The sequence below is a fragment of the Corynebacterium sp. BD556 genome (assembly GCF_038452275.1).
GTDB classification, from domain to species: Bacteria; Actinomycetota; Actinomycetes; order Mycobacteriales; family Mycobacteriaceae; genus Corynebacterium; species Corynebacterium mayonis.
Genome location: NZ_CP141643.1, coordinates 2,288,413 through 2,346,083, shown reverse-complemented (window position 1 = coordinate 2,346,083; position 57,671 = coordinate 2,288,413). Strand labels below are relative to the sequence as shown.

The window sequence follows — 57,671 nt, the reverse complement described above, 5'->3', positions numbered from 1 at the left end:
CATGAAGATAAATGACATGCTTGCTCCCCCGCCTGTTCACCTGCCGCAAGACCCGGCCCAGGGAGCGGATCTGCTTTCGGAGGACACCGCGCTGGCACACCCCGACTCCCCCGCCGTGTGGGCGGCCCGGGCCGAGCGCGAACTCGACGGCGGTGACACCATCGTCGCCTACGCCTACGCCCGCACCGGCTACCACCGCTCCCTCGATCGTCTGCGGGCCAACGGCTGGAAGGGCTGGGGGCCCGTGCCCGCCAGCCATGAACCGAACCAGCCTGTGCTCAAAGCCATCGCCATGCTGGCGTTGGCTTCCAAGAAAATTGGCGATACTGCCGAATACGACCGCTGCCGCCAAATGCTTTCCGACGCAGACCCGGAAAGCGTGGGAAGACTGCTCGATTAAGCAGCCGCTTTCTCGATGCGCTTGATGGCTTCTTCGGCCACAAGCTCCTGGATACCCATGTCGAGCTCGGAGGTAAAGCCCACGCAAGAGCAGTTGATCTCGCCGAGCACGTAGGTATCTTCGCCTGTCTCGTCGTCGTCGGCAAGCATGAAGTCCGCAGTCCAAATCAGCGGAATGTTATCGCCACCAAGGTTTTCGGCGATAACGGGGCGGGCGTCAGCGAACATATCGATGAGTTCCTGCCACTCCTCCGGCTTGTTGTAGGTGTACTTCGCGCCGGAAAACAGGGTGGCGGAAAAAGCGTCGCCGCCCTCAGCAGGCTTCTTGTGGACCACGAAAACCGGGTGTGGGCCGACGAGCAGGATACGGATCTCACCCTCGGTGATGCGGGGCATAAAGCGCATGTCCACGAGCATCCCGTTGTCGCCCACGATGTACTGGTCGCAGAAATCCATGAACTCACCGAGCTGGCGAGTCTCGGTGTGGTTGTCCACAGCCTCCGTGCAGCGCAACTTGGTATCCAGCGGCAGCGCGGTGCCCGGCACCACGTTGGCGGCATCCTCATCGTCGGCGAGGCGCACGCGCCAGATGCCGGAACCGGTGGAGCCACGGTTTTGCTTCAGCACGCGCTCACCGTAGGACAGGGAGGTCGGGAAAGTGTTGTGGAAGGTATCCACGTCGTAGTAGGCGGCGGTGTCGGAAGGCACAAGGTTGGTGTCTTTGAGTTTGACCAGGGCATCTTTGGCGCCGTAGGCCATCATCTCACCTGGGGTGGACATACCCACAAGCCCCGCGACGGACAGGCTGGTCAAAAGCTGGAAGTAGCCCTGCTCCCCACCTGGGATGTTGCCCGGGTTGACGCGGGAGATGTAGCCGTCGAAGTTTTCGGTGACGTATTTATAGATGTCTTCGCTCCACTCGGGACGGTAATAAACAACCTCCGAGTGCCAACCTTTGGCTTTGATCGCGTCGACGATCGGCATGGTGTCTTTGCGGTGGCCGTCGAAGTACTTATCGGAGCCGCCTTCGACTTCAAAGACAACAATTGCTTTTTTCATGTGGGCTTCCCTTTCAGCCGCTTTTAGCATTTCCACCTCCAGAATATGCCCGTCTGCCAGGTCCCGCTCAGCAAGTGTCCAAGTTCACAAGCAGGGGGTTTCGCTGGCAATGGGGCGTCGACAAGCGAGAGCGAAGGTAAGGTTGGGCGGGTAGAGAAAAAGCACCCGTAAGGACAGGTAGATCATGGGAATCGAGCACGATCCGCACCCGCTATTTCAGGAATTCGCGCACCCGGAGAAGTTTGTCTCCGCGGCGTGGCTGTCGGCCCGGCTCGGGGTGGATGGCCTGCGGGTGGTCGAAAGTGACGAGGACGCATTTCTCTACGACATCGGCCACATTCCCGGCGCCGTGCGTATCGACTGGTTGCGCGACCTCAACGACCCCGTGTGCCGCGACTTCATTGACGGGCAAGCCTTCGCCGAGCTGATGAGCTCCCGGGGCATCTCCCGCGACGATACCGTCGTGATCTACGGTGACCGCTCAAACTGGTGGGCCGCCTACACAGCTTGGGTCTTCGAGTTGTTCGGCCATCCAGATGTAAGGCTTCTCGACGGCGGCCGCGACGCCTGGATGGGCGAAGAACGCGATACCTCCTACGCGGTGCCGGACTACCCACGCACCAACTACCCTGTGGTCGATAGGCAAGACACACCGTTTCGTTGCTTCGCTACCGAACTCATCAATGAGCGCCCCGAGCAGCTTATCGACGCCCGCTCCGAAGACTCCTACGCCGGAGTGCCGCTACACACCGGCGCCGGCAAAGCCCCCGGATTCCTGCGCCACGGCCACATCCCGGGCGCGATAAACATTCCGTGGGGCAACGCGGTCCACCCCAACGCCCGATTCAAGACCCGCCCCGAAATCGAAGCCGTCTACGCCGACTTAGACCCTGCGCAACGCACCGTGACTTACTGCGAGCTGGGCGAAAGCTCAGCACATTCTTGGTACGTGCTCAAACACGTCCTCGGGTTCAAGGAGGTCGCGCTTTACGACGGCTCTTGGGCAGAGTGGGGAAATATGGTGCGCGTCCCCGTCGAAAAGTCCCACACCGAACCTACGCAATAGTAAGTTAGTGAGGCAAATGTCTTCCGCCGCATGCGTGGGGCGGTAACATTGACCCCTACATTTCAGATATTTTTAGCTGAACCTAACAAGTGTCGACCAGACGGGATTACTGCGTGTCTACTTTGACGAAGGTACTGATTGCCAACCGTGGCGAGATCGCGGTCCGCATTATCCGCGCCACCAAAGATGCCGGATTGGCGTCGGTGGCCGTGTACGCGGAGCCTGATTCTTCCTCGCCGTTTGTGGAGATGGCAGACGAAAGCTTCGCCCTCGGGGGCTCCACCGCCGCCGAGTCCTACCTTGACATCGACAAAATCCTCAAAGCTGCCGCCGACTCCGGCGCCGATGCCGTCCACCCGGGCTACGGATTCCTGGCGGAAAACGCCGAGTTTGCCCGCCGCGTCATCGCCGCCGGACTGACCTGGATCGGGCCGCCGCCGGAAGCCATCGAGGCCCTCGGCGATAAAGTCACCGCCCGCCACATCGCCGAAAAGGTCAAGGCCCCGATGGCTCCAGGCACGAAAGACCCTGTCGCTGATGCTGATGAAGTCCTCGCTTTCGCCGACGAACACGGACTGCCAGTGGCCATCAAAGCAGCCTTCGGCGGCGGTGGGCGCGGCATGAAAGTTGCCTACACCCGCGAGGAGATCCCGGAGCTTTTCGAATCCGCCACCCGCGAAGCCATCGCCGCTTTCGGTCGCGGCGAGTGCTTCGTCGAGCGCTACCTGGACAAGGCACGCCACGTCGAGGCCCAGGTACTTGCCGACCAGCACGGCAATGTCGTCGTCGCCGGAACCCGCGACTGCTCCTTGCAGCGCCGCTTCCAAAAACTCGTCGAGGAGGCCCCCGCCCCCTTCCTTACCGATGAGCAGCGCGAACGCATCCACTCCTCCGCCAAAGCGATCTGCAAAGAGGCCGGCTACTACGGCGCTGGCACCGTCGAGTATCTCGTCGCCTCTGACGGCCTGATCTCCTTTTTGGAGGTCAACACTCGCCTCCAGGTGGAGCACCCTGTCACCGAAGTCACCACTGGCATTGACTTGGTCCGCGAGCAGTTCCGCATCGCCCAGGGTGAGAAGCTGCGCTTTAGCGAGGATCCGGCACCACGAGGACATGCCTTCGAGTTTCGCATCAATGGCGAGGACGCGGGCTCAAACTTCATGCCTGCCCCCGGCACCATCACCGAGTACATCGAGCCCGCCGGCCCCGGCATCCGCATCGACTCCGGCGTGCGCGAAGGCTCCACCGTCGGCGGCCAATTTGACTCGATGCTTGCGAAGCTCATCGTGGTCGGTGAAAACCGCAACGAAGCCATTGAACGCTCCAAGCGCGCCCTTGCCGAGTACAAAGTCACAGGCCTGCCCACCGTCATCCCCTTCCACGAGGCCGTGCTTAACGACGCCGCCTTCACCGACTCCTTCGACGTCTACACCCGCTGGATCGAAGAAGCGTGGAACAACGAAATCCCCCCCTACACCGACGCTGCGGAAGTTGACGAGGAAAGCGAGACTCGCACCTTCGCTGTGGAAGTCAACGGCCGCCGCATTGAGGTAGCCCTGCCCTCCTCGCTGGTATTCGGCGGGCAAGGCCCACGCCGCAAGAAGAAGAAGCGCCGCTCCTCCGGCACCAAAGCCACCGCCTCCGGTGATGCCGTCGCAGCCCCCATGCAAGGCACGGTGATCAAGGTCAACGTCGCCGAGGGCGACGAAGTTGAAGAAGGCGACGTGCTGCTCGTCCTCGAGGCGATGAAAATGGAAAACCCCGTCAAAGCCCACAAGGCCGGTACCGTCACCGGACTCGCTGCCGAAGATGGCGGCCAAGTAAACAAGGGCGCTGTCCTCATGGAATTAAAGTAGCGTTAATCCGTCACCCGATCGGCTCTTGCCTACCCTTGGGTGCGGTAGGTGCGCAATCCGCACGGGGCCATAGTCCACCTGCGAACCGGCGACCCCGCAACGTGCACCACCAACATCTAGGCACTCGAAGAAGCACAACCTCACCTACGAATACACCCCCACCACAAAACTTCATCAAAGTGCAGATGCTTTTGAGACAACAACGGGTTGGGGCACTGAAATTGGCTAAGGCGATACCGACCCACATTCACATACGGGTCGGCATCGCCTTAGCAGTGGTGCGTGATTTGCCCTAACTAATCACAACCACCAAGTCACCGCCTTCAACCTTCGTGGCCTGAGTCAGTGCCACGCGCTCAATAGTGCCGGAGATCGGCGCCGAAATGGAGGCCTCCATCTTCATCGCCTCAATAATCGCGACTTGGTCACCTTCTTTCACCTCGTCGCCGGCCTTCACAGTGATGCTGACAACTCCGGCGAAAGGCGCAGCCACGTGGCCAGGGTTGGAAGTGTCAGCTTTTTCCACCTCAGCCACAGTCGACTCGGCGCTCTCATCGCGCACGAACAGCGGACGAACCTGACCGTTGACGGTCAGGATAACCTGTCGCATGCCCTTTTCGTCCGGATCGCCGATCGCCTCAAGGCGAACCACCAGCGGAGTCTTTTCCTCCTCGACCTCACCGTAGTAGATGAGTGTTTCCTCACCCTCAGACAGGCCGTAGAAGAAGGTCCGGTCCGAAAGCTGGTCGGTGATGCCGTAGGTGCGGCGGTGCTCCAAAAACTCCTCGTACTGCTTCGGAAAGAGCAGCCTGTCCAACGCGGCGCGCCGCGCCTTACTGTCGTCTCCTGTCAGATCACCCTCAAGCTCTGCAGGTACACCGACGGTGTGATCCACCGGGGCACGGTCCTGCAAAGCCTTCTCACGCAAGGCAGGCCAGCCACCAGGAGGCGTACCGAGCTCCCCTTGCAAAAACCCGATGACAGATTCAGGAATGTCATACTTACGCGGGTTTTCCGCAAACTCATGCGGATCCACACCAGCGCCCACCAGATGCAGCGCGAGATCGCCCACCACCTTCGACGAAGGCGTCACCTTCGTCGGTCGGCCCAAAATCTCGTTGACAGCCGCATAGTAGTCCTCGATGAGCTCGAAGCGGTTTCCTAAACCAAGAGCGTTAGCCTGGGTACGCAGGTTCGACAACTGACCACCCGGGATTTCGTGCTTATACACCCGACCAGTCGGGCCCGGAATACCGGACTCGAACGGGGCGTAAACCTGACGCACTGCCTCCCAGTAGGGCTCGAGGTCGGAGACGGCCCGCAGGGACAAACCGGTGTCGCGCTCGGTGTTGGCAAAAGCCGCAACAAGCGCCGACATGGAGGGTTGGGAAGTGGTGCCGGCCAGCGGCGCGGAGGCGACATCGACAACGTCGGCGCCCGCGTGAGCGGCAGCGAAATAGGTGGCCAGTTGGCCACCGGCAGTGTCGTGGGTGTGCACATGCACCGGCAGGTCGAAACGCTCGCGCAGCGCGCTCACCAGCTTCGCGGCTGCTGCTGGGCGCATAAGGCCCGCCATATCTTTAATGGCCAGCACATGAGCGCCAGTCTCAACGATCTCCTCGGCCAACTTCAAGTAGTAGTCCAGGGTGTAGATGTCCTCGGCCGGATCCAGCAGGTTGCCGGAATACGCCATGGCAACCTCGGCGACTGTGGTGTTGGTTTCCAAAACAGCATCGATGGCGGGACGCATCTGAGAGACGTCGTTAAGCGCATCGAAGATGCGGAAGATGTCGATGCCGGACTTTGCTGCTTCCCCGACGAAAGCGCGCGTGACAGAATCTGGATACGGCGTATAGCCGACGGTGTTGCGGCCACGCAGAAGCATCTGCAAATTGACGTTGGGCAACGCCTCGCGGATCTCGTCGAGGCGCATCCACGGTGACTCGTGAAGAAAGCGCATGCCCACGTCATACGTGGCACCTCCCCACGCCTCCACAGAGGTGAGCTGCGGGGTCAAATGACCCACATGCTTCGCCGCCGCCACCAGGGTATTAGTGCGGATTCGGGTGGCCAGCAACGACTGGTGCGCGTCGCGGAAAGTAGTGTCGGTAACACCCAACGCGGTCTGGTTGCGAAGCTTCTCCGCCCACTTCTTCGGGCCGAGCTCCAAAAGTTCATCGCGCGAGCCGCGCGGCAGCTCTCCGTACTCCTCCTTCGGCAGTTTCTTCGACGGGCGGATGCTCGTGGGCAGCTCACCATTCGGGCGGTTGACCGTAACCGATGCCAAGTAGTCCAGGATACGACCGGCCTCGTCGGCGGCGGTAGGAGCCTCCAACAGGTAGGGGTGCTCAGCAATGAAATTGGTATTGATGCGCTTGTGTCGGAAGTCAGGATCGGACAGCAAAGCGCGCAAGAATCCAATGTTGGTGGAGACACCATTGACGGCAAACTCGTTGAGGGCGCGCAGCGCACGATCCACCGCAACTTGGAAGTCCTTGCCGCGGCAGCTCATCTTCACCAGCAATGAATCGAAGTTCGGCGTGATCTCGGTACCCACGCCGACAGAACCGTCAAGTCGCACTCCCGCGCCGCCCGGCGACCTGTAGCCGGTGATCAGGCCGGAGTCCGGACGAAAACCGTTCGCCGGATCCTCGGTAGTGATGCGGCACTGCAGCGCAGCGCCCGTGGTGGAAATTTCCTCCTGGCGCAAACCAAGATCTTCCAGGGAGGCACCGGCGGCAATGAGAATCTGGGAACGAACGATGTCCACACCGGTGACTTCCTCGGTGATGGTGTGCTCCACCTGCACGCGCGGGTTCATCTCAATGAAAACGTGCTTGCCGTGTTCGTCGACAAGAAACTCGACAGTGCCGGCGCCTTCGTAGTTGATCTCACGGCAAAAACGCACCGCGTCCTCGCAGATACGCTGGCGCTGCTCCTCAGTGATGTGCTGCGCAGGGGCGATCTCCACGACCTTTTGGTGGCGGCGCTGCACTGAACAGTCACGCTCGTAGAGGTGGATCACGTTGCCTTTCGCATCAGCTAGGATCTGCACCTCAATGTGCTGCGGGTTGATCACCGCGCGCTCAATGTAGACCTGGGGATCGCCGAAAGCGGCTTCCGCTTCGCGGGAAGCTTCAGCAGCAAGCTTTTCGACGTCCTCCTGCCGCTCAATGAAACGCATCCCGCGGCCGCCACCACCCGCCACTGCCTTAACAAAGACGGGAAACTCAAACTCCTTGGCGTATTCCGCAAGAACCGCCGGGTCATCGGAAGGCTCAGAGTCTTTCAATACCGGCAGACCGGCCCGCTGCGCCGCGTGGACTGCCGCGGCCTTGTCGCCGGTCAAGTTTAAAGTCTCCGCAGTCGGACCGATAAACTTGATGCCCTTGTCCGTGGCCTTACGCGCCAGCTCCGCCTTTTCCGACAAGAATCCGTAGCCGGGGTAAATCGCGTCTGCACCGGCCTTAACGGCGGCGTTGATGATCTCATCGACGTCGAGGTAGGCGCGGACCGGCTGGCCCTCCTCCCCGATCTGGACCGCCTCGTCAGCGAACGGGCGGTGGAAGGAGTTGCGGTCCTCCCTCGGGTAGACAGCAACCGTCTTAGCGCCCGTCTCAAAAGCGGCACGGAATGCTCGCACCGCGATTTCGCCGCGGTTTGCTACAAGGATCTTGTTGAAGGAAGGCAGGTTGGTCACGGACAGGGTTCCTTTCAGGCAAACAGTTGCCTAGATTCTACTTCTTCTCCACGTGGCGCTCGTCCGGGCCGTTGTAGGCCGACAGCGGGCGGATGATAGTTGGGTTCTCGTACTGCTCGATGATATGAGCGGTCCAACCGGTCACACGCGCCATGACGAACAGCGGGGTGAAAAACTCCGTCTCGAAGCCGAGGATGTGGTACGCCGGACCGGAAGGGAAATCCAAGTTCGGCATGATCTTGATGGAGGTGTTCTCATACATGGTCTTCGCCATGATGTCGTACATCTCGACCCACTTCTCGGCACCTTTGTCGGCGTGATCTTTAGCCAACTGACGCAGGCAGGCTTCCATCGTCGGAACGCGAGAGTCGCCCTTCTTGTACACGCGGTGGCCGAACCCCATGACAAGTTCCTTGTTCTTGAGCTTGTTCAGGGTCCACTCCTCCACCTTCTCCGGCTCGCCAATCTCGGAGAGGTTGTGCATGACGAACTCGTTCGCGCCACCGTGCAGCGGGCCCTTCAAAGCGCCGATCGCGCCGGTGATGGCCGACCAAGCATCCGAATTAGTGGAGGTAATCACACGGGCAGTGAACGTAGAGGCGTTGAAGGAGTGCTCTGCGTAGAGGATCATCGACTTTTCAAAGGCGCGGATGTCCGACTCGATGGTGGCAGGGGAGCCCTCCGCGTCTCCGAACACCATCCACAGGAAGTTTTCAACGTAGCCTCGGTTCATGTCCGGCTCGATGTAGCCCTCGCCGCGGCGGCGGCGAATATCGAGGGCAACGATCGTCGGCAGCTTAGCCAAAAGCTGCATGCCTACCTCACGGATGTGGTCGGCGCTGGGGGTGAACTTCTCCTTGTCGCGCGCACCCAGGAAAGACACCGCGGTGCGCACAACGTCCATCGGATGGCAGTCGATGGGCATCGACTCGATGACCTTGATCAAATCAGCGTCGAGCGGACGGTGCTTGCGGGCCGCCTGTGAAAACTCGGCTTTCTCCTGTTCATTAGGCAGCTCACCATTCCACAGAAGCATCGTCACGTCCTCGAAGGGAACATGCTCCGCCAGTTCCTGCACCGGGTAGCCGCGGTACAGAAGGGAATTAGTTTCTGGGTTGACCTTGGAAACGGCGGTGTAGTCAGCGACAACGCCGTAGAGGCCCTTCCTTACTTCCTGCTCGGTCATTTTTCTCACTTCCTAAATTCCTGGGTGTAGGTGTCTACGGAGTAGGTAAACACCGATTGGTCGAATTGGTTGTACTCGTCGTAGCGAACGAGCTCGTAGAGGCGAGAACGGTGCTGCATCTTGTCCAGCCACGGCTCCTGAGTGCCGTTTTGCGCTAGGTCGCGCAGCATGTTCTCGGTCTGGCCCATCGCGGTACGGAAGGTGGTGACCGGCCAAATCACCGCGTTGTAGCCGAGTTCCTCCAGACGCGACGCCGACAACAAGTTGGTCTTGCCAAACTCCGTCATATTTGCCAGCAGCGGAATGTCCACTGCAGCGCGGAACTTCGCAAAATCTTCTTCGCTATAAAGCGCCTCGGTGAAGATGAGGTCAGCGCCTGCATCCGCGTAGGCTTTTGCCCGCTCGATCGCGTGGTCAATGCCTTCGATGCCGGCGGCGTCCGTGCGCGCGCAGATGACGAACTGCTCATCGGAGCGCTCGCGGACCGCGGCGGTAATGCGGCGCACCATCAAGTCGACCGGCACAACTTCCTTGCCGTCGAGGTGGCCGCAGCGCTTCGGGTTGACCTGATCCTCAAGGTGGAGTCCCGCGAGCCCGGCCGCTTCAAATTCGGAAACGGTGCGCGCTGCACTCATGGGTTCACCGAAGCCAGTGTCGGCGTCGACAAGCACAGGCAAATTAGTCACGCGCGCGATCTGGCGGGACCGATTGGCCACCTCAGTTAGCGTGGTCAGGCCGATGTCGGGAAGGCCAAGGTCGTTGGCGACAACCGCGCCGGAGACATAAACGCCCTCGAAGCCGCCGATGTCCTCGATCAACCTCGCCACGAGCGGGGAAAACGCCCCCGGCATCTTGGTAATGGTCGTCGAGTTGAGCGAATCGCGCAATGCTTTACGACGCTCAGTGACCGTCTTATCGGGTGTGAACATCTAGAAGATTCCCTCCGGGGTTGCAGGCGCCTTCGCAGCGGCCTCCTCAGTCACAACGATGTTCAGCTCGCGCAGATCCGTGAGGTTTTCGAGGTTCTCGGCGGCCGCCAGGAAGCGGTCTTGTTCCTCCGGGGCGACAATCCCTTCGGCGAGAGTGCGGAACTTGCGGATGTAGTCGGCGCGCTCGAAGGGGCGAGCGCCGAGCGGGTGGGCGTCAGCCACGGCCATCTCGTCTTCAATGACGGTGCCATCGGTGAAGGTGATAACGGCCTTGGCGCCGAAAGCCTTCTCCTTCGGATCCGTCGAGTGGTAACGGCGGGTCCACTCCGGGTCCTCCACCGTAGAAATCTTGTGCCACAGCTCCACAGTCTCCGGGCGGCCGGCGCGTTCCGGAGTGTAGGAATCCACGTGGTGCCAGGTGCCGTCCTCAAGCGCAACCGCGAACATATACATGATCGAGTGGTCCAAAGTCTCACGGGAGGCCTTCGGATCCATCTTCTGCGGGTCGTTCGCACCGGTGCCAATGACGTAGTGGGTGTGGTGCGAGGTGTGCAGCACAATAGACTCAATGTCCGTGGTGGACTTGCCGGCATCCGCGATGGTTTGCTTCATGCGGCGCGCCAGGTCGATCGGTGCCTGCGCCTGGTATTCCGCGGAGTGTTCCTTGGTGTACGTCTCCAGGATTGCGCGCTTTTCCTCACCCTCAGCCGGCAACGGCACGATGTAGGTGCGGTCCGGGGAGTGCAACATCCAGGCGATGACACCGTCTTCACCCTCCCAGATCGGGGCCGGAGCGCCCTCGCCACGCATAGCGCGGTCGACTGCCTCAATCGCCATCTTGCCGGCGAAAGCGGGCGCGGAGGCCTTCCACGAGGAAATCAAGCCCTTGCGGGACTGGCGGGTGGCGGTGGTGGTGTGCAGGGCCTGGCCGACAGCCTGGTAGATGGTCTCCACGTCCAGGTTCAACATGGTGCCGATACCCGCGGCCGCCGAGGGGCCAAGGTGGGCGACGTGGTCGATTTTGAACTCGTGCAAGCTGATGCCCTTGACCAGGTTCACCTGGATCTCATAGCCGGTGGCGATACCGCGGATCAAAGCCTTGCCATCGAGCCCCTTGTGCTGGGCTACGGCGAGGATTGGCGGAATGTTATCGCCTGGGTGCGAATACTCAGCGGCCAGGAAGGTGTCGTGGAAATCGAGCTCGCGGACGGCGGTGCCGTTGGCGAACGCGGCCCACTCGGCGGAGTAGTTGCCGTTGACGCCGAAGATCTGGGCACCTTTCTCACTGACCGGGTGGGCTTGGGCGATGACGCGAGCGGAGGTGACCGGCCCGCGGGCGTAGGAGGCGACAGCGACTGAGGCGTTGTCGATGATCCTGTTAATGATCATCTCCTTGGTATCTTCTGGAACCTCAACTGGGTCGGCGGCGACCTTCGCCACTTTGTAGGCGAGGTGTTCCTCGATGGGGAACTCCTCGGCTGAACGTCGGGTGCGTACTTCGTGGTTGATCATCAGACTCCTCACGTCGCGAAAGAAATGTTGCACCTCATATTAGGAAGCAACCTGTGCTCTGCGTCATGCACAACTCTTGTAAACTTTTGTGGAGTTAAATTACCTTTTATGCAAATCCTGCAAAATTGCAGTTCACCGGCAACGAAGGAGGAAACCGGAACGTGGCGAAGCATTACGCGGGGGGCAAAATGAGGGTGTTACGGGGGCAACACAACCTCACCCAGGTGCAAATGGCCAAGCGTCTGGGCATCTCCGCAAGCTACCTCAACCAACTCGAAAACGACCAACGCCCCCTGACAGTCTCTGTCCTCGTCGAGCTCTCCCGCAACTTCGGCATCGACCCAAGCTACTTCTCCGGCGACGATGAACGCCGCACCATCACCGAGTTGCGGGGCCTGCTCCCCCACGTCGGCGACGAAGTACTTACCGACGTAGCCACTCGCTACCCTTCTCTTGCAGAGGCAATCCTGGCCATCCCCTCCCCCCGCAACCCCTACGTTGAGGTGCGCTCCTTCTTCCAGGACAACCGCAACTACTTCCACGAACTCGACATCAACGCAGAGAAATTGGCGCAGCGCGCGCAGGCCAGGCAGCTCCGACTAACCAGCCTCGCCGCCACCTTCGACCAAGATCTCGGCTACTCGGTACGCTTCAACCAGTCCACAGACGGGCGCCGATCCGTAATCGTGCCCGCCGCGCGCGAGTTGCTACTAAGCTCCGGCATGACCGAGGCGCAGCAGTGCTTCGAGCTTGCCTACCACTACTGCTCCATGACGCAGGGCACGCTTCTCGACGCCCCCCTGCCTTCCGAACCCGCCCGCACACTCGCCCGCCACGGCCTATGCCAATACTTCGCCGCCGCGGTGACAATGCCCTACATGGAAATCCTCCAGGAAGCGGAACGCACCCGCTACGACATCGAAGTCATCTCCGCCCGCTTCGGCACCAGCTTCGAATCCACTTGTCAACGCCTGGGCACCCTGCAGCGACCTGGCGCCCAGGCAGTGCCTTTCTTCTTCATCAGGACCGACCGGGCAGGCAACATTTCAAAACGACAGTCCACCACCTCTTTCCCCTTCGCTGTGGCCGGCGGGACCTGCCCACTGTGGGTGGTGCACCGGGCCTTTGACACCCCGAACAGGGTCACGCGCCAGGTTTCGGTCATGCCAGACGCAAGCACCTACCTCTGGGTGGCACGCATGGTCCAAGGGCCAACCTCCGGATTTGGGGTACCCCGGCAAGAAAACGCCGTCGCGCTGGGGTGCGACTTAAGCCACGCCGGCCGACTTGTCTACGCCGACGGCCTAGACCTCTCCCCCGACTCAGCGACCCCCATCGGACCCGGCTGCGAAACCTGCCCCCGGAAAGAATGCCCGCAGCGCGCGTTCCCGGCGCTTTAGTCCAAGTCGGTCGTGGTCACCAGGCGGCGGGCCGCCTCGGTGATCGAGCCGGACAGCGACGGGTACACCGCCATCGACTCAGCCAACTGGTGGACGGTGAGATTGTTCGTCACGGCGATAACCAGCGACAAAATCAACTCGGAGGCAGTCGGGGCGACGATCACACCACCCAAAACCTGACCGGAACCCTTACGGGCGAAGATCTTGACAAAGCCGTGCCGAAGAGAGCGCATCTTCGCGCGCGGGTTCGTCGCCAAAGGCAGCTTGATGATGTCCGCATCAACCTCACCATTAATAATTTGATTCTCGGTCACGCCCACAGCCGCGATCTCCGGGCGGGTGAACACCGCGTTGCCGACAGTTTTCAAACGCATCGGCTCTACACCCTCTCCGAGAGCATGATGGATGGCGATGCGCCCCTGCATCGCCGCGACCGAAGCCAACGGCATCAAATCGGAACAGTCGCCCGCAGCGTAAATGCCCGGCACATTGGTGCGCGAGACGCGATCAACGTGGATGTGGCCAGAAGGAGTCGTCTCCACACCTGCACCCTCAAGGTTTAGGTCAGCGGTGTTCGGGATGGAACCGATAGACATCAGTGCGTGGCTGCCCTCGATCGTGCGGCCGTCTTTGGTAGTCACCACAACACCGTCACCGGTGTTGACCACGGACTCAGCGTAGGCGTTTTTGACCAAGGACACACCACGGTCAGCGAGCACGCTTTCAAGCACGTCGGCCGCGTCTGCGTCATCATGCGGCAGAATACGGCTACCGGAAGAAACCATCGTCACCTTCACACCCAACTCGGCGAAGGCAGAAACCATCTCCGCGCCCGTCACACCGGAACCAACCACAATGAGGTGCTCCGGCTGCTCAATCAAGTCATAGACCTGGCGCCAGTTCAAGATACGCTCTCCATCTGGCTCCGCCCCCTTGATCACGCGTGGGCTCGCACCAGTGCACACCAAAACCATATCCGCATCGAGGCGCTCAAAGCTGCCGTCCGGGAATGTCACCTTCACACTGTGGGTCGTGTGGCCGGTCTGCTGGGTTGAAAAGGCGGCCCGGCCCTTAATCTGCTTTACTCCGGTGCGATCAAGCTGCAGACGAATATCGCGGGATTGCTCGGAGGCGAGAGCCACGACACGGTTGTTGAGCGCTGAAAACAACAGACTTGCCTCACCGAGGCCATGGTTGAGGCCCATGTCGTCGGCTCGGCGCAGGTCAGTTTTGATGTTCGCACCAGAGATGAAACCCTTCGAGGGAACAACATCAAGGTTGATGCCGGAGCCGCCGATCGCCCGATCCTCCACCAACGTGATGTCTGCACCGAACTTGGAACCGATCAGGGCTGCCTCGTAACCGGCAGGTCCACCACCGATAATGATGATCTTCTTGGACACCTACGCTCGACTCCTTGGTAGAAAACGGGATTTAAGGAAATATCAAAAAACAGGTGCCAGTCTACAACTCGCCCCCATCCTCCGCGACAGCAGCGAAGTACTTGTCAATAGTCGTGGCGAACAACCGCACTCCCACCCCGATGGAACGCTCATCAACATTAAGGTCCCCCTGGTGCAGATCCTGTTTCGGCCCCTTGCCCGACCACGCGCCGAGACGCACCATCGAACCTGGCACATGCTCAAGATACCAGGAAAAATCCTCCCCTCCCGAGGATTGCTGCGCCGCAACCACAGCGTGCGGGTCAATGCTCCGGCCCGCGGCGACGATGAGCGAAGTCGCCACGTCGTCGTTAAGCACCGGTGGCACCCCACGCTGATAGTCAAGGGTGTAAGAACAACCCGTCGGCGCGATGATCTGGTCGATCATCTCCGTCAACTTAGTCTCCAGAGTGCGCCAGGTAGCGATGTCCGCGGTGCGCACCGTCCCCCGCAAAATGCCATGCTCGGGGATGGCATTGGCGGCAATGCCAGCTGCGACATTGCCAAAGACAACCAGCGTACCGGTGCGAGGGTCAACCCGGCGCGACATCAGCGCCGGCAATTGGGTGATCACAGCGCCCAGGGCGTAGACCACATCAGCAGTCATCTGTGGCCGCGAAGTGTGCCCGCCCGGCCCCTTGATTTCAAGGCTGATAATGTCGGCGGCCGAGGTGATCGCGCCTGCCCGCACACCGATCTGACCGACACGCAGGTGCGGCTCAACATGCAACGCATAGATCGCAGCAACATTATTTAACCCACCCCACTCGATGACGTCGACCGCGCCGGATCCCATCACTTCCTCGGCCGGCTGAAAAATCAGCCGAATACCGTGGTCAAGCTCATCTTGGATGCTGGCCAACGCGCAGGCAAGCGCCAACACGATCGTCGTGTGGATGTCGTGGCCGCAGGCATGAGACACCCCGGGCGTGTTGGACGCGTATTCGAGCCCGGTCAATTCGGGAACGCCCAAAGCGTCAATGTCCCCACGAAACGTAAGCCGCTCGCCCTCGCTGGGGCCAACATCAACGTAGAGGCCGGTGCCGGGAAAAGGCACGGGGGAAAGACCGTGGCCCTTGAGCACATCCGAAATGAACTTGGTTGTTTCCACCTCAAGGTTGGACAGTTCCGGGTGGGCGTGGAGGTGGCGGCGCCAGCCGATCACGATGTCGCGGTTTTCTTCAAGCCATGCGTTGACGGCTGCGGCTACACGCACGTTGGAACCTCCCAGGAACACGCCAATATCGGATTGTCTGTGGGAAAATACCTTAGCAACCAGCCTCGAAAGGGGGCGAAGTTTGCACCGGTCCCGACTGTAGGTAGGACTCGTGGAAGCGGGCCGTGTCGGCCTTTTCAACCGGCCACGGCACACCCAAAGATGGAAAGGCTTTCGGGTCGTCGCCGCAGTGTTTGGACACGTTGAGCCCACCAGAGGGCAAAAACACCGCCGGCGGGACGTGCAGGGCATGCGCAATCCGGTAAAGCGTAGACAGGGTCGGATCGGCGCTGCGGGCGCAGTTGTAGTGGTTGCGCTCAAGGTTGGAAATCAGGCTGCGTGAGATCCCGGAAAGCTCCGCGAGCCTGCGCTGGGAAACACCTCGCATTACACGGATTGTGCGCAGGCGCTGCGCGAGCACGTACCCGTAGCTCATCCAGAACGAATCCGGCAATGTGCCATTCATGAAAAATCTTCCCCCTTTTTTTCAGTTCCCCCCTTGTGCCCGCAGGCTACTACAAGTCGATATTGCGTGGGCCATAAAGACGGTCGCCTGCATCGCCAAGCCCCGGCACAATGTAGGCCTTGTCGTTGAGGGAGGGGTCGATAGTTGCAGTGACCAGTTTCATCGGTACGCCGAGAGAGCCAAGCTTGTCGACGCCCGGTTGAGCCGACACCATGCAAATGCAAGTGATCTGGTCGGCGCCGCGATCGCGCAGCAGCCTGATCGCGTGGACGAGAGAGCCGCCGGTGGCCAGCATCGGATCAACGAGAAACACCGGCCGGCCAGACAGGTCGTCAGGCAACGCTTCCAGGTAGGGCACCGGCTCGTGCGTCTGTTCGTCGCGAGCCAGGCCAATGAAACCCACCTGCGCATCCGGAATCATCGACAAAGCAGGGTCGATCATGCCAAGACCAGCGCGGATAACCGGCACGATGATAGGTGGCTGGGCAAGGCGGTAGCCACGGGCCGTACCGACGGGGGTGACGCAGTCGAAGGATTCCACCTCCAGCTCCCGAGACGCTTCGTAGATGAGCATGGCACCCAAATCCGCCAGGGCGGCACGGAAGGCGGCGTTGTTGCTGTGCACGTCGCGCATGATAGTCAAACGCGCCGCCGCCAGAGGGTGGTCAATGATGCGGATGTCCAAGGAGCCGTTGGTGAGGTTCGTGCTGTTCATGAGGTTCATGCTAATAATTTTCGGCGGTGGGGGAACCTTTGAGGGGCCGTAACAGTCCAATAGGTCCATGGAAACCTTCGCACTTGATCCAGGGGTCGTCGACAAGCTCACCGCGCAACTTCGCGACGACGCCTTTGCACTCTTGCCCGTTACCTGCCCACCCGTGCCCGCTGTTGGTCCCCTCGCCGCTTTCGCAGCCGCCTTCGGCGCCGCGGTCGCCGCGGTTAATGACCGAGCGGCGGCGCTGCAGCGAGAAGCGCAACGTTTGGCTGATGTCATGGACACCACCTCGACCGCCACGCAGCGCGTCGACACCGGCCTCAGCGGGGCCCTGGCGGTGCTGCGTCTATGATCTCTCCCGCCGCGGTCGCCTCAACGATCCTGTCGCACACTCCCCGCCCACTGCCCACACTGGAAGTTCCGCGCACCCCGATGCTTGGAGCCGCCGAGGAGCTCGCCCGGATCGTCGGCGCAGACCCCTCCTACATTCTCAACGCCACCGTCACCCTCGCCCAGGACAAAGACGCCCTTTCCGGTTCTTTCCACGCCGCCTCGGGCCTGGTCACCACAGCCGCAGCGGACCTTGCGCAGTTAACCACACATTTTCTTTCTCAGGCGAGCCTACTGACCCCGCTAACTTTCAACCCGCTGACCATGCCAGGGGCGCTGTCGCGACTGGGGGCGCTCGCCACAGAGACATTCTCTCGGGCCATGGCAGTATTGCGGCAGCTCGAAGCCGACCTCGCACCCCACGTTGAAAGGCTGCTCACGCTCGTAAACACACCGTGCGTCCAGCCCGGCACAACTTCGCAAGAACTGCACATGCTGGCCGCCGCGGAGACCAACACTTTCCAAGCAGAGCCGACAAATGACAATGACACCGAGGCAGGCTCAGCGGCGGGGCGCGCCGCTGTAGAAGCGGCGAAGTCACAGATCGGCACCCCCTACGTGTGGGGCGGCACCGGCCCCGGAGGTTTCGACTGCTCAGGATTAACGTCGTGGGCCTACCGGCAGGCCGGGGTGGAACTGCCGCGCATGGCACACCAACAGGCCACCGGTCGCCAGGTGTCCTTCGAAGAATTGCAGCCCGGCGACCTGGCTGTCTGGGAGGGCCACGTAGCTATGTACGCGGGCGACGGCATGTACATCGAAGCTGGCAACCCGGTCCAACTCAGCCCGGTTCGCACCGATAACATCGGCATGGCCTTCCACGGCTTCTGGCGTCCGACTGGCTAGCCGGAAGCGTTTAGTAAAATCACCTTTTATGAGCACCCGCGCAATTATTCCCGTCAAGATCGCCCTGAACCGCGGCGACTTTTACACCCTGTGGGCACCGGCCTGGAAGGAACACGGTACCGAATGGCAGGCGTTTTTGGGCGACGAAGAATCAATCCTCGTCTTTAAATCCCCCGAGCAGCTTCTGGCATATATTGAATCCACACCGCGCCACGATCTGACGGACCACCCCAAGTGGGATGCTTTCGAGCAGTCCGGCGCTGACCGCGTCGTGCCCGCTGACGAGCATTATTTCGACATCGTGGGGGCACCTGAGTTCCTGGCGGGCCGCGCCTCTTACGCCAACGTCTCCTCGTTGAGCAAGGTTTTCCACATCGCCCGATCCCTAAGCGCCGTCTCCTCTGCGGAGCAGGCGCAGATCTTCTTCGCTTCCCACTCCATCCTGAACAACGTCTCCCGCGGATCCGAACACTACGCGGGCGAAAACGGCTCCAGCGAGTGGTCCGGTGTGGGCCGCGTTGTCCTGGCCAACTGGGACGCTGTAGTCGAGTCCCTCGACCAATCCGTTCGCCTCGCTCCCGCCCAAGATGAGGCCGCGGTCAACGACGCCGCGGCCCGCATCGCCGCGGCCCGTGCGGAGCGCGAAAAGCAAACCAAGCTCGAAGCTGAAAAACGTGAGCAATCTACCGCAACCGCCGACCCTTACGACAATTCCGTGTGGGCCCGCGCCGGAATCGACCCGGTGCGCGTGACCCTCCAGGGCACAACCGTCTACACTCTGCGTACCTACCTGGGATCTTCCCCGGTTTTTCTCGGCAGGTATGGCGAGATCTACACCTTCCCTTCCTCAAAGCATCTGTCGCGGTGGATGGTGGAAAACGATGACCACGACCTCGCCTCGGTGTCCACCTGGCCGGATCTGGTCAACGCGGCCAACTCCGGCGATCTGAAAGTGGAAGTCCACGCGGACAACTCCTATTCTTTCAACGGCCTAGCCGAGGACATTGCGAAAGGCCCCGACGCCGTTGACACCGCCCAAATGTCGAAGGCCTACGAGCTGCTTGCCGACGCCGCCGACTGGGCCAACGACGATTCCCTGAACTCTTTCTTGTTGGCCAACCCCCGTATGCAGGATTACCTGGCCTACATGATGGGCTCCACCGAAGCCGCCGGCTACGTACCTTCTGCCCCCTTCGATGACAAGGCGCAGGCCTGGAGGGACATGGAAGACCAACTTGTCAAACGCTTCTCCAAGTTTTAGCCCTCCCCTTGTTTTACAAGGCGGTGGCACCGAAGATGTAGCCAATGCCATAGGTGGCGGCCAGACCGAGCGTCCCGCCGACAAGCAATCGAAACACCGCCCGGGCGATGTCCGCGCCGCCGATCTTGGCTGAGGCCGCGCCGGTGGCGGCAAGGGCCCCGAGGGTGACCACGAAGGTGACCGGCACTCGCGCGGGGTCGGGCGGGACAAGCACCGCCGCAAGGGGCAGCAACGCACCGATGAAAAAGGCGACGAAGGACGCGATGGCCGCGGTCCACGGATTGACAATGTCTTCCTCGTCAATGCCGTAATGCATGGCCAAGTGCGCTTTAAGAGGGTTAGTGGCCGTGTGTTCCTGTGCAACCCGCGTAGCGGTGTCCTCGCTGAGCCCCTGCAGCATGTAGCCGCGCACAAGGTGTTTGAATTCCTCGTCCGGGTCTTTCTGGTGCAGGGCTGTTTCCCTTTTCACGTAGGCACGCTCCGTGTCTCGCTGAGAGGACACGGAGACGTACTCACCTAATGCCATCGACACGGCACCGCCGATAACAGCCGCGATACCTGCGGTGGCAATCGCGCTCACGTCGGGAGTCGCGCCGGCCACACCGAGCACGACGGCGGCGGTAGAGACGATTCCATCGTTGGCACCAAGCACTCCGGCGCGCAGTTTGTTGAGGCGCTCGTTGAGGCCGACTGTGGTTATATCTTTTTCACTCATGGTTTTTGTTGTAGTGCACCACACACGTGACTGCAACGAAGGAAAGGCTAAGTTTGCGCTGGTCAACGCCTATGTAGCTAAGCCTACGCTGAAGCTTTTCAACGCCAAACAACGGCTTGCTGGACAAGACCACGACCGTAGGCAAAGGTGGTGCTCCCGCGGGAAGCTTTAAGTTTGCACAACACGCGCCTCGCCTGCACCTTGCGGCCGGACTTTATCCAATGCGAGGAATTCAAATGCAGCGCAACTGAGGGGACAAGGAACAGATGCTTGTTCGCGAGTCGTACCGAAGCGATCAGCTCCCCGACAGGCCAGGCCCTAACCCGTCACCGCTGCTTTCTCGCTGCCGTGGGCGAGGTTTAAATTTTTTTTATCACTCACGATCGGTCTTTTGCCAACAGCGAAATAATGCCAAGGCCGATAGCGCCCAGCACAGCGCCCAACCCGATCGTGCGCCCGGCACGCGAATCGCGGCGGGTCGCAGCACCTGCTCGGACATTGATCACGGCAGGTTCCGGAACCTCCACAGGCGCCGCGGCCATAGATTCAGGAGTGGTGGCGGTCCACGCGGAGACGTAGAGCACAACACGCCAGACCAAGTAGAACACAAGCATCAACGTGATGATCGGGCCGAAAATTGCGCCGGCTGGGTTGCTGGCCGCGCCGCTGACGATCAGCGTGGCGAACTGCTTGATCAGCTCGAACACGACCGCACCTAGCACCGCGCCTTTCATGCCGGACTTCCGGTCCACTTTGGTGCGCGGCATGAAAACAACCAGCCACACCATGACGAGGAAGTTAGCAAGCAACCCGGCGGCTAAGCCGACCAACCAGACAAAAAAGCGCGCCCCTGGGACGTTGCCGACACCGGCTTGTTCCATGAGACTGGTGGTTAGGCTAGAGGAGCCGACCGCAGTGACGGCGAAGGCCAGCAACAAAAGCACGATCAGGCCGAGGAGGCCCAGAAGGTCCATGACCTTCTTTTTTAGGAAGCTGCCGCCGGCATTTCCGTCAATCTTCCACATGGCGGAGATTCCCACACGCAGGTGGTTCATCCAATTCAGGCCGGACCACAAGGTGGTAAGCAACCCGATGCCTGCGACGGAGCCACGTTGCTCGATAGCTGTATCCACCACGCTGGACAACGCCTCTCCCGCGTCGCCGCTTACGGAGTTCGCAATTTGGTCGTGGACCTGCTGGAGCATGTCAGGCCGAGAGGCGAGGAAGAAACCGACACCGGCGAAGATCAACATTGTTAAGGGGAAAAGAGCAAGCACGGAGAAATACGTGATGCCTGCGGCAAGCTGGTTTCCTTCCTCGGAACCGTAACGCTCGTTCATGCGCATAAGGTGAGCCAAGGCGGGCGCGCGCTTTTCCGCCTTAGCAACGGCCCCCTTCTGCTGCTGCTGACGCGAACGTTCGATGCCGTGCTCGTCTGTGTACGCCTTGTGCGGTGACGTCGCGGTAGACATGGGTTCCTCCCAAATTTATAAAGGCCTGGCAGCATTTCATCGTAGAGGAATACGGGCAGTTAGCGGCGGCGGGCGGGCAGAAAACCGACGCGCTCGTAGACGTCGGCAAGCAGCGGCGCCGCAACTTCACGGGCGCGTTGCGCACCGGCGGCGAGGATGCTCTCAAGCTCACCGAGGTCGCTCATCAGCTCGTCGTAACGGGCACGCAGTGGCGTTGTGAAAGCCTCAAGGGCTTCGGCAGTGTCAGCTTTCAACGCGCCATAACCTTGCCCCTCGTAACCGGCGACAAGTGCCTCGACGGTTTTGCCGGTAAGCGCCGACTGAATAACCAAAAGGTTGGAAACACCCGGCTTATGTTCCTTATCAAAGGCGATCACGCCATCATTGTCGGTCACGGCAGATTTGATGCGCTTGGCGGAGGTCTTTGGGTCGTCGAGAAGGTTGATGATGCCCTTCGGATTCGCACCCGACTTGCTCATCTTCGCGGTCGGTTCCTGCAAGTCTTGGATCTTGGAGGACCCCTCCGGGATCATCCCCTCAGGGACGATAAAGGTATTTCCGTAGCGCGAGTTGAAACGCTCAGCCAAAGTGCGAGTCAGCTCGAGGTGCTGGCGCTGGTCCTCACCGACCGGAACGACGTGCGGGGAGTAAAGCAAGATGTCGGCGGCCATAAGCACCGGGTAAGTAAAGAGGCCGACAGAGGTGCGGTCTTGTCCGTGCTTGAGGGACTTGTCCTTGAACTGAGTCATGCGCGAGGCCTCTCCAAAGCCGGTGAGGCACTGCAGCACCCAGGTCAACTCGGCGTGCTCGGGGACGTGCGACTGGACAAACAGAGTGGATTTTGCAGGGTCGATGCCCAAGGCGATGAGCTGGGCGCAACCTTTCAGGGTACGTTCGCGTAACTCTTTCGGGTCTTGATCCACGGTGATCGCATGGAGATCTGGAATGAAGTAAAAAGCGTCGTAGCCGTCCTGCAGGTCGATCCACTGTTTGAGGGCGCCAAGGTAGTTGCCTAGGTGGTAGGAGTCCGCGGTGGGTTGGATGCCGGAGAGAACGCGCTGCTTGTCAGTCATGTTTCACCAATTTACACATTGTCCTTGCGCCGCCACGTTCACCGGATATATAGTTACCCACATGAGTGGTAAACCCATATACGAAAGGATCGCGGATGAGCTCCAAGACCTCATCGCCTCAGGCGAACTAGCCGCGGGCCAACGCGTCCCCTCAACCAACGAACTCTCCCACTTTCACTCCGTCAACCCAACCACCTCCGCCAAAGCCCTCACCACACTTCTGCAGGCAGGCCTAGTAGAAAAACGCCGCGGGCTAGGCATGTTCGTCCTCCCAGGCGCCCGCGAGCAAGTCCTCGCTCAACGCCGCGCAGCCTTCACCAGCAACTTCCTCTCACCCCTGCTACGCGAAGCAGAACAACTCGGCATAACCACCCAAGAACTCACCGACATGATCACGAAGGGAAACAAATAAATGCACACCCCCGGCTTCTACGCCCTAGTCGGCCCCAACGCGGCCGGCAAAACGCACTACCTCAAGACCCTCTTCGGCCCCGGCGCCGCCTTCGTCCCCGCCAGCGCCGACGCACAATTCCTCGGCTACACCGTACGCGATCACATCGCCTGGGCCGGAGAAGCAAAACCCCTCAACCAGATCGAACTAGACTTTCCCGACACCTCCCCAATCCACGAACTCTCCGTCGGCCAGCGCCGCAGCCTCACTATCGCAGTGGCACTCGCCGCCGACGAACCACTACTGCTTCTCGACGAACCCTTCGACGGCCTCGACATCAACACCCGCACCCGACTGCGCGACCTGCTCATCGACCACATTGCCGCCAACCCAAACCGCACCATCATCATGGCCTCACACCGCGCCGAAGACCTCGCAGGACTCGCCGAGTATGCAATCCGCGTCAACGAACACGAAGTGACAGAACCAATCAAGCTTGACGACGCCCGCTCCTCCTTCCCCATCATCAGCGGTGAACAAGGCGACGTCGACAAGCTCATCCGCGGCCGCGAAGTGATATCAACCTCAACCCTCGGCTCCCGTATGCGCGCCCACATGGCCGAACCCCTCGACACCCCCGACACCGTCACGGTGACCTACCCCGACGACACCCACCTAATCAACCTGATCGCATCCCGAAAGGTCTAAACACCATGAAACTATTCCTCAGCCCCAACAAATACATCCTCCCCGTCGCAGGTATCTTTGCCCTCGCAATCTGCATCGCCCTAGGCCGCTTCATCGCAGGCTCAGGAACCACCTGGACCCTCCTCGGCGCCATATTTTTGGGGAAGACCACCGCCACGCTCGCCTCCAACTGGACAGCACTGAACCAACTCGGGGCCAGCTTCCGAAAATTCCTCAGCAGCGGAGTCATATTCAGCGCACTATCCGCCCTCGCCCTAACCGCAGCGGCAGTGACCGCCGGCCAAATTAGTTGGTCGCGCAACCCCCATTACACCTTCTACGACGTCCTACTCATCACCACCGGGCCAACCCCATTTACCGACACAAACGGGGAACCTTACCTCGTTGAATACGCTGGACAAACTCCAGCCACAATCGCTGCCAGCATCGCGCTGACGCTACTGGTATTCACCACAGCAGGCATCACCGGGATCATGACAGGACTCTCCAGGAACAACGGCCAAAGCCTCACCATCTTCATCGGAATAAGCCTCATCATCCTCTTTCTCAGCGATACTGTGGCGACCACCACCGTACTGACAGTGGCAAGCGTGATCTTACTGGCAATCTCCAGCTGGATGATCTCCCGCACGCCCCGTTTCACCCCCTAGAAGTCGCGAGGTTGGCGGACATTGTCCCCGATGACCTCGGGAAGCAGCGCCGGCGCTTCCCCCAACAACGCCCGCAGGTTACCGTCGCGCTCTACCGCACTGGTCACAGCCTTAATCCGCTTCCGCGGATTATCCCGGCCACCACCGGCTGGCCCAACAGGAGCACCAACCGGATACCCACGCGAAGCGTGAGCGCCACTCGATACCCCCGGCGTAACAGATACACCAGGTGATACCAGCCCACCACGCGGCACCGCCGCGCCCGGTACCGCGCCCGGTGCCGCGCCATAGGCCAAACCACGTGAAACCCCAGCACCACCACGACCAGACCCAGCACCACCCACAGGCCCACCACCGATAACACCCCCGCCGAACGCCCCGGAAGCCCCCGCAAACACCGGAGACGACACACCTGCACCTAACCCACCCGAACCTGGCACACCCGCTGATATACCCGCACCTGGGTGCAACGAAGGCGGCATACTCGGCGCTGCCACCGCCGCTGCCTGCGTCGGCGAAGCACCAGCAGACAACGCCTCCAACACATCCGGGTTTACATCACCAAACTGCTCAATCACTTCCTCCGGAGTCTGCGCCTGCGCCACATCCCCAAACCCACGCTGATGAAACGCCTCTGCCACCACACGCGGCAACCTAGACTCACCAAACCCAGGAACTTTCGGCACCGAGACCGACTCGGGTACATAATCATCCCCCGGCATCTCCGACAACGGCTGCAACAACTGATCAAACATCGGGGTAACCGGCACCAACCGCGCTGTCAACATCGCAGGAAAATACGCCAAATACGCTTGCTCAAACGGCACCTTCTCCTCCGGAGACGGCAACGCCATCCATGTCCCATGCGCCACCGTAGTCTGAATCTGCATCTCCTTCGCCACAGCCGCCAACGTCGACGTATGACCCGACAACGCACCAGCCTTAGCCGCAAAATCCCCGCCAACCCACTGAATACGATTCACCCGAGCAATCGCCTCACTCACCCAACTCGTCTCAGCCGACGACGCCAACAACGCCTTAACACCATCTAAGGACGCAACAGCCCGAGCAATCGCTTCCGCATCACTCGCCCACTGTGCAGCAGCATCGACCGCTATTTCCGGAAAAGTCGCCATAATCTGCGAATGCAACCCCGGCAACGACGACTGCGGACCCGCCACCGCAGGCGTATTCGCAAACCGACCAATCGTCGGATTGATCAACACCGGCGCAGGAGAACCCTTCTCCACATCCTGCACCCGCTGCTTAAAAACATCATTGCTTCCCACACCGATATCCGACATCACCATTGAAAAATCGGCATCCGCCATCAACGTGTTATTCACATTCGATTCCAATAACGCCGCCGCGTTCTTCATGTAAATGACAAATGCTCTCGCCGCCGGAGGCTGATACTCACCAATGATTGTTTCGTGCGTGCGCCCCGCGTGATCGAGGCCCGACACAGGCGAAAAGTCCCTAAGAAGAGAAGAGTCAACATGAGAAGCTACCCGACCGAATGGACTGAACGCCTGTGACACGGATTGCAGTTTGTCGATCGCAGATTGAATCGACTCAACGTCAATGCTGATTTGTGACATGTTTTTACCCCCAAAGAAATCTGCTGCTTGATGCAAGAAAAACAATAAAGGCCGCAAGACCACTGTGCAGCAAAGTTTGTGTCACTTAAGTGACACCCAGCAACGAAACCTCACCGACCCAAGGAATACAAAAGCTCAAGGTTGTGCCGCGCAACTGCACACAACTCCTGATAGGAAAGTTGCGTGTCCCAAGCCTCCGCAAAAGCCATCAACGTTCCCCTCGTTGTTTCCACCCCAAAAAAACATATGAAATCCCCTTCTACAAATGGAATCTCATAGGAGTTAGGGATAATCGCAGACTCATCAACCAAGGGACGTGGAGTTCTTTCCTCAGCGCTCTTCGTTTTGACGGCGCTAGTTAAAAATCCCGTGTCCACGAGGTAGTCTTGCGGAACTATGTCGCAGCCAACAGATTGAGATTTAGGAAGCACAACCGGCTCTCCCACCACCAAACCCAGTGACGCGAACTCCTCCTTAGAGATCTCAGTGCATGGATTGAAAATATCGTCCCAAATCGTAGTCGGGTCATACTCCCCCAACACCAAATCACCACTATGAAAATGGAAAGCAGCCGGCGCCTCCTCCACCTGTGATTGCGCAACCGGAACCACAGAACTATCCACCGGCTGCTCCTGTCGAACCCCACCACACCCGGCAAGCCCGATCACAACCCCCAGCAACACAACGACAAAACCGCGCATTATCAACCCCCGGAAAACAAATAGCTGCTCTCCCCGATCATCCCTGTGGTGCGGCACTACCGCAACCTAGGGCTTCTATTTTCCCGGGCGGCGTTGTCTGCTGTCGCGCTTGGCGGGGCGGGCCTGGGTGATGCGGCGCAGGCCACGATAGGCCCGGCGCGCACCTGGTATCTTGCGCCCATTTGCGGAGAGGAACACGGTGAATTCCTCGCGCGGATTAATCGCTTTCACCGCTTCCTCATCGTACTCGTAGATCGGCAAACTCCAACCTCGCTTAAGGCTGATTAGACGCAGGCTCAACACGGTGGCCAGGGTGACAACGACGTTGATCCACTCGACCACCCCAAAGTTGTGCAGCAACCACCAAACGATCGTGCCGATTACTGCGGTGGAGGCGTACATCTCTTTACGGAACACCAGCGGCACTCGGTCGGAAAGCACGTCGCGCATCACACCGCCGGAGACACCAGTGGTCACCGCGGCGACGCACGCAATAATAAAGCCGTGGCCTTCGGACACAGCGACTTGGATGCCGAGAACCACGAATGCTGCCAGTCCGATGGCGTCTGCTACAAGAAAGAAGCGGCGAAGCTGGTACATCAACCAGCTAATGCGCACCGTGATCACCGAAGCGATAATCACCACCAGTAAAAACTTCGGTTCCTCCACCCAAGTCAGTGGGTAGGCGCCGAGCAAAATGTCGCGGACTGTTCCACCGCCTAGGCCGGTCAATGCGCCGAGTGTGATTACACCGAACAGGTCCATCTTCATTCTGCCGGCAGAGACCGCGGCGGTCATCGCCTCGGCGGTGATGCCGATAACAAACAGGACGGTGAGCAGCCCTGCGGTGTCAAAATCGGTCATCAGTTGTATTCCACCAGCAGCGGCGAGTGGTCGGACCAGCGTTCTTCCACAGTCGGGACTTTCTCGACCCAACTTCGTTTTGCCCGCTCAAGCATGGCGGCGGTCGCGGCTTGGTAGTCAATGCGCCACCCAGCGTCGTTGTTGAAGGCCTGTCCGCGGTACGTCCACCAAGTGTAGGGTGCGTGATCGGGCTGTAGGCGCCGCGCCACGTCGAACCATTGGGGATCGCGGTTTGCTTCACGACGCCCCTCAGACACGTAGCCCACAGCCCCCGACCACCCGTCGGCCTGCTTGTCCTTTAGGTCTTGTGCCTCCTCGTCTGGGAAAGTACCGAACACCGAATCCATAAAAGCGCGCTCGTGGGGGAGAAAGCCCGACTTCGTGCGGTTCGTCCGCCAATTCTTCAGGTCCTCACGGCGGTGGCAGATGTTCCAGTCGCCGCCAATGACCATGCGGGGATAAATACTCGGCCAGTTGTCGAGAAGCGGCTCAAAGCGATCAAGGAACTCGTATTTCTCATCTTGTTTTGCTGTTTCGGCGGCGCCAGAGGGAAGGTAGAGGGAAGCGACCCGGGTGCCGTCGACAAGCGTGCCCGCGATGAAGCGGCCGGAATCTTCGAAGCCTGGAATCCCGATCTCAACCTCAGCAAGTGGCTCCCGACTCAAAATGCCAACGCCCGCACGACCTTTTGCCCCTGGCGCCTCAGCGGGTGCGACCACCAAATGCCAGCCATTGTCCAAAGCCGGCTGCAGGGCCGTGACCGCCTGGTCGCCCGAGGCACGGACTTCCTGCATAACAACCACATCGGCGGCGGTGTGCCGAAGCCACTCGAGCATGCCATGGTTGATTTCGCTGCGCACTTTCGTGGCTGCGCGGATGCCGTTGACGTTGACAGACGCGATGGTGAGACTCATGCGCAACACCCTACAACGACCGCGGGTATCCTTGATACCTGAATTGAATCTATATAAGTAGAGGAGACTACTAGTGGCCAAAATTATCTGGACCCGCACCGACGAGGCACCGCTGCTCGCCACCTACTCGCTAAAGCCGATTGTCGAGGCATTCGCCTCCAACGCTGGCGTAGAAGTAGAAACCCGCGACATCTCCGTGGCTGGCCGCATCTTGTCCCTATTCCCAGAGCGTGTCAAGGATGAGGCATACACCCACGACGCACTTGCCGAGCTGGGCGCGTTGACGCTGAGCAAGGACGCCAACATCATCAAGCTTCCCAACATCTCCGCGTCGATCGTTCAGCTCAAAAAGGCCATTGCTGAACTGCAAGCAGCCGGTTTCGACATTCCGCACTACCCAGACAACCCGTCCACCGACGAAGACCGCAAAATCTTGGAGCTTTACAAAACCGTCACTGGCTCCGCAGTCAACCCAGTCCTGCGCCAGGGCAACTCAGACCGCCGCGCACCAGAAGCCGTAAAGAATTACACCCGCAACCACCCACACACCATGGGCGAATGGTCCAAGGACTCCAAAACCAACGTGGCCACCATGGACAAGGATGACTTCCGCAGCAACGAGAAGTCCGTCATCATGGAAAGCGATGACACCCTCACTATCAAACTGATCACTACCGACGGCAACGAGGAAGTGCTCAAGGACAACCTAAAGGTTATCGACGGCGAAGTTATCGACGGCACGTTTATGTCTGTCAAGGCCCTCGATGCCTTTATTCAAAGCGCCGTCAAGCGCGCTAAGGAAGAAAACGTCCTCTTTTCCATCCACCTGAAGGCCACCATGATGAAGGTGTCCGACCCAATCATGTTTGGCCACGTCGTACGCGCCTACTTTAAGGACGTCTACGACAAGTACGGCTCCGAGTTGCTAAATGCGGGCCTCAACGGTGAAAACGGCCTCGGCGCCATCCTTGACGGTCTGGATGCCCTGCCCAACGGCGAGGAGATCCGCGCCGCCTTCGACAAGGCGCTTGCCGACGGCCCCGACCTCGCCATGGTTAACTCCCACCGCGGTATCACCAACTTGCACGTACCTTCCGACGTAATCGTCGATGCCTCCATGCCCGCCATGATCCGCACCTCCGGCCACATGTGGAACGCCGACGACCAGGAGCAAGACACCCTGGCCGTGCTGCCAGACTCCTCCTACTCAGGCATCTACCAAGCCGTCATCGACGACTGCCGCGAAAACGGCGCCTACGACCCAACGACCATGGGCACCGTCCCAAACGTCGGCCTGATGGCCCAAAAAGCTGAGGAATACGGCTCCCACGACAAAACCTTTAGAATCCCCGCCGACGGCACCGTCCAAATAGTCAACTCCGCCGGCGAAGTCCTCATCTCACACGACGTAGAAGCAGGCGACATCTGGCGCGCCTGCCAGACCAAAGACGCCCCAATCCAGGACTGGGTGCGCCTCGCGGTCGACCGCGCCCGCAAGTCCGGCATGAAAACCATCTTCTGGCTGGACAAGGAACGCGCGCACGACCGCAACCTGATCAGCCTGGTGGAGAAGTACCTCAAGGACCACGACACCGAGGGCCTGGACATCACCATCGAGTCACCAACCGAGGCGACCCGCACCTCCATCGAACGTATCCGCCGCGGTGAGGACACCATTTCCGTGACCGGCAACGTCTTGCGTGACTACAACACGGACCTGTTCCCAATCCTTGAGCTCGGCACCTCCGCCAAAATGCTCTCCATCGTCCCGCTCATGGCCGGCGGCGGCCTATTTGAGACCGGAGCTGGTGGTTCTGCCCCGAAACACGTCCAGCAACTGCAGGAAGAAAACCACCTGCGCTGGGACTCCCTCGGCGAATTCCTCGCCCTGGCCGAGTCCTTCCGCCTGGAAGCCGACCACGGCAATACCACCGCCGGCATTCTCGCTGACGCGCTGGACAAAGCTACTGAGACCCTCCTCGAGGAGGGCAAGTCTCCGTCGCGCAAGGTCGGCGAGATCGACAACCGCGGCTCCCACTTCTACCTCGCTCTCTACTGGGCAGAGGAGTTGGCGAAGCAAACCGACGACGCGGAAATCGCCTCTACCTTTAGCCCCGTCGCCGAGGCGCTTCGCGCCAACGAGGAAACCATCGCCGCTGAACTTCTCAACGTCCAAGGCTCCCCCGCCGACCTCGGCGGCTACTACCTGCCCGACGACGAGATGACGTCCGCGGTAATGCGTCCGTCTCAGACCTTCAACAAGATCATCGACGAGCTGGCTGCGAAGTAACCCGTTTTCAAGCACACCCCCGGGCGTTATGGTCTGGGGGTTAGTTGTCGAAGGCCCGCCCGCCTGCCCGCGCCCGAAACCGCCCGCGAAACCGCAAATGTTTGTTAGTGGATGTTAGTCAGTCGAGTAAACCTCCTTCCAACGCACCCATCTACTCGACTGACTAACATCCACTAACAAACATTTAGCCAAACGGGCGCCCGCGGCCCAGCGCTGAGCGCACCTCACGAACAAAAGCTTCGGGGTCCGACAGAAGTTGTGCGGGGCTGTAGCGCAGGAACACGTAGCCTTGGTTGGCGATCTGCTTTTGTCGCTCGTATTCCTTCTGACGGACTTTTTCAGCGTCGGCGCTTCGGTACTTGATCCCTCCGTCGATCTCGACGACGAGCCAGTCGTCGATAAGTAGGTCGACGCGGTATCCTTCGATTTTCACCTGGGCTTTGATCCCTGCGATGCTGGCCTCGATTAGCAAGCCTCTCGCGTAGCTTTCATACGGGGACTCTGAGGTAGCGATGCTCATCTCGAAGCAGCGCCGGACCACCGCGATGCCTTTGAACCGCCCCATGGATTTGATCTCCCGGGCGATGCTTTCACGCTCGACGCCCTGGAAGCGCAGCCAGTCGATGGCTACCAGCCCTTCGACAAAGCCGTGGCAGCGGGCGATGTCTACGAAGGCGCGTATCGCGGAGGTGGCTCGGATTCCTGATATCTCTATGACCTGCCAGGTCGGCAGTGTGAAGTGCCGGAACACGAACTTGCCCGACTGGCGTCGGCTTGGGGATATTCCGCGGCTGGGCAGGGATAGTTCCACTTTGTTGTCGGGCGCGCCGATTAGCCACATTCCGTGTAGTCGTGCGGCGGAGCGGCCGACCAGCACGGCTCCTCGGCTGGATAAACCTGCGGCCACCACGCGCACGAGTTGTTGTTCGTGCCGCGCCAGCTCCTCCCACACGGAGCGCGGGAAGGCGAGGTGGTCGCCCATGGGCAGATGCTCTGGTGCGTGTGGTGAGCTGCGCATGTTGATTAGGTTCTGAAGGATTTTTTCGTGCAGGGCGTGCCGCTGCGCGGTGTCGTGCGGATGTTCTTTGTTGACCCCCATGTTCTATTAGACCTCTCGGTTCAGAATTTGGTTCCCTCGCCTATTTTTATTCACACATAACCGCAGCTCAGAACCATCAATAGACCGCTTGGTTCAAAACTTTTAGTCCGAGCTTTACAGTGATCACCATGGCAAAATACGACAACACACAAGCACACGAGTGGGCATTCGAGACCCGCTCTATCCACGCCGGCCAGACCGTTGACTCCGACGCGGGAGCACGCAACCAGCCGATCTTCATGACCACGTCCTACGTATTCAACGACGCCCAGCACGCGGCCGATCGATTCAGCCTCGCAGACATCGGGCCGATCTACACCCGCTTGACCAACCCGACGCAGCAAGCACTAGAGGACCGCATTGCCAGCCTCGAAGGTGGCGTGGCCGCACTGACGTTTGCGTCTGGCATGGCCGCAGAAACCGCGGCGATTACCAACCTCGCCTCCTCCGGCGATCACATCGTCACCTCGCCTCGCCTCTACGGCGGCACTGAGACCCTCTTTCAGGTCACCTTGAAGCGCTACGGAATCGACGTCAGTTTCGTCGACAACCCGGATGACCCGGAGTCATGGCAGGCAGCAGTCAAGCCGAACACGAAGGCTTTCTATGGCGAGACCTTCGGCAACCCGATCGCCGACGTGCTCGACATCCCGACCGTCGCTGAAGTCGCGCACCGCAACAGTGTGCCGCTGATCGTTGACAACACCATCGCCACCGCAGCACTGGTCAAGCCGCTTGAGCTGGGAGCTGACATCGTCGTCGCCTCTACCACCAAGTTCTACACCGGCAATGGTGCCGCCATCGGCGGCGTGCTTGTCGACGGCGGCAAGTTCGACTGGACCGTCGAGCGTGACGGAGAACCGGTCTTCCCCTATTTTGTCACCCCGGACCCTGCCTACCACGGCCTGAAGTACGCCGATTTGGGTGCCCCCGCCTTCGCCCTGAAGGCACGCGCTGGCATTTTGCGCGATACCGGCGCTGCGATTTCTCCCTTCAACGCCTGGGTGGCGCTGCAGGGCCTGGACACCCTCAGCCTGCGCGTTGAGCGTCATAACGAAAACGCCCTGAAGGTTGCCGAGTTCCTGTCCAAGCACGAGAAGGTTGCCAGTGTGAACTTCGCTGGCCTGCCGGACTCGCCGTACTACGCCACGAAGGAGAAGCTCGGACTGAAGTACACCGGTTCGGTGCTTTCCTTCGACATCGCCGGCGACGCCAACGACCGCGAAACTGCGTGGAAGTTCATCGACGCCCTCAAGCTGCACTCCAACCTGGCCAACATCGGAGACGTGCGTTCCTTGGTGGTCCACCCGGCCTCCACCACGCACTCCCAGTCCGACGAGAACGGCCTGAAGCGCGCTGGTATTACCCAGGCGACGGTTCGCCTTTCGGTAGGTATCGAAAACATCGACGACATCCTCGCCGACCTCGAGCGCGGTTTCGCCGCCATCTAGGTTGCCGTTTAGGAATCCGGAAAGGAAAACGCTTCGTGGTCACTGCTCTTCCCGTCGACGGCCAGCTCGAGCAGGTGAGGATTGGCCGCTTCGACACGGAGGCGGGGGCGCTGATAGAAGATGCCACTATCGCTTTGCAGCGGTGGGGTCAGTTTCGCGGCGACCCCCACGGAGATAACAACGTGCTTGTGGTCGAGCACGCCCTGACCGGCGATTCCAACGCTGCCCAGTGGTGGAGCGAGGCGATTGGGCCGGGGAAAGCTTTGGACACCGACCGCTGGTGCATCATCTGCACAAACGCCCTTGGCTCCTGCTATGGATCCACTGGCCCGGCCAGCCCGCACCCGGCCGGCGGGTTGTGGGGTTCGCGTTTTCCGGCCGTGTCCATCCGCGACATGGTGCGCGCCGAACGCGCGGCGCTAGAAAAGCTCGGCATCACGCACGTTCATGCCGTCCTCGGTGGCTCGATGGGGGGCGCGCGCAGTCTCGAGTGGACGCTGCTCTACCCCGACTCCGTCAACTTCGCTTGCGTGATCGCGGTTTCGGCGCGTGCCAGCGCCTGGCAAATCGGCATCCAGGAGGCGCAAATTTCCGCCATCACTCGCGATCCGAACTGGCAGGGCGGCGACTACCACGGTACTGGGCGCGCCCCCGATGAAGGGCTTAGTGCCGCCCGGCGCATCGCACACCTGACGTACCGCGGCGAGCTGGAAATCGATGAGCGTTTCGGCACCGACGCCCAACCGGGCGAAAACCCACTCGGGCCTTATCGCCGCGACGACCAGCGCTTCGCGGTGCAAAGCTACCTCGACCACCAGGGACACAAGCTTGCGAAGCGTTTCGATGCCGCCTGCTACGTCTCTTTGACCGAATCCCTTAACCGCCATGACGTTGGGCGCGGCCGTGGTGGGCTGAACAAAGCTCTAGCTTCCTCGCAGGTGCCAACCATGGTTGTCGGCATCGACACTGACATTCTCTACCCTTACCACCAGCAAGAACACATGTCGCGCAACTTGGGTAAGCTGCTGGGCATGTCGAAGCTGTCCAGCCCCACCGGCCATGATGCTTTCCTCGTCGATGTTCGCGGCATGGCTTTGATCCTGCGCCGCTTCATTGCACGTATCAGCGCGAGTTAACTGCCCAGCGAGTCCACCGAACCGGCGAGAAACATCATTGTGGCGCCTAGTGCGGTGCAAAACAGCGCGTCGAAGCGGCGGGAGCGCACAGCAACGAGGCCGATGACCCTGGAATCGCAGGTGTAGCGCATCAGCGCCAACCACACCATCACCGCCCCGAGGACGAAGGTGGCGCGGCGCCAGTGCTCAGTTGCTGCGAAGACGCCCGAGAGCACGAAACCCACGACGAACAGCCCGGCCATTGCCCTTTGTGCCCAGACGGGCAGGCGGGATTCCGGGTTGTTCAGGTCATGCGGGTTGTCCACCGACAACCCTGCGGCCGTATTAGACAAGTTGCTCGGCTCGCTCCACGATGTTGCGGACCAGGAAGGTCCGGGTCATCGGTCCGACGCCGCCCGGGTTGGGCGAGATCCACGCGGCTTTCTCCCACACGTCTGGGTGTACGTCGCCGGTGGTTTTTCCGTCGACGCGGGAGACGCCGACGTCGAGAATAGCGGCGCCTTCCTTCACCATGTCGGCGGTAAGCATGTGCGGTTTGCCGGCGGCGGCGATGATGACGTCGGCGCGGCGGGTCTCGGCGGCTAAGTCTTTCGTGCCGGTGTGGCACAGCACCGCTGTGGCGTTGATGTCGCGGGTGGTCAACATCAACGAGATGGGCCGGCCCACGGTCACGCCGCGGCCGATGACGCAGACGATGGCGCCGTCGAGTTCGACACCGAAACGCTCAAGCAGTTTCAGCGAACCGTTCGGGGTACACGGCAGCGGAGCCGGTTCACCTAGCACCAGCTTGCCCAAGTTCACGGGGTGTAAACCGTCGGCGTCCTTGTCTGGGTCGATCAGCCCAAGGATGCGGTTTTCGTCGAGGTGCTTCGGCAGCGGCAGCTGAACGATGTAGCCGGTGACGTCCGGGTCGTTGTTGAGCTCGTCGATAAGCTGCTCCAGGCGCTCCTGCGTAGTGTCGCCGGGCATTTCCTTCATGATGGAGGCGATGCCAAGCTCCTCGCAGTCCTTGTGCTTCATGCGCACGTAATTCTGGCTCGCCGGGTCGTCACCGACGAGCACCGTGGCCAGGCCCGGCGTGACTCCCTTGTCTTTGAGCGCGGCGACGCGCTTTTTAAGGTCCGCGAAAATCTCCTCGCGGTAGAGCTTGCCATCTAGTTTCTTCGCAGTCACGCACCCCATCCTAGACTTGGATGGCGTGTGCGCACTCCACGTCATCTTCGACAACCCCGTCATTCCGCCGAACACTGGCAACGCGATACGCATGTGTGCAGGCACCGGAGCCACCTTGCATCTGGTGGAGCCGCTCGGCTTCGATTTGAGCGAGAAGCATCTGCGCCGCGCGGGCCTGGATTACCACGACCTCGCGCACGTGAGCGTTCACCCTGACATCGATGCTTGCTTCGCGGCCTTGGCCAACTCGCGTATTTTCGCCTTTACTACTCAAGCCACCAGACATTTCCATACTGTGGAGTACCGCGACGGCGATGCTTTGCTCTTTGGCACCGAACCGACCGGTTTGCCGCGTGAGCACTCTCACCACCCGCGGGTAAAAGACCAGGTACGGATCCCCATGCTGCCGGGCAGGCGGTCGATGAACCTGTCGAATAGCGCCGCCGTGGCGTGCTATGAGGCGTGGCGCCAGCTTCAGTTCGTCGGCGGCATCTAAGCAAAGCGTTTGTCCCACCGCGCTTGATACAGCGTCGGCAAGATGTTGAGCTGCCAGAGGCGCCGGGCGATATCGGTATCGCCCATCACCGCGGCGAAGGCCTCCCCCATTGTCAGGCCGTGGTCTGGTTCGTTGAGCGCCACGATGTCGTCGCCGGGGCGGATCACGCCAGGTTTGACGACCCTCAGGTAACAGCCGCAGTCGCCGCTGGCTGTGAAACGCCTAATCCAGTTCGGCTCGCCCATCCAGCCCGCGAAGGTGGCGCATGGCGAGCGCGGCACGCTAACTTCCAACTGCGTTTCGCCGATGCGGAAACGTTGGTTGATGATCACGCGTGTCCAGTCGATGCCGGAGGTGGTGAGGTTGTCGCCGAACAGGCCGTTGTCCAGCGTGCGCGAGAGTTCTCGTTCCCACCAGTCGTAGCGTTCTCGGCTGAAGGCGTAGACGGCTTTGTGCTGGCCACCATGGTGCTCGGTGTCGCCGATGATGTCCCCTCGGACGCCGGAGCCGTCGCCGTAGTCGGGCCCGGGGATCTCCACGAGGATCTCAGGCGCTGGCTGTTTATCGATTCCGCTGACGCGGTTGCGTCCGCCTGGGTCATTGTGCGGGCGCGCGATATTTGTACTAATCACTGCTGCCATAGGCCAACTCTAGCTGGGGCAGATCTCGGGTACGCAGCTTTTCGACGAGCTGCCACGCCTGCCCCTCATCCAAATCTTTCGCCACCACGCGCACCGGCCCTGGCACTAAGTCGCAGCGCACATGGGCGAGGCCCAGGCGGCGCTGCAGCGTTCCCTGTTTGAAAGTTAGTTCTTGGATGTGCGGCACTTTGGCCATGCAGATTCGGCGTGAGGCGCGCCCCAGGGTGACCACGACCATGCCGCTGGTGATGGTGACCGACTGTTGCCGCCAGTCCAGCGGGGAGACGCAGCGTGCGCGCCGCGGCGAAGATATTTCGGGGCGAAAGCTTTTCATCTGCGCGGCGGAAAAGGGCGTCACGTTGGCCAGGATCTCGAGGGCTTGGTCGAAGGAGCCGACCGGCAGCAGCGCTGAGGTTCCGGTGCGGGTGTTGCGTTCGCTGCCGTAGCCTGCGACGGTGATTGATACTCGCCACCAGCCGAAGATGCGCCACAAAACCGGTTGTGTCATTTTCACGGCGTGGATGCGCTCGAGAAGAACGGTTTGGCGGCGCCGGTTGGCCAGGCCGTAGGTCAGGTTCAGCGACGAAGGTGTGGACGTGTCCAGGTTGGCGGTGAAACGCCAGGATTGGTCGATTGTTTTCCAGATATCCGGCACAAGGCCCACCAGCACCGGAATAACTGCTGCGGCGCCCAGCCCTGTCCACAGGGGGATGCACGCCCAGGCGAGCGCGAAAACAGTGGTCAGGCGCAATGCGGTGGCGGCAAGGGAGCGCATGGTTGGGATGGGGGCGACAAGATCTTTGTTGATCGTGTCATCACGGGTGCTCACACGCAGGATCTCGGCGCGCACCTGTTCGGCTTCGGCGCGGGGCAGGTAGGCGATCTCGATGGCGGAGTTTGCTGCGCCCGCAGCCTCTAGGCGCACGGCGGCCAGGCCGCATAGGCGCGGGACGAAAGGTTCGACAAGGTCGACGGCTTGGATCCGGTCGTAGCGTGCGCTGCGCACCTGGGTGGTGAAAAGGCCACGGTGTAGTTCGATCTGTTCCTCGTCGAGGCGAAAGCCTGTGCGCGCCCACCACAACTGCGAGACTGCGAAGATCACGATCACGCTCGCGGCTATTGCCCCCACGGCGATGAGGCCTGTGCGGGCGTCGACGTGGCCTTTCTCGGCGAGCTCGATAAGCGGTTTGGTGGAGTTGAACACCACAACTGCCGCGATGGCTAGCAGGGTGGTCCACACTCGCAGCAGGGGTGAGAGCCGGTGGACACGGCGTAGCTTCACGTCTATCTCTCCCTTATATCCCGCTCATCCGTTCGCGGGCTTTGGCAGCGAGGCGCTCGCGCAGTGCATCTGCTTCATCTGCTGGCACGCCTGGCAGCCGGGAGTTCGATGTGCTGGAGGCGGTGTTGATGATCAGGTTCTTCAGTCCCAGGGCGCGCCCGACCGGCCCGGAGGTCACATCGACGAACTGGATGCGCCCGTACGGGATGAGCGTGAGGGTGTGCCACATTTTTCCCCGGCTCAATACGATTTCGTTGTCGGTTTCAAGCCAGCCCAGGTTGCGCACCTGGAATGGGATCAAGATGAGTTGGAAGATGAGGAAGGTGCCGGCTAGCGCCAGTGCAATCCACCACCAGGCGCCCCACGTGGCGACTGCCCAGCCGGCCAACCCGAGCAGGATCGCCCCGATGATTAAGGTGCGCACCAGGTAGGGCACCATCAGCTTTGTCGACACGGGGGTCAATTCCATGGGCGCCATCTTATCTAGCGGAAGTCCCGCGACCCGCGTGAGAGCCACTCCCCCAGCGCTAGCGGCTCGAACTTGTCCGCCACAACGTTGACTGCACCGTTGGCGTTTTGCACCACCCCGCGCACGATGAGTGCTTTCGCGGTGCGTGCCAGCACATGGTGGCGCTTGAACAGCCCTGGGGAGACCACCACGTTGATCAACCCGGTTTCGTCCTCCATGCCGAAAAAGGTCACGCCGCTGGCGGTTTGCGGCCGTTGCCGGTGTGTGACTACCCCCGCCACCCGCACGCGCGAGCCGTCTTCGACGTGGGCTAGGTCGGTGGCGGTGAAAAGGCCGTCGGCAAGCAATGCCTGCCGCAGAAGCTCAAGCGGCTGTTTGTCGTGCGTCACGCCTGTCGACGCCACATCCGCCGCCATCAACTCGAAAGCGTTCATGCCTGGAAGTGGGGGCGCCTGGACCGCTGAGATGCCCGGCAGCATGCCGGCGCGCTCGGTCGCGGCGATGCCCGCCTGCCACTGCGCTTGGCGGCGATCCACTCCGAAACAGTCCAGCGCCCCCGCCTTGGCCAGCGCGGCAACTTGGTCGACGCTCACGTCTGCGCGGCGCGCCAGGTCCGGGATGCCGTCGAAAGGCTGCGCTCGCTCGATGCGCTCGGCCGCCTTGGTGCCGAGGCCTTTGACCAGGTTCAACCCGAGGCGGATCGTGGTGTTGTCGACGCACAGCGCCTCTCCCCCGGACGTGTTGACGTTGATGGGTTCGACGACCACCCCGTGGCGGCGTGCGTCCTGGATCAAAGACTGCGGGGAGTAAAACCCCATCGGTTGGGCACGCAGAAGTCCAACGCAGAACTGGGCTGGGTAGTAGCGCTTAAACCAGGCAGAGAAGTACACCAGGGAAGCGAAGGACTGTGAGTGCGATTCGGGGAAACCGTAGGCGGCAAACGCCACGATCTTGCTCCACAGCTTCTCCGCGGTGGCCTTATCGATCTGATTGTTTAGCCAACAGCCGGCAAAGAAGCGGGCTTTGAGCGCCGCCATCTTCTCCGGGGAGCGCTTCGCGCCCATCGCACGGCGCAGCGCGTCGGCTTCCCGGCCGGAAAAACCTGCCGCGTCGATGGCGATCTGCATCAATTGCTCCTGGAACAGGGGGATGCCAAGCGTTTTGCCTAGCGCTTTTTCCAACACCGGGTGGTCGTAGACCACGGCTTCCGTGCCGTCGCGGCGGCGCAGGTAGGGGTGGACGGAGCCGCCCTGGATGGGTCCGGGTCGGATCAGGGCTACCTCCACGACCAGGTCGAAAAAGCAGCGTGGTTTCAACCTGGGCAAGGTGGAGAGCTGAGCGCGCGATTCGACCTGGAACACGCCCACCGCGTCGGCACGGCAGAGCATGTCGTAGACCTCGCTGTCGGCGAGGTCTAACTCCCACAGGTTGACGGTGCGCCCGGTGGTGTCGCGCACGAGGTCGATCATGTGGTGCAAGGCTTCCAGCATGCCCAGGCCCAGCAGGTCGAACTTGACTAGGCCCGCTGAGGCGCAGTCGTCTTTGTCCCACTGCACCACCGAGCGGTTTTCCATGCGCGCCCATTCCACGGGCACGACGTCGGCGATCGGCCGGTCGCAGATCACCATGCCGCCGGAATGGATGCCTAAGTGGCGCGGCTGGCCTTTGAATTGTGCGGCGAGCTTTTCGACGACCTCCGGTGGGTTTTCGATCCCCTTCGACCACGCATCGGCGGCGCCTAGGGCGTAGCCGAGCGCGCGGGCAGCGTCGCGGATCGCGCCTTTGGTGCGGTATGTGATCACGTTGGCCACCTGAGCGGCGTTGTCGCGCCCATAGGTGGAATAGACGTACTGGATGACTTCCTCGCGCCGGCCAGACTCGATGTCTAAGTCGATGTCGGGTGGGCCATCGCGATCAGGTGATAAGAAACGCTCGAACAGCAGGCCCGCGGAGATCGGTTCGGCGTTGGTGATGCCGATGGAAAAGCACACCGCCGAGTTTGCTGCTGAGCCGCGCCCTTGGCACAGGATGTTTTCGCGGCGGCAGAAGTCCACTAGGTCGTGGACGATAAGGAAGTAGCCGGGAAACCCCAACCGCTCGATTACTCCTAGTTCATGCTCGATCTGTGCGAGCGCTCGTTGCCGGATTTGCTCCGGGCGGGTGGCGTAGCGCACGGCAGCCGCAGAGCGGGCCATCTCACGTAGCCAGCTCATCTCGTCGTGGCCCTCGGGGGTGGGAAAGCGCGGCAGTTCGGGCGCGACCAGGTTCAGGGTAAAGGCGCATTGGCGGGCCAATTCGACCGCTGCCTCGATTTTGTCTTCACTTCCCGGACACAACTGTAGGATTTGCTCGCCGGAGCGCAGCCAGTTCGCCCCCATCGGGTGCAGCTCGCCGTGGGCTGTGCCCAACGCTTCACGACGCCCCAGGGACCGCTTCGCTGCCGCTAGTCGTGCTTCGTGGCGGGTTGCTGCTGCGGGCACCGCGGAGATGATCGCGGGTAGATGCGGATACTCGTCCAGGAGGACATGGTGGTCGGCGTCTGCTGGGGTCATGGAAACCTCGTATTTTCTGACCACCCGGTCCGCCCCGAAAAGATCGACCAGGTGAGCGATTTCACCTGCCCACTCCCAGCCGGCCAGGACGGTGCAGGTGCCGCCGAGTTCCTTGGCGACAAGCGCAAGCGGGGGGTAGGACACCTGCCCTTTTTCCCGCGTGGCCATGTGTGCACGGGCCATGAGCCGCGACAGGCGCCGGTAGCCCTCCGGGCCACGCGCCAGCAACGCTAGGGTGCGTTGCTCCAGGCTTAGCTCGGCGCCGAAGACTGTGTCGATGCCTGCTTCCGCAGCAGCCTCGGCGAACTTGACTGCGCCGTAGAAACCGTCTTTATCCAGCAGTGCAAGTGCACCGATGCCGAGTTGTGCGGCGCGGGCCACGAGGTCTTGTGGGTCGCTGGCACCGTCGAGGAAACTGTAGGAGGACACCGCGTGCAGTTCGGCGAAAGGCGTGCTGGGCGCCGGCGGGGTATCGGGGATGTCGCCGGGCGGGCGTGTGTGGTTCACAGGGATGGGCTCGGGTCCTGGTCGGCCGGAAAGGATCCGCTCCAACCGGGACCAGCTCAACGCCTCCCCGCCGTGAAATCTCATGGGGCAAGGATAGCGTATTTCGAACATATATTCCACTATCTTTTGGGCACCTGACTTGCGCGAGGAATCCACCGCCCTAACCCACTGCCTTTGCCTAAATCGCGCTTATCTTCGACCGTCTTGGGAAGTTGACCGCCTACCGCACACGCAGAGCCCACTTAAAGGCCAAGGGCGCCACCGGGCGGGCACCCTTGGTCTTTGTTCCGTTCTTTTCGCGGTACCTGCAGCGCTCATCTCCTCCTTGGGGTGCGTCTGAGCCTGTTTGCCACCTCAGCGGTTGCGGTGTGCAGTTTCCCTGCGGGCGTGGAGCTTGGTTGGCCTTCTCTCGCGCTGGACAGAAAAGGCCGGGCGGAAAGTAACTGGTAGGCGGCATCTGCAAAGACCAGAACAGACCGTGCGGTAACTTCCACCAGCGGAAAATAGACTAAGCGGTACATAGGGTGATAGATTCATCCCCATCATCCTTTCGACGACATATCTGAGGAGAACTCAATGTCCATCAACCGCACCCTCGCTACCGCAGCAGTAGCCGTTTTCGCCGCCGGCGCACTAGCCGCCTGCTCCAGTTCTGACACCGCCGCCGAAGACGGCCAGGACAACGTGATCAAGATTGGCACCACCGACGCCGACCAGCAGGCCTGGTCCGTTTTTTCTGACTTGGCCGAGGAACAGGGAATTGAGCTCGACATCGTTTCCTTCTCCGACTACAACCCGGTCAACGAGGCGCTTGCCCAGGGTGAGCTGGACGTGAACAAGTTCCAGCACATCAAGTACCTGTCCGCGTACAACAAAGCCTCCGGCAAGGACCTGAAGATCGTCGGCTCCACCGAAATCGTGCCCTTGGCCCTGTTCTGGAAGGACCACTCCTCCCTTGACGGTATTGAGGGCGAAAAGGTCGCCATCCCGAACGACCCGTCCAACCAGGGCCGTGCCATCAACGTGCTGGTTCAGGCCGGCTTGCTCAGCCTCAAAGACGGCGTCGCCGATCCGTTGACCCCGACTCCGGCTGACATCGACCAGGCTGCCTCTCAGGTTGAGGTCACGCCTGTCGACGCCTCCCAGACCCCCTCCGCTTATAACGAGGGCCGCCCGGCGATTATCAACAACACCTGGCTGGACCGCTCCGGCATCGAGCCCTCGCTGGCCGTGTTCAAAGACGACCCGAACTCCCCGGAGGCCGAGCCTTACATCAACGTCTTCGCCGCCAAGTCTGACCGTGTCGACGATGAAACGCTCAACAAGCTCGTCGAGATCTGGCACGACCCGAAGGTCACCGAGGCCGTCGCCCAGGATTCCAAAGGTACCTCCGTGCCGGTCAAGCGAGACAAAGCTGAGCTCAACGAGATCTTAAACAAGCTGCAGAGCAACTAACCTTCTACCGTCCCGTCAATCCCTTCCACTTTCCCAAGGACTTCACATCATGCGCACCATCCGCCTCGCCGCTGCCGTCGGCGCCCTCACCATTGCCGCAACTAGCCTGGTTGCCTGCTCCAACGACTCCTCCTCTGCCGCCAACGGCGACACCGTGACGGTGCACATTGGCACCACCGACGCCGATCAGGAGGCGTGGGTTGCTTTCGCGGAGCAAGCCAAGGAACGTGGCATCACGCTCGACATTGAGAATTTCTCCGAGTACCCGCCGGTTAATCCGGCGCTGGCGGAGAACCAGATTGAGATTTCCAAGTTCCAGACCATCAACTACCAGGCGCAGTACAACGCCAGCTCCGGCAACGACCTGCGCATCATCGGCTCCGGCGAGATCAACATCCTCGGCCTGTACTGGAAGGATCACACCTCCCTCGACGGTATCGAGGGCGAGGAAGTCGCCATTCCGAACGATCCGTCGAACCAGGGCCGCGCTATCAACGTGTTGGTTCAGGCCGACCTCGTCACTTTGCGCGAGGGTGCGCCGAAGCTCACCCCCACCCCGAACGACATCGACCAGGCCGCTTCGAAGGTTAAGGTCGTCGCTGTGGATGCCTCCCAGACGCCCTCGGCTTACAACGAGGGCCGCCCGGCGGTGATCAATAACAACTGGCTCGGCCGCGCAGGCATCGATCCGGCTTCCTCTGTTGCCGCCGACGATCCGAGCTCCGAGCTCGCTGAGCCCTACATCAATGTGTTTTCGGTACGCGCTGAGGATGTCGACAACGACACCTACGCCAAGCTTGTCGACGCCTGGCAGTCCGATGCCGTCACCGAAGCTTTAAACAGGGACTCCGGCGGCACCGCCGTCCAGGTCAAGCGTTCCAAGGAGGAACTCAACGACATTCTGGATAAGCTCGTGGAGGAATACAAGTAGTGGTTCGTGCAGGCACCCGGGTTGAATTCCGGGACGTTTCCAAGGTCTTTTCCACCGGCGGCCGTGAAGTTGCGGCAGTCGACGGAGTTACTCTCACCGTCGAGCCAGGAGAAATCCTCGGCGTCATCGGATACTCGGGCGCCGGCAAATCGACGCTCGTTAGGCTCATCAACGGCCTCGACATGCCCACCGGCGGCCAGTTGCTTCTCGACGGCACCGATATCGTCGGCATGAGCGAGAAGAAGCTGCGCTCCATCCGCCGCAACGTCGGCATGATTTTCCAGCAGTTCAACCTTTTGTCGTCGCGCACCGCAGCCGGCAACATCGCCTACCCGCTGGAATTGGCGGGCATGAGCAAAGCGCAGCGCCACACCCGCGTCGCGGAGCTGCTCGACTTCGTGGGCTTAAGCGAGCGCGGCAAAAGCTATCCGGAGCAGCTCTCCGGCGGGCAGAAGCAGCGCGTGGGCATCGCTCGCGCGCTGGCCACCAACCCTTCGCTGTTGCTTGCCGACGAAGCCACCTCCGCCCTCGACCCGGAAACCACCCAGGAAGTTCTGGAGGTTTTGCGGCGGGCAAACCAGGAACTTGGCGTAACCATCGTGGTCATCACCCATGAAATGGAAGTGATTCGCTCGATTGCCGATAAGGTCGCCGTGATGGAGGCAGGAAAGGTCGTCGAGTACGGCTCCACCTACGAGGTGTTTTCCAACCCACGCCAGCACGTGACGCAGCGATTTGTGGCCACCAGCTTGCGCAACACTCCGGACGCGGTGGAAATTGCGGAGCTACGTGTCCACCCGGGCCGCCTGTTTACCGTCGATTTAACTGAGGACTCCGGCTTTTTCGGCGCAACTTCCCGGCTGCGTGAAAAGGGCGTGAGCGTCCACCCAGTGCACGCAGGCATCACCACGCTGCAGGACCGCTCCTTCGGCAAAATGACCGTGCGTCTCAACGGCGACGACGACGCCATCAATGAGTTCCTCCGCGACTTGCAAAAGACCACCGAGATTGAGGAGATCACGCGATGAACGAAACAATCCTCACTCAAGCAAACTGGGAGCGTCTGGGGCCGACCTTCCTGGAAGCCATCGGCGATACCTTGATGATGGTGGGCATCACCATGATTGTGGGTGGCTTCTTCGGGTTGGTGTTGGGCGTGCTGCTCTACACCACCCGCCCGAGCGGCATTTTGAAAAGCGCGCCGTTGTACTGGACCATCAATGTTTTGGTGAACTTCTTTCGGCCAATCCCGTTCATCATCATGATTGCGATGCTCTACCCCGTCACCCTGCAAGTGGTGGGCACCACCATTGGCCGAGAGGCCGCCACCTTCGTCATGTGTGTAGCCGCAACTTTCACGGTTGCCCGCATCGTCGAACAAAACCTGGTCGCCATTGACCCAGGTGTCATTGAGGCGGCCCGCTCCATGGGTGCAGGACCGTGGCGCATCATCCGCACGGTGATCCTGCCAGAGGCACTTGGTCCTTTGATTTTGGGCTACACTTTCATCTTCATCGCTGTGATCGACATGTCGGCGATGGCTGGCTACATCGGCGGCGGCGGTATCGGTGACTTCGCCATCGTCTACGGCTACCGGCAATTCCAACCGTCGGTGACCTTCGCCGCAGTGATCGTCATTGTGGTAATCGTCCAGCTCGCCCAGTTTCTGGGCAACTGGCTGTCGAAGAAGGTCATGCGCCGCTAATCACACAGTCAGCCACCCAATACTGCCCAGCCTTCGGTTCTGCTCCACACGAGGACATGATGCCGAAGGCCTTCTGCTTGCTTAGCTCCACCCGGTAGAGCTCATCCGTGTGAGAATCTTTCACCATGACGCGGCCCGTGGCGTCTTCCTCAACCACCCGGAGCTGACCGTACTCCACCCGCACGCCCTTTTCGGCCAAGTGGGTGGCGACCGCAATCTCGGCGGTTTGACCGAGCGGGCCGTAGATACCTCGGCCGCGGTTGCCGGGCACGAAGAAGGTGCCCCTCATCGCGTCTCCAAGCATCGCCTCCGTGGCCTCCAGATTCATCCGGCCGAAGCTATAACCCCACGGCATGAGCATAAGGGTGGCGGCGAAGCGATGGCCTTTAATGTGGGAAGTCTCCCATACAACGTCACCGCCAGCACGAAACGGGTAGCGGCTTTCAAGCTCGGTCACCAGCGGGCGCCCCTTGACCGCGCAGCAGCGGTCCCGCTTAGCGTGAGTACACACCAGAAGCAGCGGGGCCATCCGCGCCATCGCGTTGTTTCTGCCCGGCCCACCCAAGTCAAGGTCGAGCAGCTCCTCAGGGGCGTCGACGTGTTTGACCTCGGTAAGCCCGATGTCGGTGAAAACAATGTAGAGGTGGTGGTCGCTGATAGAGCGGCCCTCACGGGTGGGATGGCGGATCAATAGCAACGAGGCATCCCATTTAGCCATGTGGGCCTTAAGTTTCTTACTGAGTTCCGGGCCAAAAGTGCCACCGTCTAACACGTCGCGGCTCCATGCGCCTGGCCACTCAAAGAGGACGTAGACATTGCCTCGCTTCGCTGTTCCCGGCAAAGGTTCAACTTCGACGTCCGAGCAAAAAGGGTCAGGCTTGACGTTCATACCCCTCACTCTAGTGAAATTAGGTTCTCCTAATCAGGCGGGGGCAACTGATCCCAATTTTCCCGCTCCCCGGGTTTTTGAGTACCGTGGGCTCCATGAGGTGGAAGGCAGACATACGGTCGCTCATCGCGTGCGCGACGACCGCAACTCTCCTGCTCGGCGGCTGCGCCCACCTCACCGAAACTGCGCACGACCCCAAGACCTCCCATCAGATGGCGTTTTTGCCGGATCCCTCCGACACACCACCAGGTCAGCTCGAAGACCCCCTGGGCACCCCCGACTCCTCCCCGAAAACCCAGCGCCCCGAAGAACCCGCCGAACTGGTGGCCACCGGGGTGCGCGTGGGAAGCCACAAACGCTTCGACCGTGTCGTCGTCGACCTCGAAGGTGAAGGAAGCCCCGGTTGGTACATCACCTACGTCTCCGTCCCGAAGCAGGAAACGTCGGGCACACCCCTGAAGGTCAACGGCTCGGCCTACCTAAACATCAACGTCGACGGCACAGTGCCTTTCTTCGAAGCCGGCCGTGAGGCTGCGACGGTGAACCTGGCAGATAGCTCCGCCAACATCCTCGACGTGGTCAACGCCGGAACCTTCGGCGGCCGCACCCAGGTGGTCGTGGGTCTGCGCGCCGCAAAACCTTACTCCGTGCAGGTGCTGGAAAACCCGAAGCGACTCGTCGTCGACATTCTGAAGTCCTAGCTGTAGACCGCCTCAACACGCCACCTTCCCTGTGTCCAGGCAAGCAACCACGCGTAGAGGCGGTCATCTTTCTCTCGCGTTCCCACGACCTGCAGGCGTGCCACCCGGTTCGGCTGCGCCCCCCACCATCCCTCGTCGACCGGCCACGGGCCCGCCCAGGCCGAAACCAGGTAACGGTTTTTGCCCCAGGCCATGGCGAAAGGCGCGGATGTCAGCAGTGCCTCGGCGGTCACGCAAACGCGGGCGGCGTTTGCGTCGATGAGTGTGACCGCAGACGCCGGATGCCCAATACCTCCCCCGAGCCGCGCCGGCAACGGCGCGGGAATGGCGCCAGGCCAGCGTGCGCCGGCAGTGTCCACCGGTGCGGGCCGCTCCCCAAAAGGCAGCATCTGAACGCGCTCGGCAACACCTCGGCCCCCGATGTTGCGGGGTTGAAGCACCGCGTCGATGCCGAGCTGCGACTGCACACGCTGTACCACCCGGCGCGCCTCATCGGTGCTGGAGCCGTCCGTCCACAGCTCGCCGACCTCCTGCGGGGTGGCCAGCTCGAGAGGCTCAAGGAAAAGCGAAGTGATCGCTCCTGCGCCGCCGTTAGTGAGCCAACCGTCGAGCTGCCAGCGCACACGGTCCGCGGTGGCGGCCTCGGTCAAGGCTTCGCGGGTGCGCCAAATACGTTCGACTCGGGTGGTGTCGGCAAGCTCGGCGATGATTTTCAGGCGCAGGCAGTTCTGGCCTGCCTCCTTGAGCTGCTCATGCAGGGCTGCAGCGAGCGTGCGGGCAGCAAAGGCGGCGGCGTCGACCCGCTCGATGGGATCTTCCGGGGTCACGGACACCGCCAGGTCACGCACCGGCAGCTCAGGGGCGACGCGGCGATCGGGTGCAGCGCGGGCGATGCGGTGCAGGTGCATCCCGGCGGTGCCGAAGCGGGTGGACATAGCATTCGAAGGCACCGCAGCCATATCCCCCAGGGTGGCGATGCCGAGCTGGCCAAGTTCCGTGACCGTGCGTGGGTCCGCGCCCAAGGCGATTTCCGCAAGCAAGGTGCGAAGCGGGAGGTCGGTGAGGAACTTAGCGGAGCCGCCGGGGGCCACCACGGCGGAAAAGCGAGTGGCGATGATCGCGGTGGCCATCTCATCGGCCACACCGGCGACAGCGTCGATGCCGCGGCGCGAGGCGGCGTCAATAAGCATCTCCGTCGCCGTGTCCTCCCCGCCGTGGAAGGCACCGGCGGCAGCCACATCCACCACGACAAGCCCGGGGCGCAGCACCTCTACGGAAGCGGCGACCTCGTCGAAGCTAGCGGCGAGGGCGGCGAACATTCTGCCGTCACGGTCCGGGTTGTCCTCCACCACGGTCAGTGTGGGCACGAGCGCCTGGGCGTGTCGCAGTTGCATCCCGCGGCGCACACCGTGCGTGCGCGCCACGTGCGAGCACGCTTTGATGCGGCGCTGGGAGGCGACGGCGATGGGCTCAATAAGTTCGTCGTCCGCATCTAGGCGCGCCGCCTGCACAGGCCAGTCCGGAAACCAGATCGCGGCGACGCGCACACTAACCCACCACCCGCAACGCCGGGCGCGGTGTGTCCGGGCCTGCGCCCAACGTGATCACCCGCGAGGCCGGTCGCGCACCTTTCGCCGCCACGCGCACCTTCAAGTCGATGCCGCGGATGCGGCCCGTGCCCCTGCCGATTCCGTGGATGCCCGTGACCTCTGCGGTGATCTCGAGTGCGGCCGAGGGCACACGCGTGCCGACGCTGAGCAGCGCCGCATTGCCCTTGCGCAACTTCGCCAGCACCGGCCGTGCCCGCACCGGCGACAACTCCAAGCTATGTGCAGTGCGTAACACCACCAGGTCGAGGCCTTCGGCGAGCACCCCGGCCACACTCAGCGCGTCAATGCCCGGATCCGGTACCGCCACCACGTGCTCCAGGTGCTCCGGGGTGATTCCCGCATAGGACAGCTCCGGCCACCCCACCACGCCGACGAACCCACCGCCAGCGGTGATTTGTTCGATCATTTCTACCGCCAGTGCGGCAGTGTCGCTGAGGTGGCTCACAGCCCGGCGCGGCACACCTCCGCTTGGAAAGAGAGTCCGAAGATCACCGTCAAGTTGCACCACGTCGGCCTCCTCGACGGCAGGCCGTGGTAGCTTGCCGCCGAGCGCGGACATGCGGGAGCGCAGCTCAGCGATCTGCTCGGCACGGCTGGGGTGTTCCAGCGCGACCCCAGCATCTCGAATAGGTGTTCCACTCACGTCGTTTAGTATGCACCCCCGGTCCGGCCCGGGCAACAGTAAAGGTCGAACAAATTTTCCCCGCACTGCCTCTCCGGTGGCCCACCTAACCACGCACGGTACGCTGACGCCATGCACTCCCACCGAAACGTCAGAGACATCCGCAACCTGCGCACCCCCATCCCCACGCCACCAATGGTTCAGGCCACAGCCTCGGTCATGGTGGCACTAAGCGTCGCGGTGGTGGTTTCCGGGGCCGCACTCATAGTCAAACTCGGCATCGCGATCGCCGCCACCACCATCGCGCTGCGCGTCACTCTAGCGCACCCCTACCGGCTGGAATTGCAGGCCTACGCGCAGCAGCGGAATGTGACGCAGGTGCCGTCGATAAGCATGATCGTGCCTCTCATACTGTGGTGGCTTTTAATCAAGCTCTCCCCGCTGGTAGCGCCCTGGCCTCTGTGGGGAGTCGGCGCGACCTTCGTCGTCGTCGCCGCACTGACCTGGCTATTATTCCCACACGTCGACGGCACACGCCGACTGGCCTACGCCTGAGCACTCAATCTAAGTCCCGGTCCGCCGCCCAGCGTGTGAGCTGATGACGGTTAGATGTTTGCGTCTTGCGCAAGATATTCGACGCATGAGTCTCGACCGTCTTGACCGAGATGAACAACTCCTGACCGATCTCCTTATAGGTATAGCCGCGCGCCAAAAGACGCAGCACCTCCAACTCGCGGCGGGTCAAGGAATCGACGGCTGGGTCCTCCACTGCCCCACCAGCGGCGAAAGCGTCAAGCACGAAACCAGCCAGGCGGGCAGAGAAATAAGCATCACCGGAATGCACCTGATGCACCGCCTCCGCAAGCTCGGCACCACCAATGTTTTTCGTCACGTACCCGCGGGCACCGGCCCGGATCAAGGCAATAACGTCCTCGGCAGCATCCGAGACAGAAAGCGCCAAAAAACGCGGGCCGGGCACAGCACCCCTGATCACGGCGAGGCCGCCCCCGTCGGGCATGTGGACGTCGAGAAGCACAACATCCGGAAGGGTGGTGTTAATGCCCGCGATGGCCTGCGCGACAGTTCCTGCCTCCCCCACGATGTCCACCGCGCCAGCTAGCTCAGCGCGCACCCCGGCGCGGAAAACAGAATGGTCATCAACAAGGAATACCCGAAGCATGCCCCCAAGGATAATTAACGCAAACGCTTCGGCACGTCGGGCTCACCCAAGGTGAGCATCAAGCGGTTCGCCCAGTTAAAAAAGGCTGCGGCGTTGATCACGTCGATGATGGCCAGCTCGTCGAGCCCCACCTCCCGCAGCCGCTCAATGTTGCCGGCGGACAAAGCAGGCGGGGTCGTAGTCAGCGCCACTGCGGCAGTACGGATTTCGGACCACACCGCAGAGCCCATATCCGCCGCCACCCCCTCATCCAACAGCCGGTCGATCGCTTCAGCGTCGCCGCCTTCCTCCTTCGATCGCGCCTGGTGCACCGAGGCGCAATACTCGCAGCCGTTGAAGCGCGACACCACGGTCGCGGCCAACTCACGCTCGGCACGACCCAAACCGCCGTCGGTGTTGTAGAAGATGTCCAGGTCCGTCAGCGTGCGCGCCTTGAGCGCCTCCGGGTCGCGGGCGAGCAGGCGGAAGTACTCGGAGCCGATCCGCTCCGGCTTGATCAGCGCCTCGATGTGACGCGGGGTGAAATCTTCTTTGGGCAGGTCTTTGAGCCAAGGCTTCCACCCCAGCGAGTGCGCGACGAAACCAGCAGGCGCGACGACCTGCGGAACCAGCGTGCGCGGGCCGGGGCGCCACCCTGGGTCCCTGACACCTGCAGCGCGGGGCACAGCCTCCCCGGCGTGGCCTGTGGCCCCGGCAAGCACCGCCACACCGTGGACTACGCGCATCTGGAAGGCAAGGAAAGAGACCAGTTGCGCCAGCGAAACGATCGCGTCTTCGCCCCACCCCGCCTCCTGCAAGTGCCCGATGGCTGCCGGGGAGGCGTCTTTCGGGTGGAAGGTCAGCAGGTGCGCAAAATCAAAGGCCGCAGCCAGCCTCGCGTCCAGCGCGCCAACCGGCTGGAAGGTGACAAAACCGCCGTCGTAGTAGGGCCCGGCAGACACCCCACGCGCCGCAAGCTTGTCGACGTCAACCGCCAGCGCCTCACCACCGTCTTCTTCGCTGAGCAGCTCGCGGTAGAACTGCCCCGCCCTGGCACTGCCGGAGATAGTGGCAACGAAGGTGGCCACCGCGTAGCGCCAGGCAACGGGAAACTCGCCGGGGCGCTCCGGCTCAAATAGGGCACGGAAGCTAAGTTGGGCGTTTTCACGCGCCTCGGGGCGCCGGTAGCGAAGCTGCGCAAGGTGGTCAGGCGTGCCAGCGAGCACATCGATGATGTCAGACAACGAAATCTCCTAACTCCCGGGCACGGAAGATCCTCCCCGGGATCGCGTCAATGAGTGTACGAGTCACCTTCGCCTGCGGGGCCTCGAACACCTCATCGGTGCGTCCAGATTCCACCTGGGAGCCCCGGCTGAACACGCTGACGGTATCCGAGATCTGCCGCACGACGGAAAGGTCGTGAGAAATGAAGATGTAAGTCAGCCCAAACTCCTCCTGCAGATCCGCAAGCAGCCGCAAAATCTGCGCCTGGACGGTGACGTCAAGGGCGGAGACTGCTTCGTCTAAAACCACCAGCTCAGGTTCGACGATGAGGGCACGGGCGATAGCGACACGCTGGCGCTGGCCGCCGGATAACTCGGCGGGGCGCCGGGTGGCAAGCTCCGGGGCCAAAGCTACCCGGTCGAAAAACTCGCGGGCCTTCTCCCGAGCTTTATTGCGCGGCACCCGGAAGAAATTGCGCACCGGCTCAGCAACAATGTCCTCCACGCTCATGCGTGGGTCCAAGGAGGAAAAGGGGTTTTGGTGCACCATCTGGATGCGGCGGCGCAGTGCGCGCTCGTGCGTTGCTGTCACGTCCTCACCGTCGAAGAAGATGCGACCCTCGCTCGGCGCATGAAACAGCGACACCGTCCTGCCGGTGGTGGTCTTGCCGGAGCCGGACTCGCCGACAAGGGCGTGGGTGGAGCCGCGCACCACCTCAAAACTGACCCGGTCGACGGCCGTGAAATCACCAAAGCGGACGCTGAGATCTTCCACAGTTAACAATGTCTCGCTCACCGTCGCCGGGCGGTGGGCGGCGTTGGCGACGGTGAGCGAGGGGGCGTCGGCAAGCAAGCGCTTGGAATAGTCCTCGCGGGGGCTGGCCAACACCACCTCTGCCGGGCCCGCCTCGACGACGCGGCCGCGCTGCATAATGACTACCTCATCGGCGCGATCCCCCGCCACCGCCAAATCGTGGGTGATCAACAAAACCCCCACACCCAACTGCTCACGCATACGGTCGAGCAGGTCAAGGATGGTCTTTTGCACCGTCACATCCAACGCGGACGTCGGCTCGTCAGCGATGAGCACCTCCGGCTCAAGCGCCACCGCCGCCGCGATGAGCACACGCTGCTTCATGCCGCCGGACAACTCGTGCGGGTACTGCCCATACCGTCGCTGCGGGTCATCAATGCCCACCTGCTCAAGAAGCTCAATCGCACGGGCCCGGCGGGAAGCCCGGTCGCCAATGCCGTGGATTTCCATCCCTTCCTCAATCGCGCGGCCGATCGTTGTGAGCGGATTGAGAGAGTTATTCGGGTCCTGCGGCACCACACCGATGCGTGCGCCGCGCAGGGCGCGCCACTGGGCCGGGGAATAATCCGTAATGTCCTCCCCGAAATAGCTCACGGTGCCCGAAACCACATTGGCGGCATCACCCAACAAGCCGATCGCGGCCATCGCCGAGGTCGTCTTGCCGGAACCGGATTCGCCCACCAGCGCAGTCATGCGCCCTGGACGCAGCTCGAAGCTGATATTGTCGACGGCGCGCACACAACCGTAATCCACGGTAAGGTTGCGCACCCCCAAAGCAACAGTGCTCATCATTATCCCTCCACACCGATGTTGCGTGATAGGTGGTTCGCTGACATGACGGTGGCGGCGATCGCCACACCCGGCAAAGCTATAGTCCACCAGGCAAAAGCCATGAAGTCGCGGCCCTCGGCGATGATCAGGCCCCACTCCGGCACCGGCGGCGGCGCACCGTAGCCGAGGAAGCCCAAAATGGACAGTTGCAGCACGGCGGTGCCGAACTGCAAAGCGGCCAAGGCAACAACAGGGGTCAGCGAGTTCGGCAAAACGTGGCGCCACAGCACCTGAGCGCGCGTCGCGCCCGAGCCGTAGGCAGCCTCAACATAATCGGCGCCCACCACGGTGATCACCTTCGAGCGGGTCAGGCGGGTAAACGTGGCGATCGTGGTGACACCAACGGCGAACGCCGCCTGCAAAGAGCCGAAACCGAGCACGATGATAAGCGACAGCGACAGCAAAATCCCGGGGATCGCCAGGGAGACGTCGACAAGCCTCATAATGACCGTGTCCACCCAGCCGCGGGCCGCACCCGCAACCAGGCCGAGCGCGGTGCCAGCAACCAGCCCGACCAACACAGCGACAGCCGCGCCCACCAGCGACTGGCGCGCACCATAGACCACGCGCGAATACAAGTCGCGTCCAACAGAATCGGTGCCGAACCAGTGCTCGGCACTCGGCGGCAAAAGCGCCACGTCCGTGCCGGTATAAGGGTCATCGGTGGCAAAGAAACCGGGAAACAACGCCCACGCCACCGCCACGGCAAGCACCACAATCGACAGGATGGAGCCCGGCGAGAACCAAGCAGACCGGGCAGTCCGGGCAGTCCGGGCAGTCTGGGCAGGGCGGGAGGTTTTGAAGTATTGAAGCAAACTCATGCGCGCGCCTCCTTCGGGCGGGTCCCGGTGCTGCGCAAGCGCACGTCCAGCACCGGATAGAGCACATCGACAATGAAATTGATCACCACATAAGCCACCGCAGTGAGAAGCACAACCCCAAGCAGCACCGGGGTGTCGCGGTTGGACACGGCGGTGACCACCAGCGAGCCCAGCCCCGTGCGACCGTAGACAGTCTCGGTGACCACGGCGCCGCTGACTAACTCACCAAAGAGCAACCCAGCCATTGTCAGCGCGGGAAGCAGCGCATTGCGCAGCACGCCACGCCAGAAAATGCGGGACTCGCTGGCGCCGCGAGCCCGCATCACCTGCACGAATGGTTGCGCACGGACTTCATCGACAGAGCGGATCAACACTTGCAGAAGCGGCGCCGTCATGGGCACGACCAAAGTCAGTGCCGGCAAAATCAACCCCTCCAACGGGCCTGGGTCAATCACATTGACCCAGCCGAGACGGAAGGAGAAAAACTGCAAAAGGAGAATCGCAATCCAAAACCCTGGCAGCGAAACCATGAAAGAAGGCAACGCGCGGAAGAAGGTCCCTACCGCCCCCATCCGCGGAAGGGTGGCCACGTAGCAACCCGCCACCGCGATGATGACCGCCGCCCCGACCGAAACCGCAGCCAAAGCCAAGGTGTGCGGCAAAGCGTCAGCAATCAAAGAGGCGACAGGGGTGCCGGTGCGCACGGAGTAACCGAGGTTGCCAGTGAGAAACCCACCGAGGGCTGTGAAGTACTGCACCGCAAGCGGTTTGTCAGCGCCGAGTTCTTCACGGATTTGTTCGATCTCCGCATGCGACAGCCCAAGAGCCGGGTCGGCGTAGCGCGCCATCACCCCGTCGGAAGGAAGGGCGGACAGAAGGAAAAACGCCACCGTGTAGGCAAGCAGCAAAACGATCAGGCCTTGCCCGAGGCGTTTGAGGGCGAATGTCATTTATTTTCCCTTCTCTTGGTGGTCGATCCACACGCTGTAGAAGGATGGGCGCGCCACCGACTCGGCCTGAAAGCCTTTAACCCATGGGGCAAGGGCGTAGACGACTGGCTCCTCAAACAGGGGCAGCGCGTACGCTTGCTCGGTGATGTAGTCCTGCACCTGTGCCACGGCGGCGGCGCGGTCCTCATCCTCACGCAGAGAAATTGTCTTGTGCAGCAACTCCTCAAGGTATTCATCTCCCAGCTCCCCATCGGCACCGCCGGCGAAGGGGGCGTTGATGAAAACGTTGCGTGCAGTTGCTGAGTAGAGCGATTCAATGGCGCCGTAGTCGGCGCGGCCCACCATGGAATGGTAAATCTGGATCTTCTTTTGGTCTTTCGCATCCGCGTTTTGGCTGGAGTTGTCGCCGGAGTTGATGGTTAGCTCCACGCCGATATTGCGCAGATGGTCCTGGATCATCGTCTGCACTTCCCTCGAGCGCGGCTGCGGGCCGGCGACGTTGACGCGCAGCGAGAGCCGTTCGCCGTCCTTGCGCCGGATCCCGTCCCCGCCGGGGACCCACCCTGCTTCCTCCAGCAGACGACGCGACTCATCCGGGTCGAAGGCGTAGTTGGCGTGGTCTTGCTTTTTGTAGCCGAGCCCTCCTGCGGCCACCGTGGAGGTGGCCACCGGGTAGGAAGGGGAGAACAGCACGCGGAGGATTTCCTCGCGGTTGATGCCGTGTATGAGCGCCTTGCGCACCCGGATATCTGCGAGCAGCGGGTGGTTGAAGCGGAAAGCGAGCTGGTTGTTCATCGCGTTGGTGCCGCGCGAGTAAATCTGCACACCGGCGTTTTCGAGGTAGCTCTCCGCCGGGGCGGTCACGCTGCGGATGATGTCTGCCTGGCCGGAGAGCACCGCGCCGGTGCGCATCGATTCTTCCGGAGCAAAAACGTAGCGCACTGCCCCGATGCGGGCCGGGCCTTGGTGCGGTACAGAAGGCGGCGCCCAGTTGTAGTCCTCGCGGGCGGAAAGGACCAGTTCAGTGCCGATTTTTTCGGAGGTGATGACGAAGGGCCCGGAACCTATGATGCTGACCGCGTTGCCGGGGCCGAAGTCTTCGCTGCGCAGTGCCAAGGTGGCGTCGGAAAGCAGCCCCGCGTTGTAGACGGAGACTGCTTGGGCAAATCCCGGCGCGGGTTCGGTGAAGTGGAAGCGTACCGTGTCCTCGTCGACGACCTCGCCATGGTCGTAACCGCCGATCTGCTCTGAGCTGTTTAGCAGGCGGGATTTGTCGCCCTTGCCGTAGAGGTCGATGTTGTCCACGATGTTCTGCGCGGTCATGGGGGTGCCGTCGGAGTAGGTCACGTCCGTGCGGATGTGGAAGGTGAACTCGGTGGCGTTTTCGTTGATCTCCGGGAGCTGTGTAGCGATCCAGGGTTGCAGCTCGAGAGTTTGTGGGTCTTGGTAGAGCAGACGGTCGGTGATTTGGTTGACCACGCCGCCGTTGGGGTAGAAACCGGCTGCTGGCGGGTACAGGGTGGTAAACCAGTTTGGTTCGAGGTAGGTCAATATGTCGTTGCCGGGCGCGTTCGGGCTGGTCGTGTCCGTGTCTTTGGGTGCGCCCGCGCAACTGGACATAAGGGTTGCCGCGGCAAGGATCGCCGCGAGCGCCCAGTGCGCGCCTCCTTTACTCTTCTTTGGCATGACCGGCAGGCTACCACATTTAGACGGAGCGGTTTTATCAATGTAGACAGTTCAGTACGTTAGCTGGTGGGGGGAAGGTAGACTAAGTGCCATGCACGCCGAGAAATCCATCGCCCTCGTGGGAATGGGCCCACGCGGAATCTCCACCATCGAGCGCATCGCCGCCTACCTCTCCGACAAAAACACACCACCTTTTACCCTCCACCTCATCGACGACGCCGAAATCGGCGCCGGGCGCGTCTGGGACACCAACCAGACGCGCACGATGCGCATGAACACGCTCGCCGGTGCGGTCACGCTCTTTACTGAGCCCGGCGCCACTGTCGGCGGCTGCATACTCAACGGCCCCACCATGTACGAGTGGATCCAACTCCAACGCGGGGAAACAGAAAACGTCGGAAAGGCCGCACGCACGCTTTTCGACGCCCACCCGACCGAGCCCAAACACCTTTCTCGCTACGCCACAGAAATCGCCGCCACCCGCCCAGAATCGAACCCTACCCGCGCCTTATACGGCGAATACCTGCGCTGGGTTTTCGGAGTCGCACTAGCGCAACTGCCGCCAACAGTGAAAGTGCGCACCCACCGCCGCCGCGCCGAGTCGATCCACGTGCGCGGCAACCGCGACGCCATCAAGCTCGACAAC

At 61.4% G+C, this 57,671-nt stretch carries 53 protein-coding genes (1 of these 53 running past the window's edge); 21 read left to right on the top strand and 32 right to left on the bottom strand.

The features are described 5' to 3' along the window. The first annotated feature begins 1 nt into the window (after position 1). Positions 2-400, top strand: a complete 399-nt coding sequence (locus VLL26_RS11070) for a DUF3151 domain-containing protein (RefSeq protein WP_342319121.1) — start codon at positions 2-4, stop codon at positions 398-400. Here the strand turns inward: VLL26_RS11070 and VLL26_RS11065 are convergent. Then, positions 397-1,458, bottom strand: coding sequence for a Cj0069 family protein (locus VLL26_RS11065; protein WP_342319120.1), 1,062 nt, complete (start codon positions 1,456-1,458; stop codon positions 397-399). The two genes, VLL26_RS11070 and VLL26_RS11065, sit on opposite strands and share 4 nt — an antisense overlap. 184 nt (positions 1,459-1,642) lie before the next feature. Here VLL26_RS11065 and VLL26_RS11060 point away from each other — a divergent pair, with 184 nt between their 5' ends. After that, entirely contained in the window at positions 1,643-2,524 is an 882-nt protein-coding gene (locus tag VLL26_RS11060) for a sulfurtransferase (RefSeq protein ID WP_342319119.1), read from the top strand. A gap of 113 nt (positions 2,525-2,637) precedes the next feature. Beyond that, positions 2,638-4,380, top strand: a complete 1,743-nt coding sequence (locus tag VLL26_RS11055; RefSeq protein ID WP_342319118.1) for an acetyl/propionyl/methylcrotonyl-CoA carboxylase subunit alpha — start codon at positions 2,638-2,640, stop codon at positions 4,378-4,380. A gap of 292 nt (positions 4,381-4,672) precedes the next feature. Here VLL26_RS11055 and VLL26_RS11050 read toward each other — a convergent pair whose 3' ends face one another. Genes VLL26_RS11050 through prpD form a run of 4 tightly spaced genes read right to left on the bottom strand, consistent with a single transcriptional unit; the run spans position 4,673 to position 11,707 of the window. Continuing rightward, positions 4,673-8,086 (bottom strand): pyruvate carboxylase, encoded by a 3,414-nt coding sequence (locus VLL26_RS11050; protein WP_342320208.1) that lies wholly within the window; start codon positions 8,084-8,086, stop codon positions 4,673-4,675. Between the two features lie 31 nt (positions 8,087-8,117). Continuing rightward, on the bottom strand, positions 8,118-9,266 hold the full coding sequence (locus tag VLL26_RS11045) for a bifunctional 2-methylcitrate synthase/citrate synthase (protein WP_342320207.1): 1,149 nt from the start codon (positions 9,264-9,266) through the stop codon (positions 8,118-8,120). A gap of 5 nt (positions 9,267-9,271) precedes the next feature. Continuing rightward, positions 9,272-10,195, bottom strand: coding sequence for a methylisocitrate lyase (prpB, locus tag VLL26_RS11040; protein WP_342319117.1), 924 nt, complete (start codon positions 10,193-10,195; stop codon positions 9,272-9,274). Next, positions 10,196-11,707, bottom strand: a complete 1,512-nt coding sequence (gene prpD / locus VLL26_RS11035) for a 2-methylcitrate dehydratase PrpD (protein WP_342319116.1) — start codon at positions 11,705-11,707, stop codon at positions 10,196-10,198. It abuts the gene before it with no gap. Positions 11,708-11,868: 161 nt separating this feature from the next. On the opposite strand from prpD, the gene VLL26_RS11030 reads away from it, so the two are divergent. Then, a complete protein-coding gene (locus VLL26_RS11030; RefSeq protein ID WP_342319115.1) occupies positions 11,869-13,107 on the top strand; it encodes a helix-turn-helix domain-containing protein in 1,239 nt (412 codons plus the stop codon). Here the strand turns inward: VLL26_RS11030 and VLL26_RS11025 are convergent. The 4 genes from VLL26_RS11025 to upp form a co-directional block, all read right to left on the bottom strand. After that, positions 13,104-14,510, bottom strand: coding sequence for an NAD(P)H-quinone dehydrogenase (locus tag VLL26_RS11025; RefSeq protein ID WP_342319114.1), 1,407 nt, complete (start codon positions 14,508-14,510; stop codon positions 13,104-13,106). The two genes, VLL26_RS11030 and VLL26_RS11025, sit on opposite strands and share 4 nt — an antisense overlap. A 61-nt stretch (positions 14,511-14,571) precedes the next feature. Continuing rightward, entirely contained in the window at positions 14,572-15,765 is a 1,194-nt protein-coding gene (locus VLL26_RS11020) for an amidohydrolase (protein WP_342319113.1), read from the bottom strand. A 52-nt stretch (positions 15,766-15,817) separates the two neighbouring features. Beyond that, positions 15,818-16,231: a helix-turn-helix domain-containing protein gene (locus VLL26_RS11015; RefSeq protein WP_342319112.1), complete on the bottom strand. Its 414-nt coding sequence runs from the start codon at positions 16,229-16,231 to the stop codon at positions 15,818-15,820. A 49-nt stretch (positions 16,232-16,280) separates the two neighbouring features. Beyond that, positions 16,281-16,916: a uracil phosphoribosyltransferase gene (gene upp, locus VLL26_RS11010; protein ID WP_342320206.1), complete on the bottom strand. Its 636-nt coding sequence runs from the start codon at positions 16,914-16,916 to the stop codon at positions 16,281-16,283. A gap of 97 nt (positions 16,917-17,013) precedes the next feature. On the opposite strand from upp, the gene VLL26_RS11005 reads away from it, so the two are divergent. From VLL26_RS11005 to VLL26_RS10995, 3 genes are read left to right on the top strand one after another with little or no spacing between them, the layout of a single operon-like run. Then, positions 17,014-17,298: a hypothetical protein gene (locus VLL26_RS11005; RefSeq protein WP_342319111.1), complete on the top strand. Its 285-nt coding sequence runs from the start codon at positions 17,014-17,016 to the stop codon at positions 17,296-17,298. Beyond that, positions 17,295-18,182 (top strand): C40 family peptidase, encoded by an 888-nt coding sequence (locus VLL26_RS11000; protein ID WP_342319110.1) that lies wholly within the window; start codon positions 17,295-17,297, stop codon positions 18,180-18,182. The genes VLL26_RS11005 and VLL26_RS11000 overlap by 4 nt, the downstream gene beginning before the upstream one ends. A 28-nt stretch (positions 18,183-18,210) precedes the next feature. Continuing rightward, a complete protein-coding gene (locus VLL26_RS10995) occupies positions 18,211-19,443 on the top strand; it encodes a hypothetical protein (RefSeq protein WP_342319109.1) in 1,233 nt (410 codons plus the stop codon). Positions 19,444-19,456: 13 nt separating this feature from the next. On the opposite strand, the gene VLL26_RS10990 is transcribed toward VLL26_RS10995, so the two are convergent. The 3 genes from VLL26_RS10990 to trpS form a co-directional block, all read right to left on the bottom strand. After that, on the bottom strand, positions 19,457-20,158 hold the full coding sequence (locus VLL26_RS10990; protein WP_342319108.1) for a VIT1/CCC1 transporter family protein: 702 nt from the start codon (positions 20,156-20,158) through the stop codon (positions 19,457-19,459). A gap of 377 nt (positions 20,159-20,535) precedes the next feature. Further along, positions 20,536-21,630: a YhjD/YihY/BrkB family envelope integrity protein gene (locus VLL26_RS10985; protein WP_342319107.1), complete on the bottom strand. Its 1,095-nt coding sequence runs from the start codon at positions 21,628-21,630 to the stop codon at positions 20,536-20,538. Between the two features lie 59 nt (positions 21,631-21,689). Then, positions 21,690-22,703 carry a tryptophan--tRNA ligase gene (trpS, locus tag VLL26_RS10980; RefSeq protein ID WP_342319106.1) on the bottom strand — a complete coding sequence of 338 codons (1,014 nt, stop codon included), beginning with the start codon at positions 22,701-22,703 and terminating at the stop codon, positions 21,690-21,692. Positions 22,704-22,764: 61 nt separating this feature from the next. Here trpS and VLL26_RS10975 point away from each other — a divergent pair, with 61 nt between their 5' ends. Genes VLL26_RS10975 through VLL26_RS10965 form a run of 3 tightly spaced genes read left to right on the top strand, consistent with a single transcriptional unit; the run spans position 22,765 to position 24,452 of the window. Beyond that, on the top strand, positions 22,765-23,115 hold the full coding sequence (locus VLL26_RS10975; protein ID WP_342319105.1) for a GntR family transcriptional regulator: 351 nt from the start codon (positions 22,765-22,767) through the stop codon (positions 23,113-23,115). After that, on the top strand, positions 23,116-23,802 hold the full coding sequence (locus VLL26_RS10970) for an AAA family ATPase (RefSeq protein WP_342319104.1): 687 nt from the start codon (positions 23,116-23,118) through the stop codon (positions 23,800-23,802). It abuts the gene before it with no gap. Positions 23,803-23,807: 5 nt separating this feature from the next. After that, positions 23,808-24,452, top strand: a complete 645-nt coding sequence (locus tag VLL26_RS10965) for a hypothetical protein (protein WP_342319103.1) — start codon at positions 23,808-23,810, stop codon at positions 24,450-24,452. Here the strand turns inward: VLL26_RS10965 and VLL26_RS10960 are convergent. From VLL26_RS10960 to VLL26_RS10945, 4 genes are all read right to left on the bottom strand, one after another. Next, complete coding sequence (locus tag VLL26_RS10960) at positions 24,449-25,918, bottom strand: hypothetical protein (protein ID WP_342319102.1); 1,470 nt, start codon at positions 25,916-25,918, stop codon at positions 24,449-24,451. The genes VLL26_RS10965 and VLL26_RS10960 overlap by 4 nt on opposite strands. A 245-nt stretch (positions 25,919-26,163) precedes the next feature. Next, entirely contained in the window at positions 26,164-26,754 is a 591-nt protein-coding gene (locus VLL26_RS10955) for a DUF3558 family protein (RefSeq protein ID WP_342319101.1), read from the bottom strand. Positions 26,755-26,829: 75 nt separating this feature from the next. Further along, a complete protein-coding gene (locus VLL26_RS10950; RefSeq protein WP_342319100.1) occupies positions 26,830-27,618 on the bottom strand; it encodes a trimeric intracellular cation channel family protein in 789 nt (262 codons plus the stop codon). Beyond that, positions 27,618-28,532 (bottom strand): exodeoxyribonuclease III, encoded by a 915-nt coding sequence (locus VLL26_RS10945; protein ID WP_342319099.1) that lies wholly within the window; start codon positions 28,530-28,532, stop codon positions 27,618-27,620. Before VLL26_RS10945 ends, VLL26_RS10950 begins: the two co-directional genes overlap by 1 nt. A 73-nt stretch (positions 28,533-28,605) precedes the next feature. Between VLL26_RS10945 and VLL26_RS10940 the strand changes: the two genes are divergently transcribed. Next, on the top strand, positions 28,606-30,822 hold the full coding sequence (locus VLL26_RS10940) for an NADP-dependent isocitrate dehydrogenase (RefSeq protein WP_342319098.1): 2,217 nt from the start codon (positions 28,606-28,608) through the stop codon (positions 30,820-30,822). A 184-nt stretch (positions 30,823-31,006) separates the two neighbouring features. On the opposite strand, the gene VLL26_RS10935 is transcribed toward VLL26_RS10940, so the two are convergent. Then, the gene (locus VLL26_RS10935; protein ID WP_342319097.1) at positions 31,007-31,840 is read right to left on the bottom strand and encodes an endonuclease domain-containing protein; all 834 of its coding nucleotides are present in this window, start codon (positions 31,838-31,840) and stop codon (positions 31,007-31,009) included. A gap of 209 nt (positions 31,841-32,049) precedes the next feature. On the opposite strand from VLL26_RS10935, the gene VLL26_RS10930 reads away from it, so the two are divergent. Beyond that, complete coding sequence (locus VLL26_RS10930) at positions 32,050-33,372, top strand: O-acetylhomoserine/O-acetylserine sulfhydrylase (RefSeq protein ID WP_342319096.1); 1,323 nt, start codon at positions 32,050-32,052, stop codon at positions 33,370-33,372. A gap of 35 nt (positions 33,373-33,407) precedes the next feature. Continuing rightward, positions 33,408-34,508 carry a homoserine O-acetyltransferase MetX gene (gene metX / locus VLL26_RS10925; protein WP_342319095.1) on the top strand — a complete coding sequence of 367 codons (1,101 nt, stop codon included), beginning with the start codon at positions 33,408-33,410 and terminating at the stop codon, positions 34,506-34,508. Here the strand turns inward: metX and VLL26_RS10920 are convergent. Then, positions 34,505-34,840: a DUF3017 domain-containing protein gene (locus VLL26_RS10920; RefSeq protein WP_342319094.1), complete on the bottom strand. Its 336-nt coding sequence runs from the start codon at positions 34,838-34,840 to the stop codon at positions 34,505-34,507. The genes metX and VLL26_RS10920 overlap by 4 nt on opposite strands. Continuing rightward, entirely contained in the window at positions 34,833-35,681 is an 849-nt protein-coding gene (locus tag VLL26_RS10915; protein ID WP_342319093.1) for a bifunctional methylenetetrahydrofolate dehydrogenase/methenyltetrahydrofolate cyclohydrolase, read from the bottom strand. The genes VLL26_RS10920 and VLL26_RS10915 overlap by 8 nt, the downstream gene beginning before the upstream one ends. A gap of 25 nt (positions 35,682-35,706) precedes the next feature. On the opposite strand from VLL26_RS10915, the gene VLL26_RS10910 reads away from it, so the two are divergent. Further along, positions 35,707-36,177, top strand: coding sequence for a tRNA (cytidine(34)-2'-O)-methyltransferase (locus VLL26_RS10910; RefSeq protein WP_342319092.1), 471 nt, complete (start codon positions 35,707-35,709; stop codon positions 36,175-36,177). On the opposite strand, the gene VLL26_RS10905 is transcribed toward VLL26_RS10910, so the two are convergent. From VLL26_RS10905 to VLL26_RS10890, 4 genes are read right to left on the bottom strand one after another with little or no spacing between them, the layout of a single operon-like run. Beyond that, complete coding sequence (locus VLL26_RS10905; protein ID WP_342319091.1) at positions 36,174-36,818, bottom strand: MOSC domain-containing protein; 645 nt, start codon at positions 36,816-36,818, stop codon at positions 36,174-36,176. The two genes, VLL26_RS10910 and VLL26_RS10905, sit on opposite strands and share 4 nt — an antisense overlap. Then, positions 36,802-38,100 carry a PH domain-containing protein gene (locus tag VLL26_RS10900; RefSeq protein ID WP_342319090.1) on the bottom strand — a complete coding sequence of 433 codons (1,299 nt, stop codon included), beginning with the start codon at positions 38,098-38,100 and terminating at the stop codon, positions 36,802-36,804. Before VLL26_RS10900 ends, VLL26_RS10905 begins: the two co-directional genes overlap by 17 nt. Before the next feature lie 13 nt (positions 38,101-38,113). Next, positions 38,114-38,563 carry a PH domain-containing protein gene (locus VLL26_RS10895; RefSeq protein WP_425292323.1) on the bottom strand — a complete coding sequence of 150 codons (450 nt, stop codon included), beginning with the start codon at positions 38,561-38,563 and terminating at the stop codon, positions 38,114-38,116. A 20-nt stretch (positions 38,564-38,583) separates the two neighbouring features. Beyond that, the gene (locus tag VLL26_RS10890; RefSeq protein WP_342319088.1) at positions 38,584-41,712 is read right to left on the bottom strand and encodes an error-prone DNA polymerase; all 3,129 of its coding nucleotides are present in this window, start codon (positions 41,710-41,712) and stop codon (positions 38,584-38,586) included. Positions 41,713-42,204: 492 nt separating this feature from the next. Here VLL26_RS10890 and VLL26_RS10885 point away from each other — a divergent pair, with 492 nt between their 5' ends. The 4 genes from VLL26_RS10885 to VLL26_RS10870 are packed head-to-tail and all read left to right on the top strand — an operon-like array spanning position 42,205 to position 45,719. Further along, complete coding sequence (locus VLL26_RS10885; RefSeq protein ID WP_342319087.1) at positions 42,205-43,083, top strand: MetQ/NlpA family ABC transporter substrate-binding protein; 879 nt, start codon at positions 42,205-42,207, stop codon at positions 43,081-43,083. 49 nt (positions 43,084-43,132) lie between these two features. Beyond that, on the top strand, positions 43,133-44,014 hold the full coding sequence (locus VLL26_RS10880; RefSeq protein WP_342319086.1) for a MetQ/NlpA family ABC transporter substrate-binding protein: 882 nt from the start codon (positions 43,133-43,135) through the stop codon (positions 44,012-44,014). Next, positions 44,014-45,042 (top strand): methionine ABC transporter ATP-binding protein, encoded by a 1,029-nt coding sequence (locus tag VLL26_RS10875; protein ID WP_342319085.1) that lies wholly within the window; start codon positions 44,014-44,016, stop codon positions 45,040-45,042. The genes VLL26_RS10880 and VLL26_RS10875 overlap by 1 nt, the downstream gene beginning before the upstream one ends. Beyond that, positions 45,039-45,719 (top strand): methionine ABC transporter permease, encoded by a 681-nt coding sequence (locus tag VLL26_RS10870; RefSeq protein WP_342319084.1) that lies wholly within the window; start codon positions 45,039-45,041, stop codon positions 45,717-45,719. Before VLL26_RS10875 ends, VLL26_RS10870 begins: the two co-directional genes overlap by 4 nt. Here the strand turns inward: VLL26_RS10870 and VLL26_RS10865 are convergent. Beyond that, a complete protein-coding gene (locus VLL26_RS10865; protein ID WP_342319083.1) occupies positions 45,706-46,608 on the bottom strand; it encodes a sucrase ferredoxin in 903 nt (300 codons plus the stop codon). The genes VLL26_RS10870 and VLL26_RS10865 overlap by 14 nt on opposite strands. A gap of 95 nt (positions 46,609-46,703) precedes the next feature. On the opposite strand from VLL26_RS10865, the gene VLL26_RS10860 reads away from it, so the two are divergent. Then, positions 46,704-47,309, top strand: a complete 606-nt coding sequence (locus tag VLL26_RS10860; RefSeq protein ID WP_342319082.1) for an AMIN-like domain-containing (lipo)protein — start codon at positions 46,704-46,706, stop codon at positions 47,307-47,309. Here the strand turns inward: VLL26_RS10860 and VLL26_RS10855 are convergent. After that, a complete protein-coding gene (locus VLL26_RS10855; RefSeq protein ID WP_342319081.1) occupies positions 47,306-48,856 on the bottom strand; it encodes a DNA polymerase Y family protein in 1,551 nt (516 codons plus the stop codon). The two genes, VLL26_RS10860 and VLL26_RS10855, sit on opposite strands and share 4 nt — an antisense overlap. A gap of 1 nt (position 48,857) precedes the next feature. Beyond that, on the bottom strand, positions 48,858-49,562 hold the full coding sequence (locus VLL26_RS10850; RefSeq protein ID WP_342319080.1) for a hypothetical protein: 705 nt from the start codon (positions 49,560-49,562) through the stop codon (positions 48,858-48,860). Positions 49,563-49,673: 111 nt separating this feature from the next. On the opposite strand from VLL26_RS10850, the gene VLL26_RS10845 reads away from it, so the two are divergent. Next, positions 49,674-50,096, top strand: a complete 423-nt coding sequence (locus tag VLL26_RS10845) for a hypothetical protein (protein ID WP_342319079.1) — start codon at positions 49,674-49,676, stop codon at positions 50,094-50,096. A 4-nt stretch (positions 50,097-50,100) separates the two neighbouring features. On the opposite strand, the gene VLL26_RS10840 is transcribed toward VLL26_RS10845, so the two are convergent. From VLL26_RS10840 to VLL26_RS10815, 6 genes are read right to left on the bottom strand one after another with little or no spacing between them, the layout of a single operon-like run. Then, positions 50,101-50,721, bottom strand: coding sequence for a response regulator transcription factor (locus tag VLL26_RS10840; RefSeq protein WP_342319078.1), 621 nt, complete (start codon positions 50,719-50,721; stop codon positions 50,101-50,103). A 14-nt stretch (positions 50,722-50,735) separates the two neighbouring features. Beyond that, positions 50,736-51,944 carry an alkylhydroperoxidase domain protein gene (locus VLL26_RS10835; RefSeq protein WP_342319077.1) on the bottom strand — a complete coding sequence of 403 codons (1,209 nt, stop codon included), beginning with the start codon at positions 51,942-51,944 and terminating at the stop codon, positions 50,736-50,738. Next, the gene (locus VLL26_RS10830) at positions 51,937-53,526 is read right to left on the bottom strand and encodes an ABC transporter ATP-binding protein (protein ID WP_342320205.1); all 1,590 of its coding nucleotides are present in this window, start codon (positions 53,524-53,526) and stop codon (positions 51,937-51,939) included. The genes VLL26_RS10835 and VLL26_RS10830 overlap by 8 nt, the downstream gene beginning before the upstream one ends. A 2-nt stretch (positions 53,527-53,528) precedes the next feature. Next, complete coding sequence (locus VLL26_RS10825) at positions 53,529-54,389, bottom strand: ABC transporter permease (RefSeq protein ID WP_342319076.1); 861 nt, start codon at positions 54,387-54,389, stop codon at positions 53,529-53,531. Next, positions 54,386-55,339 carry an ABC transporter permease gene (locus tag VLL26_RS10820; RefSeq protein ID WP_342319075.1) on the bottom strand — a complete coding sequence of 318 codons (954 nt, stop codon included), beginning with the start codon at positions 55,337-55,339 and terminating at the stop codon, positions 54,386-54,388. Before VLL26_RS10820 ends, VLL26_RS10825 begins: the two co-directional genes overlap by 4 nt. Beyond that, positions 55,340-57,025: a TIGR04028 family ABC transporter substrate-binding protein gene (locus VLL26_RS10815; protein WP_342319074.1), complete on the bottom strand. Its 1,686-nt coding sequence runs from the start codon at positions 57,023-57,025 to the stop codon at positions 55,340-55,342. Between the two features lie 91 nt (positions 57,026-57,116). Between VLL26_RS10815 and VLL26_RS10810 the strand changes: the two genes are divergently transcribed. Further along, positions 57,117-57,671, top strand: the start of a protein-coding gene (locus VLL26_RS10810; protein ID WP_342319073.1) for an FAD/NAD(P)-binding protein. 1,362 nt of this gene lie beyond the right edge of the window; only the first 555 of its 1,917 coding nucleotides appear in the window; it begins with the start codon at positions 57,117-57,119; its stop codon lies off the right edge, out of view.

What these genes read in the sequence shown, in the direction of transcription:
- VLL26_RS10990 (WP_342319108.1), bottom strand. Translation starts at nt 20,158, where the DNA reads ATGAGTGAAAAAGATATAACCACAGTCGGCCTCAACGAGCGCCTCAAC.
- VLL26_RS10935 (WP_342319097.1), bottom strand. Translation starts at nt 31,840, where the DNA reads ATGCGCAGCTCACCACACGCACCAGAGCATCTGCCCATGGGCGACCAC.
- prpD (WP_342319116.1), bottom strand. Translation starts at nt 11,707, where the DNA reads ATGATCAACCACGAAGTACGCACCCGACGTTCAGCCGAGGAGTTCCCC.
- VLL26_RS10870 (WP_342319084.1), top strand. Translation starts at nt 45,039, where the DNA reads ATGAACGAAACAATCCTCACTCAAGCAAACTGGGAGCGTCTGGGGCCG.
- VLL26_RS10965 (WP_342319103.1), top strand. Translation starts at nt 23,808, where the DNA reads ATGAAACTATTCCTCAGCCCCAACAAATACATCCTCCCCGTCGCAGGT.
- VLL26_RS11000 (WP_342319110.1), top strand. Translation starts at nt 17,295, where the DNA reads ATGATCTCTCCCGCCGCGGTCGCCTCAACGATCCTGTCGCACACTCCC.
- VLL26_RS10830 (WP_342320205.1), bottom strand. Translation starts at nt 53,526, where the DNA reads ATGAGCACTGTTGCTTTGGGGGTGCGCAACCTTACCGTGGATTACGGT.
- VLL26_RS10840 (WP_342319078.1), bottom strand. Translation starts at nt 50,721, where the DNA reads ATGCTTCGGGTATTCCTTGTTGATGACCATTCTGTTTTCCGCGCCGGG.
- VLL26_RS10975 (WP_342319105.1), top strand. Translation starts at nt 22,765, where the DNA reads ATGAGTGGTAAACCCATATACGAAAGGATCGCGGATGAGCTCCAAGAC.
- VLL26_RS10985 (WP_342319107.1), bottom strand. Translation starts at nt 21,630, where the DNA reads ATGTCTACCGCGACGTCACCGCACAAGGCGTACACAGACGAGCACGGC.
- VLL26_RS10955 (WP_342319101.1), bottom strand. Translation starts at nt 26,754, where the DNA reads ATGCGCGGTTTTGTCGTTGTGTTGCTGGGGGTTGTGATCGGGCTTGCC.
- VLL26_RS10885 (WP_342319087.1), top strand. Translation starts at nt 42,205, where the DNA reads ATGTCCATCAACCGCACCCTCGCTACCGCAGCAGTAGCCGTTTTCGCC.
- VLL26_RS10970 (WP_342319104.1), top strand. Translation starts at nt 23,116, where the DNA reads ATGCACACCCCCGGCTTCTACGCCCTAGTCGGCCCCAACGCGGCCGGC.
- VLL26_RS10890 (WP_342319088.1), bottom strand. Translation starts at nt 41,712, where the DNA reads ATGAGATTTCACGGCGGGGAGGCGTTGAGCTGGTCCCGGTTGGAGCGG.
- VLL26_RS10995 (WP_342319109.1), top strand. Translation starts at nt 18,211, where the DNA reads ATGAGCACCCGCGCAATTATTCCCGTCAAGATCGCCCTGAACCGCGGC.
- VLL26_RS10815 (WP_342319074.1), bottom strand. Translation starts at nt 57,025, where the DNA reads ATGCCAAAGAAGAGTAAAGGAGGCGCGCACTGGGCGCTCGCGGCGATC.
- VLL26_RS10860 (WP_342319082.1), top strand. Translation starts at nt 46,704, where the DNA reads ATGAGGTGGAAGGCAGACATACGGTCGCTCATCGCGTGCGCGACGACC.
- trpS (WP_342319106.1), bottom strand. Translation starts at nt 22,703, where the DNA reads ATGACTGACAAGCAGCGCGTTCTCTCCGGCATCCAACCCACCGCGGAC.
- VLL26_RS11070 (WP_342319121.1), top strand. Translation starts at nt 2, where the DNA reads ATGAAGATAAATGACATGCTTGCTCCCCCGCCTGTTCACCTGCCGCAA.
- VLL26_RS11060 (WP_342319119.1), top strand. Translation starts at nt 1,643, where the DNA reads ATGGGAATCGAGCACGATCCGCACCCGCTATTTCAGGAATTCGCGCAC.
- prpB (WP_342319117.1), bottom strand. Translation starts at nt 10,195, where the DNA reads ATGTTCACACCCGATAAGACGGTCACTGAGCGTCGTAAAGCATTGCGC.
- VLL26_RS10930 (WP_342319096.1), top strand. Translation starts at nt 32,050, where the DNA reads ATGGCAAAATACGACAACACACAAGCACACGAGTGGGCATTCGAGACC.
- VLL26_RS10825 (WP_342319076.1), bottom strand. Translation starts at nt 54,389, where the DNA reads ATGAGTTTGCTTCAATACTTCAAAACCTCCCGCCCTGCCCAGACTGCC.
- VLL26_RS11065 (WP_342319120.1), bottom strand. Translation starts at nt 1,458, where the DNA reads ATGAAAAAAGCAATTGTTGTCTTTGAAGTCGAAGGCGGCTCCGATAAG.
- VLL26_RS10845 (WP_342319079.1), top strand. Translation starts at nt 49,674, where the DNA reads ATGCACTCCCACCGAAACGTCAGAGACATCCGCAACCTGCGCACCCCC.
- VLL26_RS11015 (WP_342319112.1), bottom strand. Translation starts at nt 16,231, where the DNA reads ATGAATGGCACATTGCCGGATTCGTTCTGGATGAGCTACGGGTACGTG.
- VLL26_RS10865 (WP_342319083.1), bottom strand. Translation starts at nt 46,608, where the DNA reads ATGAACGTCAAGCCTGACCCTTTTTGCTCGGACGTCGAAGTTGAACCT.
- VLL26_RS11045 (WP_342320207.1), bottom strand. Translation starts at nt 9,266, where the DNA reads ATGACCGAGCAGGAAGTAAGGAAGGGCCTCTACGGCGTTGTCGCTGAC.
- VLL26_RS10945 (WP_342319099.1), bottom strand. Translation starts at nt 28,532, where the DNA reads ATGAGTCTCACCATCGCGTCTGTCAACGTCAACGGCATCCGCGCAGCC.
- VLL26_RS10905 (WP_342319091.1), bottom strand. Translation starts at nt 36,818, where the DNA reads ATGGCAGCAGTGATTAGTACAAATATCGCGCGCCCGCACAATGACCCA.
- VLL26_RS10880 (WP_342319086.1), top strand. Translation starts at nt 43,133, where the DNA reads ATGCGCACCATCCGCCTCGCCGCTGCCGTCGGCGCCCTCACCATTGCC.
- VLL26_RS10820 (WP_342319075.1), bottom strand. Translation starts at nt 55,339, where the DNA reads ATGACATTCGCCCTCAAACGCCTCGGGCAAGGCCTGATCGTTTTGCTG.
- VLL26_RS11005 (WP_342319111.1), top strand. Translation starts at nt 17,014, where the DNA reads ATGGAAACCTTCGCACTTGATCCAGGGGTCGTCGACAAGCTCACCGCG.
- VLL26_RS10950 (WP_342319100.1), bottom strand. Translation starts at nt 27,618, where the DNA reads ATGACCGATTTTGACACCGCAGGGCTGCTCACCGTCCTGTTTGTTATC.